This window comes from Thermobispora bispora DSM 43833, assembly GCF_000092645.1.
Classification (GTDB): domain Bacteria; phylum Actinomycetota; class Actinomycetes; order Streptosporangiales; family Streptosporangiaceae; genus Thermobispora; species Thermobispora bispora.
On record NC_014165.1, the window covers coordinates 2,807,229 to 2,864,899 of the forward strand.

Annotated in this window: 42 protein-coding genes and 1 tRNA gene (1 of these 43 only partly in view); 13 read left to right on the forward strand and 30 right to left on the reverse strand. The window is 72.5% G+C overall.

Going from position 1 to position 57,671, the window contains the following annotated elements:
* The 12 genes from TBIS_RS11910 to yicI all read right to left on the reverse strand — a co-directional run.
* Nucleotides 1-159 carry the 5' end (the start) of a LacI family DNA-binding transcriptional regulator gene (locus TBIS_RS11910; protein ID WP_013132642.1) on the reverse strand. 843 nt of this gene lie to the left of the window's left edge, so only the first 159 of its 1,002 coding nucleotides appear in the window; its start codon is at nt 157-159; its stop codon lies beyond the left edge, outside the window.
* Nucleotides 156-2,960, reverse strand: a complete 2,805-nt coding sequence (locus TBIS_RS11915) for a glycoside hydrolase family 3 protein (RefSeq protein WP_013132643.1) — start codon at nt 2,958-2,960, stop codon at nt 156-158. Before TBIS_RS11915 ends, TBIS_RS11910 begins: the two co-directional genes overlap by 4 nt.
* A 512-nt stretch (nt 2,961-3,472) precedes the next feature.
* Nucleotides 3,473-4,684, reverse strand: a complete 1,212-nt coding sequence (locus TBIS_RS11920; protein WP_013132644.1) for an ROK family transcriptional regulator — start codon at nt 4,682-4,684, stop codon at nt 3,473-3,475.
* Nucleotides 4,685-4,916: 232 nt separating this feature from the next.
* Complete coding sequence (locus TBIS_RS11925) at nt 4,917-5,168, reverse strand: hypothetical protein (RefSeq protein WP_013132645.1); 252 nt, start codon at nt 5,166-5,168, stop codon at nt 4,917-4,919.
* Nucleotides 5,169-5,270: 102 nt separating this feature from the next.
* Nucleotides 5,271-6,590 (reverse strand): hypothetical protein, encoded by a 1,320-nt coding sequence (locus tag TBIS_RS11930; protein WP_148231517.1) that lies wholly within the window; start codon nt 6,588-6,590, stop codon nt 5,271-5,273.
* A gap of 582 nt (nt 6,591-7,172) precedes the next feature.
* Nucleotides 7,173-8,555, reverse strand: a complete 1,383-nt coding sequence (locus TBIS_RS19435; protein WP_013132647.1) for a serine/threonine-protein kinase — start codon at nt 8,553-8,555, stop codon at nt 7,173-7,175.
* Nucleotides 8,552-10,075 carry a serine/threonine-protein kinase gene (locus TBIS_RS18240; RefSeq protein WP_013132648.1) on the reverse strand — a complete coding sequence of 508 codons (1,524 nt, stop codon included), beginning with the start codon at nt 10,073-10,075 and terminating at the stop codon, nt 8,552-8,554. Before TBIS_RS18240 ends, TBIS_RS19435 begins: the two co-directional genes overlap by 4 nt.
* Before the next feature lie 272 nt (nt 10,076-10,347).
* Entirely contained in the window at nt 10,348-13,287 is a 2,940-nt protein-coding gene (locus tag TBIS_RS11955) for a glycoside hydrolase family 3 protein (protein WP_041431529.1), read from the reverse strand.
* A 64-nt stretch (nt 13,288-13,351) separates the two neighbouring features.
* Nucleotides 13,352-14,185, reverse strand: coding sequence for a carbohydrate ABC transporter permease (locus tag TBIS_RS11960; protein ID WP_013132650.1), 834 nt, complete (start codon nt 14,183-14,185; stop codon nt 13,352-13,354).
* The gene (locus TBIS_RS11965; protein ID WP_013132651.1) at nt 14,182-15,066 is read right to left on the reverse strand and encodes a carbohydrate ABC transporter permease; all 885 of its coding nucleotides are present in this window, start codon (nt 15,064-15,066) and stop codon (nt 14,182-14,184) included. Before TBIS_RS11965 ends, TBIS_RS11960 begins: the two co-directional genes overlap by 4 nt.
* Before the next feature lie 73 nt (nt 15,067-15,139).
* Nucleotides 15,140-16,432 carry an ABC transporter substrate-binding protein gene (locus tag TBIS_RS11970; protein WP_041432232.1) on the reverse strand — a complete coding sequence of 431 codons (1,293 nt, stop codon included), beginning with the start codon at nt 16,430-16,432 and terminating at the stop codon, nt 15,140-15,142.
* A 34-nt stretch (nt 16,433-16,466) separates the two neighbouring features.
* Complete coding sequence (gene yicI, locus TBIS_RS11975; RefSeq protein ID WP_013132653.1) at nt 16,467-18,749, reverse strand: alpha-xylosidase; 2,283 nt, start codon at nt 18,747-18,749, stop codon at nt 16,467-16,469.
* 182 nt (nt 18,750-18,931) lie between these two features.
* Here yicI and TBIS_RS11980 point away from each other — a divergent pair, with 182 nt between their 5' ends.
* Nucleotides 18,932-19,162, forward strand: coding sequence for a hypothetical protein (locus TBIS_RS11980; protein ID WP_041431531.1), 231 nt, complete (start codon nt 18,932-18,934; stop codon nt 19,160-19,162).
* 407 nt (nt 19,163-19,569) lie between these two features.
* Here the strand turns inward: TBIS_RS11980 and TBIS_RS11985 are convergent, their stop codons facing one another.
* Nucleotides 19,570-20,586, reverse strand: a complete 1,017-nt coding sequence (locus tag TBIS_RS11985; protein ID WP_013132655.1) for a nitronate monooxygenase — start codon at nt 20,584-20,586, stop codon at nt 19,570-19,572.
* A 718-nt stretch (nt 20,587-21,304) separates the two neighbouring features.
* On the opposite strand from TBIS_RS11985, the gene TBIS_RS19440 reads away from it, so the two are divergent.
* The 3 genes from TBIS_RS19440 (at nt 21,305) to TBIS_RS11995 (ending at nt 23,100) form a co-directional block, all read left to right on the forward strand.
* A complete protein-coding gene (locus tag TBIS_RS19440; RefSeq protein ID WP_013132656.1) occupies nt 21,305-21,472 on the forward strand; it encodes a hypothetical protein in 168 nt (55 codons plus the stop codon).
* A 202-nt stretch (nt 21,473-21,674) separates the two neighbouring features.
* Nucleotides 21,675-22,109: a type III secretion system chaperone family protein gene (locus tag TBIS_RS11990; RefSeq protein WP_013132657.1), complete on the forward strand. Its 435-nt coding sequence runs from the start codon at nt 21,675-21,677 to the stop codon at nt 22,107-22,109.
* Between the two features lie 181 nt (nt 22,110-22,290).
* Nucleotides 22,291-23,100 (forward strand): Fpg/Nei family DNA glycosylase, encoded by an 810-nt coding sequence (locus TBIS_RS11995; RefSeq protein WP_013132658.1) that lies wholly within the window; start codon nt 22,291-22,293, stop codon nt 23,098-23,100.
* A gap of 52 nt (nt 23,101-23,152) precedes the next feature.
* On the opposite strand, the gene TBIS_RS12000 is transcribed toward TBIS_RS11995, so the two are convergent.
* A complete protein-coding gene (locus TBIS_RS12000) occupies nt 23,153-24,103 on the reverse strand; it encodes a LysR family transcriptional regulator (protein WP_013132659.1) in 951 nt (316 codons plus the stop codon).
* 133 nt (nt 24,104-24,236) lie between these two features.
* Here TBIS_RS12000 and TBIS_RS12005 point away from each other — a divergent pair, with 133 nt between their 5' ends.
* Nucleotides 24,237-24,935, forward strand: a complete 699-nt coding sequence (locus TBIS_RS12005; RefSeq protein WP_013132660.1) for a type 1 glutamine amidotransferase domain-containing protein — start codon at nt 24,237-24,239, stop codon at nt 24,933-24,935.
* A gap of 326 nt (nt 24,936-25,261) precedes the next feature.
* Here the strand turns inward: TBIS_RS12005 and TBIS_RS12010 are convergent, their stop codons facing one another.
* Together TBIS_RS12010 and nrdR are read right to left on the reverse strand one after the other, a co-directional pair.
* The gene (locus TBIS_RS12010) at nt 25,262-28,078 is read right to left on the reverse strand and encodes a vitamin B12-dependent ribonucleotide reductase (protein WP_013132661.1); all 2,817 of its coding nucleotides are present in this window, start codon (nt 28,076-28,078) and stop codon (nt 25,262-25,264) included.
* 85 nt (nt 28,079-28,163) lie between these two features.
* Nucleotides 28,164-28,628, reverse strand: coding sequence for a transcriptional regulator NrdR (gene nrdR / locus TBIS_RS12015; RefSeq protein ID WP_013132662.1), 465 nt, complete (start codon nt 28,626-28,628; stop codon nt 28,164-28,166).
* Nucleotides 28,629-29,021: 393 nt separating this feature from the next.
* On the opposite strand from nrdR, the gene lexA reads away from it, so the two are divergent.
* Nucleotides 29,022-29,738, forward strand: a complete 717-nt coding sequence (gene lexA, locus TBIS_RS12020) for a transcriptional repressor LexA (protein ID WP_013132663.1) — start codon at nt 29,022-29,024, stop codon at nt 29,736-29,738.
* A 602-nt stretch (nt 29,739-30,340) separates the two neighbouring features.
* Nucleotides 30,341-31,453 carry a MalY/PatB family protein gene (locus TBIS_RS12025; RefSeq protein ID WP_013132664.1) on the forward strand — a complete coding sequence of 371 codons (1,113 nt, stop codon included), beginning with the start codon at nt 30,341-30,343 and terminating at the stop codon, nt 31,451-31,453.
* Nucleotides 31,454-31,912: 459 nt separating this feature from the next.
* On the opposite strand, the gene leuS is transcribed toward TBIS_RS12025, so the two are convergent.
* Entirely contained in the window at nt 31,913-34,375 is a 2,463-nt protein-coding gene (leuS, locus tag TBIS_RS12030; RefSeq protein ID WP_013132665.1) for a leucine--tRNA ligase, read from the reverse strand.
* Between the two features lie 654 nt (nt 34,376-35,029).
* On the opposite strand from leuS, the gene TBIS_RS12035 reads away from it, so the two are divergent.
* The gene (locus tag TBIS_RS12035) at nt 35,030-35,866 is read left to right on the forward strand and encodes a hypothetical protein (RefSeq protein WP_148231519.1); all 837 of its coding nucleotides are present in this window, start codon (nt 35,030-35,032) and stop codon (nt 35,864-35,866) included.
* A gap of 280 nt (nt 35,867-36,146) precedes the next feature.
* On the opposite strand, the gene TBIS_RS12040 is transcribed toward TBIS_RS12035, so the two are convergent.
* Entirely contained in the window at nt 36,147-37,421 is a 1,275-nt protein-coding gene (locus TBIS_RS12040; protein ID WP_013132667.1) for a cytochrome P450, read from the reverse strand.
* Nucleotides 37,422-37,588: 167 nt separating this feature from the next.
* Here TBIS_RS12040 and TBIS_RS12045 point away from each other — a divergent pair, with 167 nt between their 5' ends.
* Nucleotides 37,589-39,115, forward strand: coding sequence for a long-chain-fatty-acid--CoA ligase (locus tag TBIS_RS12045; protein ID WP_013132668.1), 1,527 nt, complete (start codon nt 37,589-37,591; stop codon nt 39,113-39,115).
* 95 nt (nt 39,116-39,210) lie between these two features.
* Here TBIS_RS12045 and TBIS_RS12050 read toward each other — a convergent pair whose 3' ends face one another.
* The 4 genes from TBIS_RS12050 to TBIS_RS12065 form a co-directional block, all read right to left on the reverse strand.
* Entirely contained in the window at nt 39,211-40,470 is a 1,260-nt protein-coding gene (locus tag TBIS_RS12050; RefSeq protein ID WP_013132669.1) for an SAM-dependent methyltransferase, read from the reverse strand.
* A 16-nt stretch (nt 40,471-40,486) separates the two neighbouring features.
* Complete coding sequence (locus TBIS_RS12055) at nt 40,487-41,857, reverse strand: FAD-binding oxidoreductase (protein ID WP_013132670.1); 1,371 nt, start codon at nt 41,855-41,857, stop codon at nt 40,487-40,489.
* A gap of 232 nt (nt 41,858-42,089) precedes the next feature.
* On the reverse strand, nt 42,090-43,070 hold the full coding sequence (locus TBIS_RS12060; protein WP_013132671.1) for a 2-hydroxyacid dehydrogenase: 981 nt from the start codon (nt 43,068-43,070) through the stop codon (nt 42,090-42,092).
* Nucleotides 43,071-43,170: 100 nt separating this feature from the next.
* Nucleotides 43,171-43,644, reverse strand: coding sequence for a GyrI-like domain-containing protein (locus TBIS_RS12065; protein WP_013132672.1), 474 nt, complete (start codon nt 43,642-43,644; stop codon nt 43,171-43,173).
* Between the two features lie 221 nt (nt 43,645-43,865).
* On the opposite strand from TBIS_RS12065, the gene TBIS_RS12070 reads away from it, so the two are divergent.
* Complete coding sequence (locus TBIS_RS12070; protein WP_013132673.1) at nt 43,866-45,305, forward strand: GuaB1 family IMP dehydrogenase-related protein; 1,440 nt, start codon at nt 43,866-43,868, stop codon at nt 45,303-45,305.
* A gap of 434 nt (nt 45,306-45,739) precedes the next feature.
* Nucleotides 45,740-47,269 carry an ATP-dependent DNA ligase gene (locus tag TBIS_RS12075; protein ID WP_013132674.1) on the forward strand — a complete coding sequence of 510 codons (1,530 nt, stop codon included), beginning with the start codon at nt 45,740-45,742 and terminating at the stop codon, nt 47,267-47,269.
* A 24-nt stretch (nt 47,270-47,293) separates the two neighbouring features.
* Here the strand turns inward: TBIS_RS12075 and TBIS_RS12080 are convergent, their stop codons facing one another.
* Entirely contained in the window at nt 47,294-47,809 is a 516-nt protein-coding gene (locus TBIS_RS12080) for a DUF1707 and DUF4870 domain-containing protein (RefSeq protein WP_241019695.1), read from the reverse strand.
* 222 nt (nt 47,810-48,031) lie between these two features.
* Here TBIS_RS12080 and TBIS_RS12085 point away from each other — a divergent pair, with 222 nt between their 5' ends.
* Nucleotides 48,032-48,415 (forward strand): hypothetical protein, encoded by a 384-nt coding sequence (locus TBIS_RS12085; protein WP_041431536.1) that lies wholly within the window; start codon nt 48,032-48,034, stop codon nt 48,413-48,415.
* A gap of 5 nt (nt 48,416-48,420) precedes the next feature.
* Here TBIS_RS12085 and TBIS_RS12090 read toward each other — a convergent pair whose 3' ends face one another.
* From TBIS_RS12090 to TBIS_RS12100, 3 genes are all read right to left on the reverse strand, one after another.
* Nucleotides 48,421-49,479: a DUF4192 domain-containing protein gene (locus TBIS_RS12090; RefSeq protein ID WP_013132677.1), complete on the reverse strand. Its 1,059-nt coding sequence runs from the start codon at nt 49,477-49,479 to the stop codon at nt 48,421-48,423.
* A 297-nt stretch (nt 49,480-49,776) separates the two neighbouring features.
* On the reverse strand, nt 49,777-50,559 hold the full coding sequence (locus TBIS_RS12095; protein ID WP_148231677.1) for an EI24 domain-containing protein: 783 nt from the start codon (nt 50,557-50,559) through the stop codon (nt 49,777-49,779).
* A 13-nt stretch (nt 50,560-50,572) separates the two neighbouring features.
* A complete protein-coding gene (locus tag TBIS_RS12100; protein ID WP_013132679.1) occupies nt 50,573-51,160 on the reverse strand; it encodes a Maf family protein in 588 nt (195 codons plus the stop codon).
* Between the two features lie 82 nt (nt 51,161-51,242).
* On the opposite strand from TBIS_RS12100, the gene TBIS_RS12105 reads away from it, so the two are divergent.
* A complete protein-coding gene (locus TBIS_RS12105) occupies nt 51,243-53,105 on the forward strand; it encodes a CASTOR/POLLUX-related putative ion channel (RefSeq protein ID WP_013132680.1) in 1,863 nt (620 codons plus the stop codon).
* 20 nt (nt 53,106-53,125) lie between these two features.
* Here TBIS_RS12105 and TBIS_RS18245 read toward each other — a convergent pair whose 3' ends face one another.
* The 4 genes from TBIS_RS18245 to TBIS_RS12125 form a co-directional block, all read right to left on the reverse strand.
* Nucleotides 53,126-53,941 carry a hypothetical protein gene (locus TBIS_RS18245; protein WP_013132681.1) on the reverse strand — a complete coding sequence of 272 codons (816 nt, stop codon included), beginning with the start codon at nt 53,939-53,941 and terminating at the stop codon, nt 53,126-53,128.
* 533 nt (nt 53,942-54,474) lie between these two features.
* Nucleotides 54,475-56,004, reverse strand: coding sequence for a cobyric acid synthase (locus tag TBIS_RS12115; RefSeq protein WP_013132682.1), 1,530 nt, complete (start codon nt 56,002-56,004; stop codon nt 54,475-54,477).
* Between the two features lie 213 nt (nt 56,005-56,217).
* Nucleotides 56,218-56,294, reverse strand: a tRNA-Ala gene (locus TBIS_RS12120).
* Nucleotides 56,295-56,360: 66 nt separating this feature from the next.
* On the reverse strand, nt 56,361-57,155 hold the full coding sequence (locus tag TBIS_RS12125) for an SDR family oxidoreductase (RefSeq protein ID WP_013132683.1): 795 nt from the start codon (nt 57,153-57,155) through the stop codon (nt 56,361-56,363).
* Nucleotides 57,156-57,671: the final 516 nt, after the last annotated feature.

The following is a 57,671-nucleotide window of genomic DNA, read 5'->3' on the forward strand; positions in this document are numbered from 1 at the left end:
GGCGCCCGCGTTCGGGTGGTAGCCGAGCGCCCGGACGCTCTCCAGGACGCGCTGCCGCGTGCTCGCCGAGATCGCCCGCTTGCCGCTCAGCACATAGGAGACCGTGCTGACCGCGACTCCGGCGTGCTTGGCGACGTCGGCGATGGTGACCGTCTTCACCGGAGGAACTCCAGCGTACGCACCAGGACCCCCTCGTTCTCGAACACCACGTAGAGATCGTGCACCCCGGCGGTCTCCGCCAGCTCCATGCCGACCTGCACGTAATCGTGCCTGCTCGCCGTGGGGGGCACGGTCGCCGTGCCGAGCACCCGCCCGGCGAGCGGGTCGCCGAGCCGGAGCGTGAGCGTCCCGCCCTCGGCGCTCGCCACGGTGAGCAGGCAGCGGGCCGGCCCCGCACCCGGCGGCCCGAAATCGGCGTCACGGAACGCGATCCACGCTCCCGGGCAGGTGGCGCGGACCGCGTCCCCGGCGTCGACGGCGGCGTCGCACAGTACTACTCCGTCGTACTCGTCGTGGGCGGCCGCGTCCAGTGGGCGGCCGAGGTCCCGCGGCGGGATGCGCTCGCCCTTGACCGTGAAGGCGGCGGTGAGCCGGATGTCGCGCGAGGACCGGCCGACCATCACCCGGTGCGGGGCCTCCTCCACCACGAACCTGCCCCTGGTCACGTCCCAGAACGCCAGCTCGGCGATGGGCACGTCCACCGAGACCGTACGGCTCTCGCCGGGCGCGAGCCGTACCTTGCGGAACCCGCAGAGCCGGCGCAGGGGCTGCTTGACCCGGGAGCGCCGCTGGTGGGTGTAGAACTGCACGACCTCCTCGCCCACCCGCGGCCCGGTGTTCCGCACGGTCACGGCGATGGTCAGCGTGTCCCGTGGGGTGAGCTCGGTGGCGGAGAGGGTCAGCCCGGAGTAGGCGAAGCCGGTGTAGCTGAGGCCGTGGCCGAACGGGTAGAGCGGCTCGCCCCGGTAATAGAGGTATGTGGCGTCGTTGGCGATGATGTCGTAGTCGAGCAGGTCGGGGAGTTCCGCGGCCGACCGGTACCAGGTCTGGGTGATCCGGCCGCCGGGGTCCGCGTCGCCGAACAGCACGTCGGCCAGGGCGTTGCCGTACTCCTGCCCGCCGTGGGCGGACCAGAGGATCGCGGGGAGGTGCGCGTCCGCCCAGGTGATCGCGAAGGGGTACCCGCTGCAGATGACGAGGACGGTCGCCGGGTTGGCCGCGTGGACCGCGCGCACCAGCTCCCCCTGCCGCCGGGGCAGCCACAGGTCGGCCCGGTCCTCGGTCTCCCTGCCGTTCACCAGCGGATGGTCGCCGACCACGACGATGGCGACGTCCGCGCGGGCCGCGGCCTCGGCCGCGCGGGCGGCGCCGCTGTCGATCAGCTCCAGGGTGAGCACGGCGGCGGCCTCCGGGTCCGCGGTGATCCTCGCCACGCCGTCCGCGACGGTGACGTAGCCGCCGGTGGCGATGTGGCGGAGGGCCACGCCGCCCGGCCGCTCCTCCAGGCGGAACGTCTCCCGCACCTCCCAGCCGGACACGCCCGGCTTGTCGTTGACGAGGACCCCGTCGTCCCCCACCGAGACGTGCCGCCCGTTGGCGACCGCGCGGAGCGCGTGGGCGCCGCCTCCCCAGTCGAACAGGTCGAAGCCGGACCGCTCCGGCCCCACCCGCAGCGGTCCCCCGCTCTCCCCCGGCGCCGCCACCAGGTAGCCGTCCGCGGTGCGGAGCGCGATCCGGTCGACGCCCTCGCAGTAGAGGGTCGGGCACCGCCCGGAGAGCGCCGTGCGCGCGGTGACCCGGTACGGCAGGGTGCCGCTGTACCAGTCCTCGAACAGGGCGTCGGCGAGCGGGCCGATGACCGCGAGCGTCTTCGGGGAGCGGAGCGGCAGGATGCCGTCGTTCTTCAGCAGCGTGATCGACTGCCGGGCCGCCTCCCGGGCGAGCCGGCGGTGCTCCGGGCAGTTCACCACCTCGTGGGTGATGTGGTCGTACGGCGTGGCCGGGTCGAACTCCCCCAGCCTGACCCGGATCGACAGCACGTGCCGGACGGCCCGGTCGATGTCCTCCTCGGTGAGCAGCCCGCGGTCGAGCGCCGTCCTGATGTGGCCGAGCGTGGCCGCTGGGCGGTCGTCGTCCTGGGTGAAGCTGTCCAGCCCGGCCTTGATCGCATGGGCGTACGCCTGCGGCAGGTCGTCGTGGTAGCCCTGCGGGTCGACGAGGTTCCCCGGCGCGTGCGCGTCGCTCACCACGAGCAGGTCGTCGTCGGTCCAGCTCCGCGCGGTGGCGATCAGCGGCGACAGGTGGGCCGGCCGGCCGTTCACCAGGTTGTAGGAGGGCATGAGCGCCACCGCCGCCCCCGCCTCGATCGCGGGCCGGAACGCCTTCAGCTCGTACTCGTGGAGCACCCGGGGCGGCAGGTTGCTCGAGGTGACGAACCGGTCGGTCTCGTTGTTGTAGCCGAGGAAGTGCTTGAGGGTGGGGGCGGTCCGCAGCACCTCGTGGTCGCCGCGCAGCCCTTGGGCGTAGGCGGTGGCCATCACGCCGGTGAGCCACGGGTCCTCCGAGTACCCCTCCTCGTTGCGGCCCCAGCGCGGGTCCCGGAGCGGGTTGACCACCGGCGCCCACACGTTGCGCCCGACCGCCTGCGGGTCCTTGTGGTGGAAGGCCATGACCTCCTCCCCGGTGGCGGCGCCGACCCGCCGGACCAGCTCGGGGTTCCACGTGCTCGCCAGCCCGATGGCCTGGGGGAAGACCGTGGCCGGGCCGTGCCAGGCGAGGCCGTGCAGCGCCTCGGTCCCGGTGCGGAAGGGCCGGAGCCCGAGCCGCGCCACCGGGGCCTGGTACTGGTGGAGCAGCCCGATCTTCTCCTCCAGGGTGAGCCGGCCGAGCAGGTCATCGACCCGTTCGGCGACGGGCAGCGCGGGGTTCCGGAATGCCGGGCCGGAAGCCGGTTCGTTCATCTGGAGACCCACCCCCTCTGTCGAAGCGCTTCGACAACCGCGGGGGACGCTCCCCTGGGCTGAGCGACTGCCTGCGGTCGGGGAAGCGCTCCGTCGAAGCGCTTCGAAAGTGACCCAGAGCTTTCGGGCGTTTTGCGTCGGGATTACACGAAGCGTGCCTGCTCCTTGGCGCGCGGTCAAGCCTTCTCCGCCCGCCGGCACCGGTGAATCAGGCCACTCTCGCCTCCAGGGACGGTGGGCGGGGCTCTCCGGGGCGAGGAGCGCCCCGCCGTCCTCCGTCGGCTTCGCCGTCGCCGGCTCACCGGTGACGGCCCGGTGCACGAGGTGCTCACCGAGCCGCGCCGGGCCGTCCGCCGCCTCCGGCCGCGCGAGGCCGCGCCGGCGCGCCAGGACCGGCTCGCCTACCCGCCCGGCCGCCGGGTGGGCCGGGGTGGGGCGCGCCTGCCCGGAGAGCTCCCGGCCGCCCGCGGACCCCGCGGCCGGCGGCGGGGCACGGCGATCGCCCGGCCGGGTCAGCCGCCGGCCGGCACCGGTAACCTCCCGGAGTCGACCGAGTCGACGACGCGGGCGGCGCCACCGAGGGCGGCCGCGCCGTGCCCGAGCGTCGAGACCTCCAGCCGGCAGCCGCCGGGGGCCGGCGCCCTCCGCCGCACCTCCTCCTCGGCCACCGGGACCAGCCACGGCGCGAGCGGGACGTAGTAACCCCCGAGGATCACCACCTCGGGGTCGAGCAGGCTCGCGATGATCGCCACCCCCTTGCCGAGGGCGCGCCCGACCTCCTCCAGCAGCGCGAGGACCTCGGGGTCCCCGTCCCTCGCCCGCCGGGCGACCTCCTCGATCTCCGGCTCGAACTCGGCGGGCGGGGCGCCGGGCGCGATGCGGGAGAGGATCGCGCCGATCCCGGCCATCGCCTCCAGGCATCCGCGGCGCCCGCAGTGGCACGGCGGCCCGGCCGCGTCGATCTCGATGTGGCCGATCTCCCCGCTGTGCCCCCGGGCACCGCGCCGCAGCCGGCCGTCCATGATCACACCGGCGCCCACCCCGGCCTCGCCGGTGAGGAAGACGAGGTCGCCGACGTTCCCGTACGGGCCGAACCGGCGCTCGGCGAGGGCGGCGAGGTTGGCGTCGTTGTCGGCCAGCACGGGGAACCCGGGATCGCGCAGGGCCTTGGTGAGGTCGGCGCACAGGTTCACGTCGCGCCACCCCAGGGACGGGGCGGCCCGGACCGAGCCGTCGGCGTCGACCAGGCCGGGGACGGCCACGGCGAGGCCGAGCACCTGCCGGCCCTCCTTGGCCATCCGGTTGACCGCGCGGCGGGCGACGCCGGCCACCGCCGCGACGGCCTGGCTCTCGCTCGACGTCCCGCCGGGGAAGGCCCGGCGCCAGTCGAGCAGCCGCTCCCCCTTGAGGTCGACCGCGACCGCGGTGATGCGGTCGGCGTTCACCTCGATGCCGATCGCCGCGTACGGCGAGCCGTCCAGCACGAGCATGGTCGCCGGCCGGCCCACCCGGTTCTCGGTCTGGCCGACCTCGCGCAGCAGCCGCCGGTCGATGAGGTCGGCGACCAGGCTGGAGACGGTCGCCTTGTTCAGGCCGGTCGAGGCGGCGATGTCGGCGCGCGAGCAGGGGGCGTTCTCCCGCACGAACCGCAGCACCACGGCGAGGTTGGCGGCCCGGACGTCGCTGAAGCCGGCCGGCTGAGGCCCGTTAGGCGAAGTGATCAAGGCATCCCCGCTCCTGTTCCGGCCTCATCATGCCGTACCCGGGGACGCCATGGCACGCCTTGGCCCCCGCCCGGCGGGCGCCGCCCCGGCACGCACGGCCGAACCCCCGCGAGATTCGTTTGACGTCTAGACTAACTAAAATCTCCGAGGCACGCAATCGGCGCCGAGGCCTCCCCGCCCCGGCGCCGATGCGCCGTACGGCCCGGCCCACCCGCCGGGCCACACGCCACGGCTAGCGGACGCCCGCGGTGACCTCCTTGTCGGCGATCATCTTCGCGCCGGACTCGCGGGCGCAGTGCGCGCAGCAGTACCAGCGCCCGTTGAACTCCACCCCGTGACCGACGATGCGGCAGCCGCAGCGCTCGCAGATCGGGGCCAGCCGTGTGATCGCGCACTCGAAGCAGTCGAACACGTGCACCCCGCCCTGGGCATGCACCTCGAAGGTCATGTCGTAGTCGTTGCCGCAGACCTCGCACCTGGCCATGGCGTTCCCCCCGTCTCCAGCTCGTGCGGCACCCCGTGCCGGGATCTGGTCGCAAGGGGCATACCCGTACGCACCGGGAGAACACCACGCCTCGCCGCGCGGTCAGAGGGCCTTGAGCAGCTCCTTCGCCACCGCCTTGGCCCCGGACTCCGCCTCCTTCGGATCCATCAGCTCGGACTCCTTGGAGTTGATCGGCTGCCCCTCCGGCCGGTCCGATCCGGCGAGGATCACCCACACCACGAACCTGCCGCTCCGCACGTACACGTTGTAGCTGTTCGAGTACGCGGTGGCGGTCTGCTGGCGGACGTGCTGGCCGAACCCGTCGTCGCCCATCTCCAGCTTCTCGAGCCTGCTCCAGCGGATGCCGCCGATCGCGCTGCCGGCGGTCACCTTCGCGCCGGCCCGCTTGTCGACCAGGTGGAAGTGGGCGGCCTTCGGGTCGGGGAAGGCCCAGATATCGAGCCGGAGGTTGCGCCAGCGGACCTTGCCCTCATCGGCGGGGAGCTTGTCGTTCCACCACTGGCACCCGGTGACCGTCGCCTTGCCCTCCTGCCAGCGGACCGCCACGCCCTCGGTGCCCGGGACCAGCTTGGCGGCGAGGCTCTGGAGCCGGGTGCACTCCTCGGGCATCGGGATCTTCGACGGCGAGGGCGACGGGCTCGGGCTGGGCTTGGGCCGCGGCCGGTACGGCAAGGGCTGCCCGTCGCGCCAGGCCTTGACGGCCTTCGCCGCCTGGGCGAGCAGGTTCTTCACCTCCCGGAGCGCGTTCTCCTCGGTGACGGCCTGGGTGGTCTCCCCGCTGAGCAGGTCGGCTTCCTTGTCCTGCTGGGACGCCTCGTACTTCACCTGGATGATGACGTCGCCGACCCGGCTGACCCCGGCCCCGAAGGCGTACCGGGTCTGGTCGCCCTCGCGGGCCCACTGGTACTGCGCGGCCGCCTCGTCACCGATGCCCGGGTACTCCTGGGGCTTGGAGTAGTAGTGCCGCTGGGAGGAGATGCCCGCCTGGTACCTGTACTGCCGCAGCTCGCCGGTGAAGAAGTTGCGGGCGAACCGCTCGGCCGTGGTGTTGCCGACCGCCTCGTACTTGGTGATGCCGAGCTCGATGCGGCGCTTGCGCCGCTTCTCCCCGAAGGAGATGTTGTTGTTGACCCAGTTGCAGGAGTACCGCACGTAGCTGACCAGCGGGTCGTCGCGCTGGTCGCTGGTGGACGAGTCGATCTCCGCGTTCGGCACCAGCCGCTCGGTCTCGTCCGGGTCGAGCATGGCGCACGGGTCCAGCGCCGGCACCGCCGAGGACGTGGCCACCGGTGAGGTCGACGGGGCCGCCGTGGGCGGCGGGGCGGCCGTGCCCTCGTCCCCACGGCCCCGCAGGAAGAGGAAGGTCCCGGCGGCGACCGCGGCCACGGCGGTGACCGTCACGACCGGGAGCACCCAGCCGCGGCGCGCGGGCCTGGACGGCTGGGTCGGGTACTGCCACACCGGCGGGGGCGGCGGGGTGGGTCCGCCTCCCGGCGCGGCCGGTGTCCCGGCCGGCGTCCCCGGCCACTGCCCCATCGGCGGGGCGGCCCAGCCACCGCTCTGCGGCGGCGGTGGCGGCGCCTGGCCCCCGGGCGGGGCTGGGAACCCACCCCCGGGCGGTGAGGGCGCCTGGCCTTCGGGCGGCGGGGGCGCCTGGTGCGGCGGCAGGCCGCCGGGCGCGGGCGGCACCTGTCCCGGTCCGGGCGGCGCCTGGCCGCCCGGCGGCTGGGGGATCCGGTCCGCGGGCGGCGCCTGCCCTCCGGGTGGCGGGGGCGCCTGACCCGCGGGCGGCACGCCGCCGGGCGGAGGCGGTGCTTGACCGCCGGGCGGGACCTGACCGCCGGGTTGCGCGACGGCGGGGCCGTACGGCGGAGGGGGCGCCTGGCCGGAGCTCGGGCCGGGCGCCGGCGGCCCGCCGGGACCCGCCTGGTCCGGCCGGTTCGCTGCGTCGTCACCGTTGGTCATGTGGTCTCCTCGGGGGGTTCAGCCGAGCCCGGCGCGGATGAGTTCGGCCGCGCGGATCGCGACGCTCCGATCGCCGGGCGTGATCGCCCGGTCGCCGTCCCGGCCGTACGCGACGTGCACGATCAGGTTGCTGGTGCGAAAGACCACCGTGGTCCCGGTGGCGGTGCGGCTCGCGGGGTCCGGGGCGTCGCAGACGAACGCCTCGTCCGCGAGGCCCGGCCGGTCGCTGCAGGAGCCGGCGGGGTGCGCCGCCCGCTGCGCCGCGAGCTCGGCGGCCGCGGCCCGGACGCTCGCCGACGGGATCCGGTACCGCACGATCAAGGTCCGGTTCTCGCCGCTGACCCGCTCGATCCACCGGCATCCGGCGGTCTCCTTGTCGGAATCGGCCCTCGTCCCCAGCAGCTCCTGGATCTGTAGACGCGTGAGGCTCCGGCAGGGTTCGGGGATGGCGGTGAACCGCCCGGCGGCGTCGGCGGGAGGATCCGACGAGGTCAGCCGCCACGCGCCCAGCCCGGCGGCCACCCCGGTGGCGAGCACGAGCGCTCCGCCCAGGAGCAGGCGGCCCAGCCGGGCCCGCGGCCGCTCCCCCGGCTCCTCCGGCCCGGCGGCGAGCTCCTCCAGGACCCGCCGTACCACCTGCGGGGCGGGCCGGCGGGCCGGATCCTTGTCGAGCATGGCGAGCAGGAGCTGCGCGAACCGGGGCGAGGCGCGCACCATGGGCCGCGGGTCGTGGAGCAGCACCGCGGCGGCGATCGCGGCCGCGATGCTCCGGTGGAAGGGCGGCTCCCCCTCGACCGCCGTGTACAGGGTCGCCGCGAGCGACCACAGGTCGGAGGCCGGCCCCTCGGGCTCGCCGCGGAGCCGTTCCGGGGCCATGTACCCGGGCGACCCGGCCAGGTCCGCCCAGCCCTCGCGGTGCCGCCCCGCCGGGACCGCGATGCCGAAGTCGGTGAGCAGGGCGCGGCCGTCGGGCCCGATGAGCACGTTCGCCGGTTTGACGTCCCGGTGGAGGATGCCCCGGGCGTGGGCGGCCTGCAGCGCGTCGAGGACGGACAGGCCGATCTCGGCGACCCTCCGCTCGGGCAGCGGCCCGTCCTCGCGGATCACCTTGTCGAGCGACCGGCCCGGCACCAGGTCCATCACGATCCACGGCTCGTCCCCGTGCATGACGACGTCGTGGACCATGACGATCGAGGGGTGGCTGAGCCGTCCCGCGGCCCGGGCCTCGTGGATCGCGCGGGCGTGGTACTCGGCGCGCTCGGTGTGGCTGAGCCCGGACGGGGCGCGGACCTGCTTGACCGCGACATCGCGGTGGAGCAGCTCGTCGACGGCCCGCCACACGGTGCCGCCCCCGCCCTCACCCAGCCGTTCGGTGATGCGGTACCTGCCGGCGAGCCTCACGGCCGGGCCATCCCTCGCAGCCGGTCGGCCACGGCCTGCGCGGCCGAGATCGCCTGGGAGCGCACGTCGTCGAGGGAGGCGGCGTCGAGGTCGGCGTACTGGAGCCGGACGACGAGATCGCCGAGCCGGAAGATCACCTCGGTGGCCTGGGGCCGCCCGTCCGGGGTCATGATGTCGCTGCTGAACGCCTCATCGGCCAGGTCCGCCACGTCGCGGGCGTCGGTACGGACGACCTCGACGTTCCGGTTGACCCCGATCTCGTACCAGATCCAGTGACCCTCGCGCGGGCCGGCGCCGTACTGCCGGCGGAGCCCGCTCATCAGGGAGCGGGCCGACTCGGGGGTGAGCGACCACGGGTCGGGGGTGTCGGAGTCGGTCTCCGCGGTCAGGTCGATCCCGGCCCCGGTCACCGTCCACGCGCACCCGGTGTCGCGCCGTTGCCCCTGCGGCGGGCTCGGCACCCCCAGGTACCGGGCGACCTCGGCGCCGGCGAGGGTGCCGCAGAGGTCGACCTGGGCGGTGAAGGTCGGGGAGATCGGGCGAGGCCGGGCGGCCGGCTCCCGGTCCGGCCGGTTCAGCAGCAGGGCCGCGCCGGCGACGGCCCCGGCCGCCGCGACGGCCGCCACCGGGATGAGCCACCGCGGCCACCGCCGGCCGGTCTGGGCGGGCCCGTGGCCGGGCCGGATGTCGGGCGTCTCCCCGCGCGCGATGCGCCGCAGCAGCTCGAGCGCGGTCGCCGCGTCGGGGCGATGCTGCGGGTCCGGGCTCATCAGCCACGCGAGCAGCGGGGCCAGCGGGCCGGCGAGCAGGGGCGGCCGCGCGGAACCGGCGAGCGTCGCCCGGATCGCCTCGGCGGGTGAGCGGCAGTGCTGGTACGGCGCCACGCCCTCGACCGCGGTGTAGAGGGTGGCGCCCAGGGACCATAGGTCGGCGGCCGGCCCGCCGGGCCGGCCGGCCAGGCGCTCGGGGGCGATGAACCCGGGCGAGCCGATGAGCGCCCCGGCCTCGGTCAGCACCGGCCCGTCGGCCGGGCGGGCGATGCCGAAGTCGGTGAGCACGACGCGGCCGTCGGTGGTGAGGAAGACGTTGCCGGGCTTGACGTCCCGGTGCTCCACGCCGATGGCGTGCGCGGCGGATAACGCCTCGAGCACCCGGGCGCCGATGCCGGCCACCACGTGGGGCGGCATCGGGCCGTTGGCCGCGATCTCCCGGGCGAGGTCCCGGCCGTGGAGGAGCTCCATGACGAGCCACGGCCGGCCGCCCTCGATCAGCACGTCGTGCAGGGCCACGATGCCGGGGTGCCGGAGGCGGGCGGTCACCTCCGCCTCCCGCATGACCCTGGCCATCAGCTCGGCGCGTTCCGCCTCGGAGAGGCCGTCGGTGAGGCGCAGCTCCTTGACCGCGACCTCGCGGTCGAGCACCGTGTCCCTGGCCAGCCACACCGTGCCCATACCGCCGGTGCCGAGCGGGCGCAGCAGCTGATACCGCGAGGCCAGCGTCTGGCTCACCGATTCGGCCATATCGGGGAGAATAGCGAAACAGCCCTGGATCACCCGCGTTCGCGCACGTCCCCGCACGTGGTGCGCGCGCCCCGGAGATCGCGCTTCTCCTCCCCTGCGGCGGCGCCGGACGGCTTGTCTTCTCTTCGATGGCCCCGGCGGACGCCGGGCGCGTTCCCCGCGGCCGCACCGGGGACCGCTCCTCCCGGCCGGTGCCGGACCTCCGGACGGGCCCGCGTGGTGGGCGGCCCGGCCGGCGGTCCGGCGTGGCCGTACGGACGCGCGGCGTCCGGTCACCCCGAGGTGAGGCTCAGGTCCTTGATCCGCACGTCGCCCTGGAACACCAGGTAGAGGTCCTTGACCCCGGACGCCCCGGTGACCCGGGCGGCCGCCGTCTCGTACCGGTAGACGTCGCCGGTGGCGGCGACGGGCACGGTGGCGATCAGCTTGCCCTTGGGCGAGCCGAGGCGGAGCTCGATGGAGCCGCCGGAGGTGGAGGCGACCCCGGCGGTCACCCGGGACGGCCGCCGCTTGAGGTCGACGTCCTTGAAGACGATCCAGTCACCGGTGGAGCCCGCCACGGCGTCCCCGCGCGCCTTGGTCTCGTCCACCAGCTCGACGCCCGAATAGCCGTCGAAGTCGATCGCCCGGGTGGGGACGCTCAGGTCCCGGTCGGGGATCCGCTCACCCTTGACGTGGATCGTGGCCCGCTGCCGGATGTCGGCCGAGGACGCCCCGACCATGACGTCGTGGGCGGAGGTCTCGACCGTCCACTTGTTCCGGGTCACGTCCCACAGCGCCAGGTCGGCCTTGCGGATGGTGAAGGTCACGGTCTTGCTCTGGCCCGGGGCGAGCGTGATCCGCTGGAAGGCGCGGAGCTGCTTGACCGGCTGCTTCACCCGCGAGGTCCGCTGGTGGGTGTAGACCTGGACGACCTCGTCGCCCGCCCGGTGGCCGGTGTTGGTCACCCGTACCGAGACCTCGTAGGCGTCGCCCTTCTCGGCCACCCGCAGGCCCTGGTAGCGGAAGGTCGTGTACGACAGGCCGTGCCCGAAGGGGTAGAGCGGGGTGCCCTTGAAGTACAGGTAGGTCCGGTCCCGCTGCACGATGTCGTAGTCGAGGATGTCCGGCAGGTCGTCCGCCGAGCGGTACCAGGTCTGGGTGAGCCGCCCGGCCGGGTTGACGTCGCCGTAGAGCACGTCGGCGAGCGCGTTCCCGGTCTCCGCCCCGGCGTGGGTGGTCCAGAGGATGGCCGGCACGTGCTCGTCGATCCAGTTGATCGTCGTCGGGTAGCTGTTCTCCAGCACGACGACGGTGCGGGGGTTGGCGTTGAACACCGCCTTGACCAGCGCCTCCTGGCCCTCGGCCAGGTTCATGTCGGTGCGGTCGTGGTCCTCGCGGCCGTTGATGAACGGCATGCTGCCGACGACGACCACCGCCACGTCGGCCTCCTTCGCCTTGGCGACCGCGTCGTCGATGCCGCTGCGGACCACCTCCTTGGCGAACCGCGTGGCGTCGCCGGCCGTGGTGAGGGTGAGCGTGCCGTCGGGGGCGGCCTTGACGTAGGTGTTCGGGCCGAACCAGTCGTAGGCGGTCTCGTACCCGGCGTACCTGATCAGGTAGGAGCCGTCGTCCTGCTCCTCCAGCTTGAACTGCTCCTGCACGAACCAGCCGCTCGGCTGGTCGGCGTTGTTGACCAGCGTCGACCAGTTGGCCCGGCTGACGTACTTGCCGTTGGCGACGCTGCGCAGCGTCACGATGCCCTGGCCCCAGTCGAACACGTCGAACTGCTCGGTCTCGCCGATCGTGGTGGCGCTCAGCCTGAGGTCGGCGCCCTCGGGGCCGCTCCCCGCGGTGATGTACCTGCCGGTGGCGAGGTCCTTGAACGCGACCCGGTCGACGCCCTCCGAGGAGGTCACCGAGGCCGCCCGCTCCCGGATGCCGTCGAGCGGGGTGACCTGGTACGTCGGCCTGCCCGAGTACCAGTCGGTGTAGAGCACGTCGGCGAGCGGCCCGACCACCGCGACCTTCATCCCGGGGTCGAGCGGCAGGGTGCCGCGCTCGTTCTTCAGCAGCACCATGGCCTTGGCCGCGGTCTCGCGGGCGAGCCTCCGGTGGGCCGGGCTGTCGATCACATCCGGGGTGATCTTCGCGTACGGCCCGCCGTCCGGGTCGAACTCGCCCAGCCGGAAGCGGATGCCGAGGATGTGCCGGACGGCGGTGTCGATGTCCTGTTCGGTGAGCAGGCCCTGCGACAGCGCCGTCTTGATCGCGGTGATCGTGGGGGCGCTGTTCGTCTCGTCCGTGGTGAAGCTGTCGATCCCCGCCTTGAGCGCGGCGGCGTCGGCCTCGGCCAGGGTGGCGAAGTAGGCCTGCGAGCCGACGAGGTTGTTGGGCGCCCCGGCGTCGGTGACGTTGAGCAGGTCCCGGTCGGTCCAGGTCCGGACGGTGTCGTTGAGGTCGGGGTTGACCGTGGCCGGCCGGCCGTTCACCAGGTTGTACGCGGTCATGACACCGGTGGCCGCGCCGGCCGTGATCGCCGCCCGGAACGGCGCCTCGTAGTACTCGTGCTTGACCCGGGGCGGCAGGTTCGACGAGGTGGTGTCGCGGCGGATCTCGTTGTTGTTGGCGAGGTAGTGCTTGAGCGTGGGGGCCGCCCTGAGGTGGTCGGGGTCGTCCCCCTGGATGCCCGAGCCGTACGCGATGGCGATCGCGCCGGTGAGCAGGGGGTCCTCGGAGTACCCCTCCTCGTTGCGCCCCCAGCGCGGGTCGCGCAGCAGGTTGACGACCGGGGCCCACAGGTTGAGCCCCCAGACCACCGGGTTCTGCGCGTGGAATCCGCGCGCCTCCTCGCCGACGGCGGTGCCGACCCGCTTGATCAGCTCCGGGTCCCAGGTGCTCGCCAGGCCGACCGCCTGGGGGAACACGGTGCCGTTCGCCGTGACGACGGCGCCGTTGTCGGTGACGTCGGTGGACCAGGCGACCCCGTGCAGCGCCTCGGTGCCGGTCTTGAAGCTCTTGATGCCGAGGCGCTCGATCGGCGGCTGGTACTGGTGGAGGAGGGAGATCTTCTCGTCGAGCGTCAGCCTGCCGAGCAGGTCGTCGATCCGCTGGGCGAGCGGGAGCGTGGGGTCGCGGAAGGGAAGGTCGGCGTCGGCTCGCGCGGGGGCGGCCGTCAGGGCGAGGACGAGCGTGAGCGCGGGGAGCGCGCGGAGGGGCCTACGTAACGGCATCGCGCGGAGGGGCCTAGGTAACGGCATTGCGCCTCCAGGTCAGGCGTGAGGGACGCGTGCGGGCTCACTTGATCGCACCGACCGTGATGCCGCGGGTCAGCGTGCGCTGGAAGATCAGGAAGAAGACGACGGCCGGGAGGATGCCGAGCAGCGCGGAGGCGCTGGACATGGTGGCGTCCATCATCTTCTCCCCTTGCAGGACGCCGAGCACGACCGGCACGGTCTGGTTCTCGTTGGAGATCAGAAAGATCAGCGGCAGGAAGAACTCGTTCCAGGTCCAGATGAAGAAGAAGATGAGCAGCACGGTGAGGGTGGGCCGGCTGATCGGCACGACGATCCGCCACAGCGCCCGCCACCTCCCCGCGCCGTCGAGCGCCGCGGCCTCGAGGATCTCCCGGGGGAATTGCCCGAGCACCGCGGAGAGCAGGTAGGTCCCGAAGGCCGACTGGATGACCGTGAAGATCAGGATGACGGCGAGCCTGGTGTCGTAGAGCCCCACCTCCTTCGCCAGGTAGTAGAGCGGGTAGACCAGGGCCTCCTGGGGCAGCGTGTTGGCCAGGAGGAAGGCGACCAGGATCCACAGCCTCCCCCGCACCCGGCCGATCCCCAGGGCGTACGCGCTGAGCACGGAGAGCACCACGGCCGCGACCGCGACCGTCCCGCTGATCAGGAAGCTGTTCCAGAGCTTCTGGCCGAAGTCGACCCGGTTCCAGAACTCGATGATCCCGTCGAGGTAGATGCCTTTCGGCAGGCTCAGCGGCCCGCCGGAGGAGTACTCGGCCGGCGACTTCACCGCGTTGAGCGCGACGATGCCGAACGGGAAGAGCATCACGATCGCGAGCACGATGAGCGCGGCCAGCACCGCCCAGCGGCCGGGGGCGCGGACGGCGGGGGTCATGAGTCACGCTCCTGGAGGCGGAGGAAGAGGAAGGTCACCACGGCGATGATCAGCGCGAGCACCGTGGCGATCGCCGAGCCGTACCCGACGTTCGCCTTCTGGAAGAAGTTCAGGTACGAGAAGTACGAGGGCACCATGGTCGCGTCGCCCGGGCCTCCCCTGGTCAGCACGAAGATCGGCGCGAAGACCTTGAGCGCGGCGATCGTGCAGGTCAGCAGGACCACGTAGATCTCCGGGCGGATCTGGGGGATCGTGATGTGCCAGAACCGGCGCCACCAGGAGGCCCCGTCGATCTGGGCGGCCTCGTACAGCGCCGGGTCGGTCCGCTGGAGCCCGGACATGAAGATCACGACCGGATAGCCGAGCTGGAACCAGACCATGACGGCCATGACCGTGGCGAGCGCGAAGTCCGGGTCGCCCAGCCAGTTGACCTTCAGCCCGAAGATCTGGTTCACCGCGCCGTAGGAGGGGTGGAGCATCCATCCCCAGACCACCCCGGCCACGGCGATCGGCAGCACCTGCGGCAGGTAGTAGGCGGCGCGGAGCGCCGCGGCCGTCCGCGGCCCGAACCGCTTGGCGATGTAGTCGAACAGCGCCGCCGCGAGCACGAGGCCGAAGATCGTCGGCAGGATCGCCATCGCGACGATCAGCGCGATGTTGTGCCCGAACGACGCCCAGAACCGCTCGTCCCGGACGAGCTTCGCGTAGTTGTCGAGCCCGATCCACCGTGGCGTGCCGACCCCGGACCAGCGGGTGAAGCTGATCGCGATGTTCATGAGGAACGGCACGAGGATGACCCCGGTGAACAGCACCAGGCTGGGGAGCAGGTAGAGCCAGTAGCCGCCCCTCGGGCGTGGTCTCCGGGCCGTGGATGGCGCCATGAGCGAACCTTCCGGAAGGTCGCGGCCCGGCGGCGGGGCGGTGCGGCCGCCCGCGCCGCCGGCGATACCGCGGCTACTCGCCGATCTCGGCGAGGTTGTCCTGGTACGGTCGGGCGATCTCGTCGAGGACCTGCTGCGGCGTCTTGGTGCCGTTGATGAGCTCCTGGACTCCCGCGACGAGCACGTCGTAGTAGCCGGGGGCCGGCCAGTCGGGGTAGAACGCGAGGCCGTCCCGCGACGAGAGTGTCATGAAGTTCTCGACCAGCTCCTTGCTCTTCGGGTCGGTGATGGCGTCGGGGTCCGCCGCCACGGGCAGGCCGCCCGAGTTGCCGAGCAGGTTCTGGATGTCCTTCTGCATGGTGATGTCGATGAAGTCATAGGCGAGGTCCTTGTTCTTCGCCCGCTCCGGCACGACCCAGAGGTTGCCGCTCGACCCGGGGGCCAGCTGGCTGCCCGGCCACAGGAACGTGCCCCACTCGAAGTCCTTGATCTCGGACTGGAAGCGGCCGTACCACCAGCTCCCCGAGATCATGATCGGGTGCTTGCCGGACATGAAGGCGACCCCCATGTCCTCGGCCTTCATCCCGGCCGAGTCCTTGGAGATGTAGCCCTTCTTCACCCAGTCCGCGAAGGTCTGCGCCGCGTACGTGAACTCGGGGCCGTGGAAGTCGACCTCGCCCTGGTAGAGCTGGTAGGCGTTCACCCAGGACCGGTCGGCCTTGTTGAGCGCGAGCAGGTAGAAGATCTGCTGAGCGGGGTACTCCGCACCGGCGGTCGCGATCGGGGTGATCCCCGCCTTGACGAACTTGTCCAGCGCCGCGGTGAACTCGTCGAAGGTCGTGGGCACCTCGATCTGGTGCTTCGCGAACATGTCCTTGTTGTAGTAGACCATCACGAACTCGGCGTAGTTCGGCACGCCGAACCACCTGCCGGAGCCCATGACCCCCCGCTCGTCGTATCGCGCGGTGGCCTGCAGGGAAGGGCTGAGGAGCTTGTCCCATCCGCGCTTGGCGACCTCCTCGGACAGGTCGGTGAGCAGGCCCTGCTTGGACAGCAGCCCGGCGGTCGCGTTGCCCTTGTTGTACTCCATGACGTCGGGCGCCTGATCCGAGTTGAGGACCATGCTCGCCGTCTTCTGGATCTGTTCGAAGCCCTTCTCCTCGAACTTCACCGTGACGCCGGGATGGGTCGCCTCGAACTTCTTGATCGCCTCGGCCCACGCCTTGCCCATCGCGCTGTTGGGGCTCTCGTAGTGCCACACCGTCAGGGTCCTGCCCGACGGCGATTCGGAGCCGGACGATCCGCCGCACGCGGTGAGCGCCAGTGCGGCCGCGGCCAGCGCGGCCACCGCCGCGGTCCTGCCCATCTTGACCATGGTCCTTCTCCCGGGGGTTCGGGTGCTAGTTGATGACGACCGGGGCACCGGGGCCCGCGAACTCGACACCGGCGATCCGCTTGGGGCCGTCGGTGCGGACGATCAGCCGGTCGCCGTCCCGGACGGCCGTCACCGTGGTGTCCCCGTCGAGATCTCTGATCGTGGTACGGCTCTCGCGCTCGGGCAGGCCGAAGACGACGATCGTGATCGGCGGGTCGTCGGCGACCGTGTCCCGGGGTTCGGTGACCGGGATCAGCGCGCCGTGCCGTACGAACAGGGGGCACCGGTCGAGCGGCGGCGAGACCGTGATGTAGCGGCCGCCCGTGATCGGCTCGGCCGTCCAGTAGTCCACCCACACCCCCGCAGGCAGGTAGACCTTCCTGGTGCCGTCGGCCGAGATCATCGGGGCGACGAGCAGGTCGGTCCCGAGCAGGTACTCCAGGTCCGCCCGCCAGGCGACCGGATCGTCCGGGAAGTCGACGCAGAGCGCGCGCATCATCGGGGTTCCCGTCTCGGCCGCGGTCACGGCCGCCGAGTAGATGTACGGCATCAGCCGGTAGCGCAGCCGGATCGCCTCGATCGCGGCGCGTTCCGCCTCCGGCGGGAACTCCCACGGCTCGCGGCTGGTGGTGCCGTGGAACCGGACGAGCGGGGAGAGCGCGCCGAACTGCGCCCACCTGACGTAGAGGTCGGGGGTGGGCGTGCCGGTGAACCCGCCCACGTCGTGGCTCCAGAAGGGGATGCCGGAGAGCCCGTGCGACAGGCCGCCCCGGATGGTGCTGCCCATCGCCGGGTAGACGGCGTCGACGTCGCCGCTCCACTGAGCGGGGTGCCGCTGCCCGCCCAGGTACGACGAGCGCGCCCACACCATGCCGTGCCCGGCGAGCTCCCGGGTCACCTCGGCGACCACGTCGTTGAAGAGGAGCGTGTAGACGTTGTGCAGGTCGGTGCCGGTCATGCCGTTGTGGGCGACGGCGTCGGCCGGGACGCCCTCGGCGAAGTCGGTCTTGAACACGGACACGCCCTCGCGCAGCCGCTCACGGAGCAGCCCTTTGAACCACTCCACGGCCGCGGGGTTGGTGAAGTCGATGATGCCGCAGGGCGGGTGGGAGCCGTGCCAGCAGTCGGCGACGTAGACCTCGCCGTCCGGTCTTCTCAGGAAGTAGCCCTTCGCCGCGGCCTCCTGGAACAGGGGACTGAGGTGGGAGATGTACGGGTTCATCCAGAGGCAGACCCGGAAGCCCTGCTCCTTGAGCCTAGCGAGCATGCCCACCGGGTCGGGGAAACGCTCCGGATCCCACCGCAGGTCGGACCAGTGGCCCTCGGTCTGCCAGTAGGTGTCCAGGTGGAGGACGTCGCAGGGGATGCCCTTCTCCCTGATCTTCCTCGCCCGCTCGAGCACCCGCTCCTGGCTGTCGGGGAGGAACCCGGAGGAGATCCACGTGCCGAACGCCCACTTCGGGGGGAGCACCGGCTTGCCGGTCAGCTCGCCGAACCTGCGGAGCACGTCGGCGGGCGCCGGACCGGCGATCACGTAGTAGTCGATGAGGTCGTCCGGCACGATGATCTGCACGGCGCTGTGCGTGGACTGGCAGACATCGAACTCGACCGGCAGGCCGCTGTCGACGAGGATCCCGTAGCCCCGGCTCGACAGATAGAACGGCACGTTCTTGTACGCGCGCTGCGACTCCGCGCCGAACGCGTCGAAGTTCCACATCAGCGGGCGCTGGCCGCGCTTGTCGAGCGGGGTGAACGACTCCCCGAACCCGCAGAACGCCTCGTCCGCCGGGGCGACGAACGTCTCATGGTAGGCGACGGGCACCCCGTCGACGAGGGAGCGGCCGAACGGCAGGGTGCGCAGCCGGCCGCTGATGTCCTTGCGGCCCGGATCCTGCTCCACCAGCGTCCGCCCGGCGGGGTCGGTGAAGCGGACATTCCACGGGTTGAGCCGGACCTCGGCGCGCAGTGAGCCGGCGTCGAGCACCACCCGCTCGGCGTCGGCCGTCACCACCGCCGCACCGTACCCGCCGGGGGTGACCATCGTGATCGCCCGCGCGGACCGGGTCCGGGCGTCCGGGTCCTCGGCGAGCCGCACCCGGATCACGCCCTCCCCGGCGACGCTGAGCCGGACGACGAGCGTCTCCCCGGCCGAGGTGCCGCCCTTCAGCGTCACGCCCGACCCGTCGGAGGTGATCACCTCCGCGCGGGTCAGCGCCGACAGCCCTTCCTCGCCGTGCTCGCGGACGGGCAGCTCGGGAGGGTCCGCGACGAAGTACTCACGCGCGATCAGCGGGGGACGGTACGGCATGCACGCGCTCCATGTCAGCCAGCGACCGGGACGGAATTAGTTTGCCGACCATCCCAACAAAGGTCAATGGGTCCGTGGCCCGGATCACGGATCGCCGGGAGTGAGCCTTGTTCCATTAATTCCTATTTGTACGTCTTTAAGGTACTATGACCGAATATTCCAACCAGGAAGGTTTAAGGGGCATGGAGCGGTTCGTCCACGTGATCCCGCTTGACGATGTCATAGCGCACGAGGAAACACCGCGGTGCGTGTGCGGTCCGGGCTGCGAGGCCGTGACCGCCGTGGACCTCGGCGAGCCGGCCGCGGCCGCCGACCGGATCGCCCTGGGCTGGCCGGCCCCCGCCGTCGGCCTCATCTACCACCACTACGCGCTCCAGCCGTGCCACCGCTGGGAGGCGGTCCCCGAGCCGTGACCCGGTACCGTACCGGCCCTGTCCGGCGCGCGCCCGGCCGTCCGGCACGATCGCACAGCACCGCGCCACGGCCCGGACGAACCGCACCGTCCCGGGGAGGGCACGGCGACCTCGCGGAGCGCCCGCCGGCGGCGCGCGCGGCATCGCGGCGGTGATGTCACAGGCGGAGGGCGTGCCCGGTCCTCGGTATGTGACCGGTCACGGCGTCCGCTCCGACGCCCTCGTGGCGGAGTTCCACGCGCTGCGCCCCGCCTGCACGGCGTCGCCGATGAGCTGGTCGGCCGCCTCGACGAGGCCGAGGACGCGGTACCGGACGCTTGGGTGCGGCTGCGGCGCACGGCGCCCGGCGCGATCCGTGACGTCGCCGGATGGCCGGCGGTCACCGTCTCCCGGCGGCGGACGGCCGATCAGCAGAGCCCGGCCACGATCTCGGCGGCGGGGGCGGCGGTGATGCGCCGGAACCCGGTACCGGCCCAGATGTTCGTGCCGTGCGGATCCCCCGCACGCGCCGCCGCGGCCCGCAGCGGAGCCGTCAGATGGTGCACCTGCGGGTAGCCCAGCGGGGCCTCGGCGTCGTGCTCGTCGATGAACCGGTTGCGCAGGCCGCGCGCGTACCGGCCCGAGAACGCCTTGGTCACGACGGTCTCGGTGAACCGCGGATCGGTGAGCGCGGAGCGCTGCACCGCCGAGGTGCCGGCCTCGCCGGCGAGCAGGAACGCGGTGCCGCACTGGGCGGCTACCGCCCCGGCGGCGAGCACCCGCGCCACGCCGTCGGCGTCGACCAGCCCGCCCGCGGCGGCCACCGGCACGTCGACCGCGGCCCGCACCGCGGCCAGCAACCGGTCCAGCGGCTCGGGGTTCGGGGTGGCCAGCGGGTCGAAGGTGGCCCGGTGCCCGCCCGCGTCGGGCCCCTGCACCACCAGCGCGTCCACCCCGGCCGCCACCGCGCGGCGCGCCTCCTCGGCGGAGGTGACCGAGCCGACCGTGGTGATGCCGGCGGCGCGCAGCCGGGCGCACTCGGCCGCCGAGGCCACCCCGAAGGTGAACGACACCACCTCCGGGCGCAGCTCGGCGACCACGTCGAGCTTGGCCGCCCAGGCGTCGTCGTCGAACCGGGGCTCACCGGGCTCGGCGCCGTACCGGCGCGCCTCCCCGGCGAGCGCGGCGGCGTAGCGCGCGAGCTCGGCGCCGGTGACCGTGCTCGGCTGCGGCACGAAGAGGTTCACCCCCAGCGGCCCGGTGGTGAGCTTCCGGGCGGCGCTGATCCGCTCGGCCAGCGCCTCGGCGGAGAGGTAACCGGCCGCCAGGAACCCCAGCCCGCCGGCGTTCGACACGGCGGCGGCGAGCTCGGGGGTGGACGGGCCGCCGGCCATCGGGGCGGCCACCACCGGCCGGTCCAGGTCACGGAAGTCGAAGCGAGCCATCAGCGCACCGCCTCCCTCATCAGGCCTCTGCCCCACCAGTGCCGTGCCAGACGGTACTCCTGCCCGGCCGCGTGCCATGGGGCGGGGTCACCCCTGGGACCCCTCCAGTGCGTCTGGTCACTCCCCGCGTGCCGTACGGGCGGGCCGCCCGTGGGACCACCTCTGGTACCCGCAGTCACTCCCGCGTGCCGTCCGGGCGGGTCACCGGGCGGCCGGGCGGGGTCCCCCGCCGGCCCGGCCGCGCCGCGGAAGAGGCGTCGCGGACGGCCGCGCCCGGAGGTTCATCGCGGCCTCGGGTCGTCGCCGCCGGCCCGACCGGCCCTGGCCGGCTCCCCGCGGCCGGTGCGCTCGCCCGCCGGGATCCGACGCCGGCCTGCTCCCGTGGCTGCGGCCGGTCGTGAAGTGCTTCCTCGGGCTCGGCCCGCTCTCCCGCCGTGGCGAGCGAGAAGGTCGTGGGGGGCGGCGCGCCGCCACGGACGCGGCGGTGCCGTACCGGGCATGGGGCGCGGGTCGCGGTGGCGGCGGCCGCCGGGCATGCCGGGGCGCCGAAACACCTTGATCAACTCGGGCGGGTCCAGGATAAGATCACAAAGCGGTATCGCGGACCCCGGTCAAAGTTCCTGACCGGTGCCTTAGTACGCTTAACACCCGTTTTACGACACCACCATCAGTATCACTTCGTAACAGACGACGCGACATGACGATCGGGGGACCAAGAATGCGCAGGGTGGTGCCGTCGCACGCCAAGGTGAGGGACATCACGACCGCTGCCCGCCGTAGGCCGCGGCGCGACGAGGGCGAGAACGTCATCGATCTGCGCGCCTACGCGGGCCGGAACGTCATCCGCTTCCCCCGTACCCCGGGCCGCCCGACCCCGGCCGCCTGAGACCGGGGCGCCTGAGAACGGGTCGTCTTAGACCGGGGCGCCTGAGAGCGCGCGTGATCACCGGCCGGCGCTGCGGCGCCGGCCCGGCGGCCGGACCCCTCGGCGATGACGCCCGGCCACGTCCCCGCGGGGCCCCGCCCGGCCGCATCCCTCTCTCACCAACCGCAGCCGTGCGGACGGTTCGATGGTGCAGGATGGACCCATGACCCCATCCCCTCCCGTGGTCCGGCCGGATCGGCAGCTCGTCGAAGAGATCCTCAACGAGCTGGAGCTCGGCTACACCGTGGACTCGGAAGGGGATCTGGCGATCGCCACGCCGCAGCTCACGGTGTACTTCCTCTTCGGCCAGGAGGGCGCGCTGTTCACGGTGCGCACCTTTTATGAAAGGAAGTTCTCGGTCGCGGACAAGCCGAAACTGCTCACCGCGCTCAACGAGTGGAACGTGGACACCGTCTGGCCGAAGGTCTACGCCTACACCCAGGACAACGGGGTGGTCCGGGTGATCGGCGACTCCCAGCTCTACTGCGGCGCCGGGGTGACCAGGGAGCACCTCACCACGGTGATCGCCCACTGGACGCGATCCGCGATCCGGTTCCACCGCTGGCTCACCGACCGCCTCGCGTACGAGATCGGCTGAGCCACCGGCGGCGCACCCGGGCGCCCATCGGGCGGACGGACGGCCCACCGGGCATACCGGGCGCTCGCCGGGCACACCAGGCGCTCAGCGGGCATACCGGGCGCGCCCACCGGGCATGCCGGGGCGGCCGGTCACCGGCATATCCGATAGGGTGGGGATCTCCCTCCCTGAACCGACATCGATGCCAGAAGGACACATCATCCACCGGCTCGCCGCCGAGTACGCCCGGTCCTTCGCCGGCGGCCCGGTCGCGGTGAGCAGCCCGCAGGGCAAGTTCTCCGACAGTGCCGCGCTGCTGGACGGGCAGCGGATGCACGGCACCGACGCCCACGGCAAGCACCTGTTCCTCGGTTTCGGCCCGCTCGGCTGGGTGCGGATCCACCTCGGCCTCTACGGCAAGGTCACCTTCGGCGACGACCCGGCCCCGGCGCCGGTCGGTGCGGTACGGCTCCGCCTGGCCGGCGGCGGCCGCTGGGCCGACCTGCGCGGCCCGGCCGCGTGCGAGCTGATCACCGATGAGGAGAAGCGGGCGGTGCACGCCCGCCTCGGCCCCGACCCGCTGCGGGACGGCGACGACCCGGAGCGCGCCTGGGCCCGGATCTCCCGGTCCCGGGCGCCGATCGCCGCGCTCCTCCTGGACCAGCGGGTGATCGCCGGGGTGGGCAACGTCTACCGGGCCGAGGTGCTCTTCCGGCACGGCATCGACCCGTACCGGCCGGGGTGCGAGCTCACCCGGGCCGAGTGGGAGGCCCTCTGGTCCGACCTGGCCGGGCTGATGCGCCAGGGGGTGGCGAACGGCCGGATCGACACGGTCCGGCCCGAGCACACGCCCGAGGCGATGGGCCGGCCGCCCCGGGTCGACGACCACGGGGGCGAGGTCTACGTCTACCGCCGGGCCGGATCCCCCTGCCACGTCTGCGGCGCCGAGATCCGCACCGCGGAGCTGGAGTCGCGCAACCTCTACTGGTGCCCGGCCTGCCAGCGGCGCTGACCCGGGTCGCGGCGCCCGGCGGCGGCATTCCCCGGCGGCGCCCCGGCGGCGGTCACCACCCGGCGGCGCTCTCCTGCAGGTGGGCGCGCACGGCCTCCACGGCCGGGTGCGGGACCGCGGAGGAGCGCCAGGCCAGGTAGAAGGTGTTGATCGGCGGGTCCTCGGGCTCGTGGAGGATGACGAGCCGCCCGGCGTCGAGCAGATCGCCGATCAGGTAGCGGGGCAGCACGGTGTAGCCGGCGCCCGCGGCGCAGGCGGCGGCGACCGCGCGCAGGTCCGCGACGACCACCGCGGGCGGCGCGTGCGGCGCGGGGCGGCCGAAGACGTGCCGCCAGTAGCGGCGCAGGATCGGGAGCTCCTCGCTATAGGCGACCACCGGGAGGTTGGCCAGCACGGCCGCCGGGTCGGCGGCGAGCCGGTCGCGGTCGAGGCCGGCGGCGAGCTCCGGGGAGGCGACGAGGACGAACTCCTCATCGGCGATCGGCACCCCGGTGATGGCCCGGCCCCGTGGGCGGATCGTGGAGACGACCAGGTCCAGGCCGCCGCCCGCCAGCTCGGCCAGCAGGTCGTCGGCGAGGCCGGTGGTGACCCGTACCCGCAGCCCGCGCGGATAGAGCCCGGCGAGCGACGGCAGCACCCGGACGGCGGTGAGCTCGGGCGGGCCGCCGAGCAGCACCGTGCGGGTGAACGGGGACTCGTCCGTGGTCACGGCCTCGTTGAGCGCCGCGGTCAGCGCGTCGAGGTGCGGGCCGATGCGGAGGGCGAGCTCGTCTCCGGCGGCGGTGGGCGTCAGGCCCCGGCCGGCCCGGTGGAAGAGGGTGACGCCGAGCCGCCGCTCCAGCCGCCGGATCTGGGAGGTCACCCCGGGCTGCGACAGGCCCAGCTCGGCCGCCGCCTTCGTCATGGAGCCCGCGCGGTGCGCGGCGAGGAACGTGCGCAGCAGCGTCAGGTCGATGTCGTCGGCGCGGAGGGCCGGCGGGGGCGGGTGATGGGGGTCCGGCATGCCGCTCGACCTATCACGATCGTGATGAGCGGTGCAAGTGATGGTTGTTGGACTGTGATATCGGCGGTGGGTCATCCTCACCCACGGGCCGGATCCCGTTCGTCCCGGTCCGCCGGAGTGAAGGGAGAGAGTGATGTCCAGCGTCGCCTCGCGTGACCGCGTGCTGATCGTGCTCACCAGCCATGGGAAGCTCGGTGACACCGGGCGCAGCACCGGCTTCTACCTGCCGGAGGTCGCCCATCCGTGGCACGTGTTCACCCAGGCCGGCCTCACGGTCGATCTGGTGTCGGTGCAGGGCGGCGAGCCGCCGATGGACGGCCATGACCCGGCCGACCCGGTGCAGCAGAAGTTCCTCGAGGACCCGGAGATGTCGGCCAAGCTCAAGAGCACCCCGAAGCCGGGCGAGGTGGACCCGTCGCGGTACGGCATCGTGTTCTATGCGGGCGGGCACGGCGTGATGTGGGACTTCCCGGGGAACGCCGGGCTCGCCGCGATCGGCCGCCAGGTGTACGAGCAGGGCGGCGTGGTCGCCGCGGTCTGCCACGGCCCGGCCGGCCTGGTCGACCTCACGCTCAGCGACGGCAGCCACCTCGTCGCGGGCAAGCGGGTGGCCGCGTTCACCAACGACGAGGAGGCGGCGGTCGGCCTCACCGAGGTGGTGCCGTTCCTGCTCGCCGACCGGCTCGTGGAGCGCGGCGCGATCCACGTCCCCGCGCCGAACTTCCAGGCGAACGTCATCGTCGACGGCCGCCTGGTCACCGGCCAGAACCCGGCCTCCGCGACCGGCGTGGCCGAGGCCGCGGTCTCGGTCTTGCGGGAGCAGGAGGCGTAGCCCGCCCGCCGGGGAAGGCGCCCGGGCCGTCCGGGCGCGGCCGGGACGGCCACGCGCACCGCTTTCGGTCGCGCACCGCTGAGGTGTCGCGCACCGCTCCCGGGGGTGCGGCCCCGCGGGCCTGCCGTGACCGCCACCGGCGGCCCGCCCAGGTTCACCTCGGATCGCACCCGCTGACGTCATGCCCGCCCGAGCCGTTCCGGGCGGGCATTTCGTCGTTGTCGGGATCGCGGGTCGCGGAGGGACGGCCGACACGGCCCGGTGCTCACCGCCGGCCGCCGCGGGCGCGGGCGGGAGCCGGCCGTGCGCCGGCTCCCGCCCGCGGGTCAGCTGCAGCCGCTCGTGCTGCCGCAGCTCTCGCAGACGTAGCAGCTCCCCGCCGGGCGCATCTTCATCCCGCAGGTCAGGCAGAGCGGGGCGTCGGCGGTCCGGCCCTGCCGGCTCTCGAGCGAGGTGCCGCTCGCCGTGCCCTGCGCCGGCTGGGCGGGCACGTCCTTGCGCACCTCGATCGGGGCGGACTGGGCGAGGGCGGCCGTGTCCACCTCGTGCAGCGCGGCCGGGTCCTCGCCCCGCTGCTGCGCGGCCCGCTCGGCGGCCGAGAAGATGCCGAGCGCGGCCCGCTGCTCGTACGGCAGGTAGTCGAGCGCGAGCCTCCGGAAGATGTAGTCCATGACCGACTGGGCCATCCGGATGTCCGGGTCGTCGGTCATCCCGGCCGGCTCGAACCGCATGTTCACGAACTTCTGCACGTACGTCTCGAGCGGCACGCCGTACTGCAGGCCGATCGAGATGGCGATGGAGAAGGCGTCCATGACGCCGGCGAGGGTCGAGCCCTGCTTGGACATCTTGAGGAACACCTCGCCCAGCCCGTCGTCCGGGTAGGTCGAGGCGGTCATGTAGCCCTTGGCGCCGCCCACGGTGAACCGCGTGGTGGTGCTCGGCCGCTGGTTCGGCAGCCGGCGGCGCTGCGGCCGCGGGACCTCGACGATCTGCACCTCGGGCTTGCTCTCCGGCTGCTTCTTCGCCGCCGAGAGCGGCTGCCCGACCTTGCAGTTGTCCCGGTACACGGCGAGCGCCTTCAGCCCGAGCTTCCAGCCCGCCATGTACACCTGCTCGATGTCCTCGACCGTGGCCGACTCGGGCAGGTTCACCGTCTTGGAGATCGCGCCGGAGAGGAACGGCTGGACCGCCGCCATCATCCGGACGTGCCCCATCGGGGCGATCGCCCGCTCGCCCATGGCGCAGTCGAACACCGCGTAGTGCTCGGGCTTGAGGCCGGGGGCGTCCACCACGTGCCCGTGCTCGCTGATGTACTCGACGATCGCCTCGATCTGCTCGTCCTGGTAGCCGAGCTTGCGGAGCGCCCGCGGCACCGTCTGGTTGACGATCTTCATCGAGCCGCCGCCGACGAGCTTCTTGATCTTGACGAGGGCGAGGTCGGGCTCGATGCCGGTGGTGTCGCAGTCCATCATCAGGCCGATGGTGCCGGTGGGCGCGAGCAGGCTGACCTGGGCGTTGCGGTAGCCGTGCTTCTCCCCCAGCTTGACGCACCTGTCCCACTGCCGGGTGGCCTCGGCGTGGATGGCGGAGTCCATCGCCTCATAGGTGCGGAGCTGGGTGTTGGCCGCCACGTGCTTGCGGATGACCCGCTTGTGCGGCTCGGCGTTCCGCTGATAGCCCTGGTACGGCCCGACCACCTCGGCGAGCTCGGCCGAACGCCGGTAGGCGACGGCGGTCATCAGCGAGGTGATCGCGGCGGCGAGGGCCCGCCCGCCGTCGGAGTCGTACGCGTGGCCGGTCGCCATGAGGAGCGCCCCGAGGTTGGCGTACCCGATGCCGAGCTGCCGGAAGGCCCGGGTGGTCTCCGCGATCTTCTGCGTCGGGAAGTCCGCGAAGGTGATCGAGATGTCCATCGCGGTGATGATCAGCTCGACCATCTTCGTGAAGGACTCGACGTCGAAGGTGTCGTCGTCGCGGAGGAACTTCATCAGGTTGATCGAGGCGAGGTTGCACGAGGAGTTGTCCAGGTGGACGTACTCCGAGCACGGGTTGCTCGCCGTGATCCGGCCGCTCTCCGGGCAGGTGTGCCAGTCGTTGATCGTGTCGTCGTACTGGATCCCCGGGTCGCCGCACTCCCACGCGGCCTGGGCCATCTTGCGGAAGAGCTCCCGGGCGTCGACCTCCTCGATGACCTCGCCGGTGAGCCGGGCGCGCAGCCCGAACTTGCCGCCGTTCTCGACCGCGCGCATGAACTCGTCGGAGACGCGGACCGAGTTGTTGGCGTTCTGGTACTGCACGGAGACGATGTCGCGGCCGCCGAGGTCCATGTCGAAGCCGGCGTCCCGGAGCACGCGGATCTTCTGCTCCTCGCGCGCCTTCGACTCGATGAACTCGACGATGTCCGGGTGGTCGACGTCGAGGACGACCATCTTCGCCGCCCGCCGGGTCGCGCCGCCCGACTTGATCGTGCCGGCCGACGCGTCGGCACCCCGCATGAAGGAGACCGGGCCGCTCGCGGTGCCACCGCTCGACAGCAGCTCCTTGGAGGAGCGGATCCGGGAGAGGTTGACCCCGGCACCGGAGCCGCCCTTGAAGATCAGCCCCTCCTCCTTGTACCACTCGAGGATCGACTCCATGGTGTCGTCGACCGAGAGGATGAAGCAGGCGCTTACCTGCTGGGGCGAGGCGGTGCCGACGTTGAACCAGACCGGCGAGTTGAAGCTGAAGATCTGGTGGATCAGCGCGTACTTGAGCTCATGGTCGAAGATCTCGGCGTCCTCTTCGGTGGCGAAGTAGCCGTGCTCGAGCCCTGTCTTGGTGTAGACGCCGACCACCCGGTCGACGACCTGCTTGAGGCTCCACTCGCGCTGCGGGGTGCCCAGGGCGCCGCGGAAGTACTTGGTGGTCACGATGTTGGTCGCGTTCATCGACCAGAAGGAGGGGAACTCGACGCCGCGCTGCTCGAAGTTGACGGAGCCGTCGCGCCAGTTCGTCATCACGACGTCGCGGCGCTCCCACTCGACCTCGTCGTAGGGATGGACCCCGGGAGTGGTGAAGATCCGCTTGATCTTCAAGCCTTTCCGCGAACGCCTGCCCCCCTGTCCACCGGCACCACCGGTGGTGCCGTCCGCGATCTCCGTCATGCTCTTTCCCCCTTCTAGGGCCCGGTGAAGCCCTTCGTCGTCTCGGACCATGTGCTTGCCCGGCCACATCGTCAGGCCCGGCCGGCTATCGTTCCTCCGCCCGTGCCCGCTCCTCCCGCAGCCGCTTGATCTCGGCTTCGAAGTCCTCAAGGGTCTCGAACCCGCGGTAGACGGAGGCGAACCGGAGGTAGGCGACCTCGTCCAGCTCGCGGAGCGGGCCGAGGATGGCCAGCCCCACGTCGTGGGATGCGATCTCCGCCACGCCCTTGGCCCGGATGCTCTCCTCCACCTTCTGCCCGAGCATGGCGAGAGCATCCTCGCTCACCGGCCTGCCCTGGCAGGCCCGCCGTACGCCGGCGATGACCTTCTCCCGGGAGAAGGGCTCGGTGACGCCGCTGCGCTTGCTCACCATGAGCAGCACGGTCTCCTGGGTGGTGAACCTGCGGTTGCACTCGGGGCAGGTGCGCCTGCGGCGGATGGCGGCGCCGTCCTCGGTCGTTCGGCTGTCGATGACCCGGGTGTCCGGATGGCGACAGAACGGACAGTGCATGCCACCGCCTCCCGAAACGCACTCCGTGAACACAATTTGTGGGGCTTGGACGACGATGCGCCTACTAGATGTTGTGGCCCCACAAACCTAAGAGCATCGGTCCTTGAACGCAAGTCCGCTCGTTCGGCCGGGCGAATCCGCACGTCAGCGGGGCTGGGACGGCGTGCCGGGGCCCCGGCCGGCGCCCCTGGGCTCCCGGCCACTGATCCGGGCGTGATTCCGCATCGGTCACGAACCCGGCGAATCGAACACCGTATCGATCACCTTCCCGTACGATGAGATCGATCGGACGGCGGGCCGGGCGCCGGCACTCGAACAGCTGTTTGATGATGATCTTGATTCGCGATACGGTCGCTCTGAGCGGCCTGCGGGAGACGGACTGGGAGAGGTGGCATGGTGAGTGACCGACGTGAGCGGACGGAGGACGTCAGCGACCTCGCCGTCCGCAAACGCGACGCGCTCGGTCTCACCCCGAGGCAGCGGAAGATCCTCGAGGTGATCCGCGACTCGGTCCAGCGGCGCGGATACCCGCCGTCGATGCGGGAGATCGGCGAAGCCGTCCAGCTCACCAGCACGTCCAGCGTGTCCCACCAGCTCAGCGCGCTCCAGCGCAAGGGCTACCTCCGCCGTGACCCCCACCGGCCGCGCGCTCTCGAGGTCCGCCTCCCCGGCGAGCCCGCGTTCTGGGTCGACCCCGACGCCTCCCAGGGCGAGGAGGGCACGGTCTCCCGCCCCCAGACGGCGTACGTCCCGGTGGTCGGCCGCATCGCCGCGGGCGGCCCGATCCTCGCCGAGCAGAGCATCGAGGACGTGTTCCCCCTGCCCCGGCAGCTCGTCGGCGAGGGGACGCTCTTCCTGCTCCGGGTGACCGGTGACTCGATGATCGAGGCGGCGATCGCCGACGGCGACTGGGTCGTGGTACGGCAGCAGCCGGTCGCGGAGAACGGCGACATCGTCGCCGCCATGATCGACGGCGAGGCCACGGTCAAGCGGTTCAAGCGCAAGGACGGGCGCGTCTGGCTCGTGCCGCACAACCCGAACTACGAGCCGATCCCCGGCGACGAGGCCACCATCCTCGGGAAGGTCGTGGCCGTCCTCCGCAAGCTCTGACCCTGCCGTCGGCCTCCCCCGGGCGCGGCCGCCGATCTTCCTGACGTTGCCCGGCCCGGGGGCATGGGCGATCACGCCCTGCGGAGGCCCGCCGGACCGTGGTGGAGGCCGGGCGGCTCTGCCGCCCTCGGCCACGCCGCTGCTGCGGGTCGCCTTCCCCGGCCGGAGGGTCTGGCCGTCGATGCGGACCGCCGGGCGCGGCGGCGCGCCACTGCCCCGCGTATCGGCTCATCGCTTCCCTGCGTACCGACGCGCCACTGCCCCGCCTATCGGCTAAACCGCTTCCCCGCCTACCGGCTCACCACTTCCCGCGTACAGGCTCACCGCTTCCCCGCGTGCCGGCGCGCCACAGTTCTCCGCGTCCCGGCGCGCCACCGCGCGCGGCCCGCCCCGGTCCGGCGGGCCGGGCGCAGCGCACCGGAAAGACAGGCCCGAGGAGAGACGCGCCGGGGAACAGCACACCCCGGCAGACCTCGCCCGAAGACACACGGCGGGGAGACCCCGCCCGGGAGACGCCCAGCCCTGAAGACATACGGTCGGGGGATACACGACCGGGGAGACACGCCGCAAAGCGGGATGATCCAGCCGCTTACCATGAACCGGTGGAAATCAACCTTGATGCGCTCACCCTCGAGGACGTCCGGAACCGGGACGGCTTCAAGTGGTCCACCGTCGGCCCGGATGTGATCCCCGCGTTCATCGCCGACATGGACTTCCCGGTCGCCGACGCGATCCGGGAGGCCGTCGCCCGGCGGGCCGCCACGGATCTCGGCTACCCGCCCTGGGTGGACGACCCGAGCGCCGGGCCGCTCGCCGAGGCGTTCGCCGAGCGCATGGAGACCAAGTACGGCTGGCGCCCCGACCCCGGGCACGTCCGGGCGTTCACCGACGTCGACCACGCCGTCCAGGTGCTGCTCCACATCGCCACCCGCCCGGGCGACGCGGTCGCGCTGCACGTCCCGGCGTACCACCCGTTCCTGCACATGATCACCTCTATGGAGCGGCGGCTGGTGCCCATCCCGATCGGGGACGACGGGCGGTTCGAGCCGCCGGACGAGCCCGCCTCGGTCCTGCTCCTGGTCAACCCGCAGAACCCGTCCGGCCGCGTGTTCACCCGGGCCGAGCTGGAGGCGCTCGCCGCGTACGCCGAACGCCACGACGTCCTGGTGATCTCGGACGAGATCCACTCGGACCTCGTGTACGCGCCGGCGCGCCACATCCCGTTCGCCACGCTCCTCCCCGAGCGCACGATCACGCTCACCTCGGCGTCGAAGGCGTTCAACATGGGCGGGATCCGCTGCGCCGTGGCCCACGTCGGGGCGCGGTGGGTCCGGGAGGCGCTCGCCCGCGAGCCGGTGCACCTGTACGGCGCCGTGGGCGCGCTCGCCGTGGAGGCGACCGTCGCGGCCTGGCGGCACGGCGAGGCCTGGCTGTCGGAGGTGCTGCGCATCCTGGACCGCAACCGCAGGCTGATCGCGGACTTGCTGCCCGAGTGGGCCGGCTACCGGATGCCCGAGGGAACCTACCTCGCCTGGCTCGATCTGAAGATCGACGACGCGGCGGGCTTCCTGGAGCGCACCGCCCGGGTGCGGCTCAGCCCGGGGCCGGACTTCGGCGGCCGCCCGGGCCAGGCGCGGCTCAACTTCGCCACCTCGCGGCCGATCCTGACCGAGATGCTCACCAGGATCTCGGAGGCCCTCCGCCACGCGGCCTAGCCGGCCGCCGCCGGCGGTGCCGGCCACTTTCCGGGTTCCGGTGAGCTCACACCCGGTGCTATCGCGTGCGCCGCTCATGCCATCGCCTGGCGGGTGAGCCGCCGTCCCGCCGCCGGCCACCGCGGCACGGGGTACCGATGCTCACCCGCCCGGCCATTGCGCATGCTCGCCCCGGCTCGCGGTTGCTCACCAAGGACATACCTGAGGCCACCGGCGGTGGCGAGGGACAGGGTTCCGGTCACGGCCTTCGCCCGTATGCCGCGCTGAGGCCTGCGCGAAGATCGGCTCCACGGCCTGGCAGGGGGGCACCAGTCCGCAGCACACGGCCTGAAGAGGGGCGCGGACGACGCCACCGGCCCATGGCGCACACGCAAGACCGCCGGAGTGCATGTGCACCCGGCGGTCACGCGTCACCCGCTGCGGCGCCCGCGCCGTGTCCGCGGCGCGGGCGCGTCAGCGTCACGGGACGATGTTGATCAGCTTCGGCGCCCGGATGATGACCTTGCGGGGCGCGCCGCTGAGGTACCGCTGCACCTTCTCCGAGGCGAGGGCGAGCCGCTCCAGCTCGGCCTCGGAGATGTCCGGCGGCACGGTGAGCCGGTCGCGGAGCTTGCCGCCGACCTGGACGACGCAGGTGACCGACTCCTGGACGAGGAGCTGCGGGTCGGCCTCCGGCCAGCCCGCCTTCGCGACGGACGGCTTGTGGCCGAGCCGCTCCCAGCCCTCCTCCGCGGTGTACGGCGCGACCAGCGAGAGCATGATGGCCAGGGTCTCGGCGGCCTCGCGCACCGCCGGGTCGGCCGCCCCGGGGCCGGAGTCGATCGCCCGGCGGATCGCGGTGGTCAGCTCCATCATCCGGGCGACGGCCACGTTGAACCGGTACGCCTCGACGAGCTTGGTCACCTCGTCGATCACCCGGTGGGTGACCTTGCGCAGCGCGACGTCGCCCTTGCTGAAGTCGACGCCCGGCGCGGAGGCGGCGCCCGCCTCGGTCATCACCCGGAGCGCCCGGGCGAGGAACTTCTGGGACGCGGCCGGGGAGACGTCGGCCCAGTCGATGTCGTCCTCGGGCGGGCCGGCGAACACCATGGTGAGCCGGACGGCGTCCACGCCGTACTTCTCGATCTGCTCACCGAGGTCCACGCCGTTGCCCAGGGACTTGGACATCGCCTTGCCCTGGTTGATCACCTGGCCCTGGTTGAGCAGCCGCTGGAACGGCTCGGTGAAGTCGACCAGGCCCATGTCGTAGAGGACCTTGGTGAAGAAGCGGGAGTACAGCAGGTGGAGCACCGCGTGCTCGACCCCGCCGACGTACTGGTCGACCGGGCACCAGGTGCGGACCTTCTCGACGTTGAACGGCCCGTCCTCGTAATCGGGGTCGCAGTACCGCAGGAAGTACCAGGAGGAGTCGACGAAGGTGTCCATCGTGTCGGTGTCCCGCTTGGCCGGGCCACCGCACTTGGGGCAGTCGACGTTGACCCACTCCTCGGCGCTCGCCAGGGGCGAGACGCCCTTCGGGGCGAGGGCCTCCCCGCGCAGGTCGGGCAGGGTGACCGGAAGCTGGTCGTCGGGGACCGGGACCTCACCGCAGGACGGGCAGTGGATGATCGGGATCGGCGTGCCCCAGTACCGCTGCCGCGACACCAGCCAGTCGCGGAGCCGGTAGTTGACCGCCGCCTTGCCGGTGCCGTTCTCGGTGAGGATCTCGATCATCTTCTGGATCGCCTCGGCCTTGGAGAGGCCGTTCAGCGGCCCGGAGTTGATCAGCTTGCCCTCACCGGGGGTGGCGATGCCGGTCTCGGCCGGGTCGGGCTCGCCGGTGTCCACCACGACCCGCACCGGCAGGCCGAACTTCAGGGCGAAGTCGAGGTCGCGCTGGTCGTGCGCGGGCACGGCCATGATCGCGCCGTGGCCGTAGTCGGAGAGCACGTAGTCGGCGGCCCACACCGGCAGGCGCTCCCCGTTCACCGGGTTGATCGCGTACACGCCGAGGAAGACGCCGGTCTTCTCCTTCTCGGTGGACAGGCGCTCGATGTCGGAGAGCTTGGCGACCTCGGCCTTGTACCGGGCGAGCGCCTCCCGCCGATCCGGCGCCACGATCTCGTCGGCGAGCGGCGAGTCGGGCGCCACCACGAAGAACGTGGCGCCGTACAGCGTGTCGGGCCGGGTGGTGAAGACGGTGACCGGCTCCTCGCGGCCCTCGATCTTGAACTGGACGTCAGCGCCGGTGGAGCGGCCGATCCAGTTGCGCTGCATGGTGAGCACGCGCTCCGGCCACTTGCCCTCGAGCTGCTTCATGTCGTCGAGCAGCCGGTCCGCGTACTCGGTGATCTTGAAGTACCACTGGGTCAGCTTGCGCCGCACCACCTCGGACTGGCAGCGCTCACACCGGCCGTTGATGACCTGCTCGTTCGCGAGCACGGTCTGGTCCTTGGGGCACCAGTTGACCAGGCCGTCCTTGCGGTAGGCGAGCCCGCGCTCGTAGAAGCGGAGGAAGAGCCACTGGTTCCACCGGTAGTACTCGGGGTCGCTGGTGTGCAGCCGGCGGGACCAGTCGAAGGAGGTGGCGTACTGCTTGAACGACCTCGCCTGGGTGTCGATGTTGGCGTAGGTCCACTCGGCCGGGTGGGCGTTGCGCTTGATCGCGGCGTTCTCGGCCGGGAGACCGAAGGAGTCCCACCCGATCGGGTGCAGGACGTTGTAGCCCTTCTGGAACCAGTACCGCGCCACGACGTCACCGATGGCGAAGGCCTCGCCGTGGCCCATGTGAAGGTCGCCGGAAGGGTACGGGAACATGTCGAGCATGTACCGCCGCGGCCGCGGGTCCGCGGGGTCCTCGACAGCGGCGAAGGTGTTCAGCTCCTCCCATCGCGGCAGCCACTTGGCCTGCAGCGCCTGGGGGTCATACACCTGGTCGTCCACTTCCACTCCTAGCGCGGCGAACTGGTTCACACACCTGGCACGCTTGACGACGTTCGCGCGCGAACGCCCTCGTGCCGAGCAAGGGCCGCCCGCGTCACTTCGCGTTCTCGTCTGCCGACCTTGAGAAAGCCGTTCCGACAAGCAGGGCAGCGGTTCGCAAAGTCAAGCGTAGCGCAGCCAGAGGTCTGGCCAGCAGTGGGTTGATCACCTCGACACCGCAAAGTCAACATGCGATACCCGATGGTGACGGATCCGTTGTGACGTCTTTGACAGGTGGGTTTAGGGTTCATCAGCGTGGCTGACAGCTCCTCAGACCTGCCGATGCAGGATCCGCCCACCGACCCCACGGGTTCGCTGTTCCGCCAGCCGTTCCCCGGAGGTCCCGCGGCGGATCCCGGGCCGTACGGCCCTGCGCCGCGCGGCCCGGTCGACGACGGCCCCGCCCACGGGATGAGCGGGAGAGACGATCCGCCCCCGCGCACGCCGCCGGAGCACCGCCCGCCCGCGCCCCCGCCGCAGGAGCGGTCCGAGCCGGTACGGCCGGCGGAGCCCGCGCGCCCCTGGCCGCCGGTGGGCGCCACCGGACCGGCGGAGGACGCTCCCCGCCGCCCGTACCAACCTCCGCCCCCGGAGGACGATCCGTACAAACCGTTCGTGACGGCCGGTCAGATCAGCGGGCCGCGGACCCCGCCCGCGCACCGGCAGCAGGAGCTGTGGAAGGCCGTCTTCGGCGAGGGCCAGACCGCGGGCTCGTTCGTCGAGGACGATGAGGAGGAGAAGCGGCCGATCTGGCTCTACGCGCTGGTGGGCTCGGTGATCGTGGCGCTCACCGCCGCGCTGCTGTGGGCGTTCCTCGCCGGGCCGCTGAGCGCGGGGGCCGACGCCGACGACGCCAAGTCCGCGCCGTCGCCGAGCCCGTCGGCCACGGCGGCGAAGAGCCAGGCGGCGCTGCCGCCCCTGCCCACCTATAAGGGGACGCCGTCTCCGGTGCTCGGCGTGGTCGCCGACCGCGCCGCGGGCATCACCCTCCCCCGGCTCGGCGGCCCCTGGCGGCTGGACCAGGACCCTCAGGCGAAGCACGGCTTCGCCACGCGGCAGTACGCCCCGGCCGGGACGGCGGGCGGGGCGGAGGCCTTGCTGCTGTCCGGCAGGCTGCCCGAGTCGCTCGCCTCCCGCTACACCGCGCCGGACCGGCTCGACCCCGTGGTGAGCGCGGTGGCCTACCAGGTGCGCAAGTCCCAGTTCCCCGAGGTCACCAAGGCGGCCAAGGTGGCCCGGCAGCGGCTGTCGCGCCACGGCCTCACCGGCCTGATCGCCGCCTACCGGATGACCTCCCCCGGGGAGACGGTCACGCTGGTGGTCGCGGTGGTGAACACCGGAACCGACCTGCCGAGCGTCGTCGCCATGGCGGTGCCCGCGTCCGCCAAGGAGCTGCTGCCCGACATCAACACGGTGTTCCGGTCGATCCGCCCGATCCGGTCGTCGTCCTGAGCGCACGCGTCGCGGTGCCGCCCGCCGCCCGGCACACGGGCCCGCCGGGAGGCCCGCGCGGCCGGCGACGCGCTCCCTTACGCGCTGTCGGCGCGCAGGCCGTCCGCCGTACGGGATCGCCCCGGCATGCCGCTCCCCGCACGCCCGGCCGCTCAAGCCGCCGCATCGGGGCGCATCGTGGCTCGCATCGGGGCGCATCGTGGCCGCCCTCCGGGAACCGCAGCCCCGGCCGGCCGCGTGACCGCCGCGGGGGCGGCGGCCACGCACCCCGCGGACGGCGTCAGAAGGTGCAGGTCATGTGCTTGATGCCGTTGATGAAGCTGGAGAAGAGCCGCTCGGGAGTGCCCGCCTCGATCTGCGGCACCCGGTGAAGCAGCTCCCGGAAGATCACCGAGATCTCCCGGCGGGCGAGGTGGGCGCCGAGGCAGAAGTGCGGCCCGGGGCCGCCGAAGGCGACGTGCGGGTTGGGGGTGCGGCCGATGTCGAACCGCTGGGGGTCGGGGAAGACGCGCTCGTCCCGGTTGGCCGACCAGTAGAAGAGGAGGACCTTCTCCCCCTTGCGGTAGAGGTTGCCGTTCATCACGTGGTCCTGGGTGACCTTCCGGCGCATCCAGTTCACCGGTGAGGCGAGCCGCACGATCTCCTCGACCGCGGTGGGGGTGTAGCCCTCGATGTCCTGCAGCCAGCGGTGCTTCTGGTCGGGGTGCACGGTGAGCAGGTACAGGCCGTGCGAGATGGCCTGCCGGGTGGTCTCGTTGCCCGCGACCACGAGGAGGATGAAGAAGGATCCGATCTCCTGCGGGGTGAGGCGCTCGCCGTCGATGTTCGCGTTGATGAGCGCGGACGTGATGTCGTTGGTGGGGTTCTTCTCCCGGTAGGCGGCGAGGTCCTGGAGGAGCTGGTTGAGCTCCATCCCGGCGGTGAGCAGCGCGGTGCCGATGGACTCCGCGTCGCTCACGTACTCGCGGTCGGATGAGCCGAGGATGATGTTCGACCGCTCGAAGACGAAGTGGTAGTCCCGCTCCGGGATCCCCATCATGTCGCAGATGATCTTCAGGGGGAGCTTGGCCGCCACCTCGGTGACGAAGTCGCAGCCGGGGCCGATGCGGAGCAGATCGTCGACGATCTTCCGGGCGGCCGCCTCGACGTCGCCCTCGAGCTTCTTGACCATGCGCGGGGTGAAGGCCCGGGAGATGATCCGCCGCAGCCGCGCGTGCCGCGGATCGTCCATGTTGATCATGGAGCCGAAGTACTCGGCGAACTCGGTGGGCATGTCGGGGATGCTCACCGCGCCGCCCTGGCCCGAGCAGAAGATCTGCGGGTTGCGGCTCGCCTCGACGACGTCCGCGTGCCGTACGAGCGCGTGGTAGCCGGGGCCGGCCTCGACGGGAAGGGGGGTCTCGGGCTCCTCGAAGAACGCCGGCTTGTCCAGCTCGCGGAGCAGCCGGAACGCGTGCTCGCGCTCCTCGATGGGACGGGCCCAGAAGTCCCAGTCGGACAGGTTGATGTCCGCGGCCGACGTGATGGGCAGGCGCTCGGCCGGCTGGGTCGTCATTCCGTCTCCTCCCGCCTCGAAAATTGAAACCGAATTCGATTCTGTACCCGTCGCGGTGCAGGTATCAGCCTGATTACACGCTCTCCGGACCGATTGCACCAGAGCCCTCGCTTATTACGCTGAGATACCTACCGGTTGGTATGAACTCACCCCCCCGAGGAGCGCACATGCTCAACCTGGCCGTCGTGCTGGAGGACAGCGCCCGGGTATACCCCGACCGCACGGCACTGGTCTACGGAGACCTCCGCGTGCCGTACTCGCTGGTCAACACCCTGGCGAACCAGGTCGCCAACCTTCTCGTCTCGCGGGGCATCCGCAAGGGCGACAAGGTCGCCCTGCTCTGCCCCAACCTGCCGTATTTCCCATTCGTCTACTTCGGCATCCTGAAGGCCGGCGCGACGGCGGTGCCGCTCAACGTGCTGCTCCAATCCCGTGAGATCACCTACCACCTCACCGACTCCGATGCGAAGGCCCTCTTCTGCTTCGAGGGCACGCCCGAGCTCCCCATCGGCGAGCGGGGCCGCGCCGGCTTCGAGGCCGCCGAGGTGACCGAGCACTTCATCGTGCTGCCCGCCACGCCGTTCGCCAAGGAGTCCCAGTACGGCGAGACCCTGTGGGCGGCCATCGAGGGCATGTCTGGCGAGTTCTCCACCGTGACGACGGCCGCCGACGACACCGCGGTGATCCTCTACACCAGCGGCACCACGGGGCAGCCGAAGGGCGCCGAGCTCACCCACCAGAACATGCTCATGAACGCCATGGTGAGCGACGAGATGTTCCCGCGGGGTGAGGACGACGTCTACCTGACCGTGCTGCCGCTGTTCCACTCCTTCGGCCAGACCGTGATGATGAACGCCGGTTTCCGGCGCCACGCCACCCTGGTGCTGATGCCGCGGTTCGAGCCGGTCGAGGCGCTCAAGCTCATGGAGCAGGAGAAGGTCACCCTGTTCGTCGGGGTGCCGACCATGTACTGGGCGATGCTCACCGCGGTCCACACCGGGCAGGCCTCGGTCCCGAGCGCGCTCCGCACCGTGGTCTCCGGCGGCGCCTCGCTCCCGGTCGAGGTGCTCAAGGACTTCAAGGAGACGTTCGGCCTCCAGATCCTCGAGGGCTACGGGCTCTCCGAGACCTCCCCGGTGGCCTCGTTCAACCAGCTCGGCCGCCCGGCCAAGCCGGGGTCGATCGGCACCCCGATCTGGGGCGTGGAGATGAAGCTCGTCGACGCCGACTGGAACGAGGTCGACGACGTCGGCGAGATCGCCATCCGCGGGCACAACGTGATGAAGGGCTACTACAAGCGGCCCGAGGCGACCGCCGAGGTGATGAAGGACGGCTGGTTCCGCACCGGTGACATCGCCCGGCGCGACGAGGACGGCTACTACTACATCATCGACCGGGCCAAGGACATGATCATCCGCGGCGGGTTCAACGTCTACCCGCGGGAGGTCGAAGAGGTCCTCATGACCCACCCCGCGGTCTCGCTCGCCGCGGTCGTCGGGGTGCCGCACGAGTCGCACGGCGAGGAGATCAAGGCGTTCATCATCCGCAAGCCGGGCGCCGAGGTCACCGAGGAGGAGCTGATCGCCTGGGCCAAGGAGAACATGGCGGCCTACAAGTACCCGCGGATCATCGAGTTCCGTGACTCCCTCCCGATGACCGCCACGGGGAAGATCCTCAAGCGCGAGCTGCGCTGAGCACGGGCCGCGCGGCACCGGCGCCGGGGCGCCGCGCGGGCGCGGGGATCGGCCCCGTCACCGGCATGCCGTGGCGCCGCTCGTCCCGGGCGGCGTCACGGCCAGCCCACGGCGGGACGCAGCGGCATGTGGGCCTCGGCCCGGTCGTCGAGGCGCACCGCGAGGACCTGGTGGAGCTGGACCTTGTCGCGCTCGAAGCCGACGATGCTCCCGGTCATGTACAGCCGCCACACCCGCGCGGTGCCCTCGCCGACCTCCTCGACCGCCTCGTCCCAGTGCCGGTCGAGGTTCGCGACCCAGTGCCGCAGCGTCAGCGCGTAGTGCTCCCGCAGGTTCTCCTGATGGCGGATCTCGAAGCCGATGTCCTCCATCTGGCGGATGAGGTGGCCGACCGAGACCAGCTCGCCGTCCGGGAACACGTAGCGGTTGATGAAGCCGCGCTTGTTCATGCTCTTCTCGACGCCGGTCGGGCGGGTGATGCAGTGGTTGAGCAGCCGCCCGCCCGGCTTCAGCTTCCGGTAGAGGAAGCCGAAGTAGAACGGCAGGTTCTTCTTGCCGATGTGCTCGGTGAGGCCGATCGAGCTGATCCGGTCGAACCCGGTCTCGGGCACGTCCCGGTAGTCCATGTGGCGGACCTCGGCGAGGCCGGACAGCCCGGCCTCGGCGATCGCCTTCTGCGCCCACTCGGCCTGCTGCCGGGAGAGGGTCACCCCGAGCGCCTTCACCCCGTACTCCCGGGCCGCGTGCATCACCATGCCGCCCCAGCCGCAGCCCACGTCGAGCAGGCGCATCCCCGGCTTCAGGTCGAGCTTCTTCGCGACCAGGTCGAACTTGGTGTACTGCGCCTCCTCCAGGCTCGCGTCCGGCCGGGGGAAGACCGCGCAGGTGTACGCCATGGAGGGGCCGAGCACCCACTCGTAGAACCGGTTGGACACGTCGTAGTGGTGGTGGATCGCCTCGGCGTCCCGCCGCTTTGCGTGGCGCAGCCCCAGCCGGGCGAGCCTGCTCCGCCGTACCTCCTGCGGGGGCGGCTCCACCCGCATGAGCAGCGGCTTGATCCCCACGGACCGGAGCGCGCCGAGCTTCTTGCTCAGCGGCAGGTCGTTGAGGGTGAGCGACCACATCCGGTCGAGCAGGGTGTACAGGTCCCCGTGCACGTCGATGTGGCCGGAGACGTACCCGCGGGCCAGCCCGAGCTCCCCCGGGGCCTGGGCGAGGTAGGCGAGGGCGGCCGGCGACTTGACCTCGATGGTGACGTCCGCGTCCGGCGGGCCGGCCTCGCTCCCGTCGTAGGCGACGAACCGCACCCCCGTGTCGGTGCCGACGATCTGCTCGAACAGCGCCGCAAGCCTCACCGGGCACCCTCCCCTGCTACCTCGCGCGGACACACTTCTCGTAGAGGTCGAGCAGCCGCCCTTCCGGGTCGTACGCCCGCTTCACCGGCCAGTAGGCGTCCCCGTTGTAGAGCCGCCAGAACTCCTCCCGGTCGTAGTACGAGGTGGAGTAGAGCGACTTGTGCCCGTCGAGCCGGTGGACGGTCTCCTCGATCAGCCGGTTGTAGTACCCGTCCTGCCGGCCGGGCGGCAGCGGGACCATCCCCCAGAACCCGAAGTTCACGTAAAGACGGCCCGGGGCCAGCGGGTAGAGCGGCCAGTGCCGGGTGGTCTTGAGCGGGCACATCCAGACCGGGGTCATGCCGACCTGCCGGTGGAAGAACTCGAGGAACTCGGCCCCCCGCTCGACCGGCACCTCGATGTCCTGGATCACCGTCTCCCGCGGCGGCCGGCCCAGCCACCGGTCCGCCCGCGCGGTGATGCCGAGCCGCCGGTCGATGCCGACCAGCCGGCGGTAGACGTCCGAGCGGAGCCAGCGGCGCGGGACGAGGGCCCGGACCAGCGGGTGCTGCACGCCGAACGCCCGCGAGCACCAGAACCAGTCGGTGTCCCACCGCCACAGGTATCCGTGGACGGTGAGCCAGTCCCGGGTCCGGCTGCGGATGGACCGGTAGTAGATCCGCATGCCGGTGTAGTCGGAGGTGTAGGGCGCCCGGTCGGCGAACGTGCCGACGGTGAGGTACATCTCGTCCGGCCCGAAGAACGTGCCGTCGACGAAGTCGGCCGGCCCGTCGTCGTGCTCGCCGCGCTCGCAGATCTCCTGCAGGGCGAGCATGCACTTGTCCGCGTCGGTGAACCGGATGTGGGTGAGCCGGACGTACGGCTTGACCGGGGCGAGCCCGATCCGCAGCCGCAGCGCGTAGCCGAGCGTGCCGTACGAGTTGGGGAAGGCACGGAACAGGTCGGCGTGCTCGTTGTCGGGCCGCGCCACGACCACCCGGCCGTCCCCGGTGAGGATCTCCATCTCCTCGACCGACTCGTGCGGCAGGCCGTCCTTGAAGCTCGTCGACTCGATGCCGAGCCCGGTGACCGCGCCGCCGAGCGTGATGGTCTTGAGCTGCGGCACCACGTACGGCATGAGCCCGTACGGCAGGGTGGCCGCGACCAGGCGCTCATAGGTGGTCATCCCCTGCACCTCGGCGGTGCGGGTCTCCGGGTCCACCTCGAGCACCCGGTCGAGATCGCGGACGGGGAGCCCGGCCGCGGCCGTGGGCGCACGGAACCGGAACAGGTTCGTGGTGCGCTTGGCCAGCCGGGGCGGCGTGCCCTTGGGGATGGCCGCGTAGGACCGGATCAGCCGCTCGACGGCGTCGCGATGGGCGGTCAGACTGGCCGTGCGCTCCGGCATCACCACCCCCTGGGTCGGAGAGATCGCCTCCTAGGCACGCTATCCCGCGATCACGTCCGATACCAGAGCCGACACGTTACGTGAGCGAAAACTCTCCGGAAGGTCCGCCGCCATCGCGTCCCCTGACCGGGCCGGGGGCGCGCCGCCGGCCCGGATCCGCCCGGTCCGCCGGGGCCCTGGCACCGGGCGGTGGCGCCGGGCGGTGGGGCCGTCCGCTCCGCCGGGCCGGGCGCTACCCGCGGCGGCGGACCACGGGGTCCACGCCGTTGACCACGTTCCGCACCGGGCGTCCCTCGACCGCGGCCGTGAGGTTGTCGAGCACGCACTGGATCAGGCGGGTGGTGGCCTGCGGGGTGACCGCGGCCGCGTGCGGGGACAGGAGCACCTTGTCGCAGGAGCGGAGGGGGTGGTCGGCGGGGAGGGGCTCGGTGTCGAACACGTCGAGCGCCGCCCCGGCGAGGTGGCCGGACTCCAGCGCGGCGAGCAGCGCGGCGGTGTCGACGATCTCGCCCCGCGCCGCGTTGACCAGGATCGACCCTGCCGGCATGCGGGAGAGCCGCTCCTCGCCGATCAGCCCGCGGGTCTCCCGGGTGAGCGGCAGCACGAGGACGAGCACCTCGCTGGTGGAGATCAGCGAGTCGAGGTCGCGGTAGGCCGCGCCGTACGTCTCGGCCTTGGGGGTGCGGGACCAGTAGGCGACCTCGCAGCCGAGGGCGCCGAACATCCGGGCACAGGCCGCGCCGATCGGGCCGAAGCCCACGATGCCGACCCGGGAGCCGGCCAGCTCGCGCCGCTGGAGGGTGAACTGCGGCCAGCCGCCCGACCGCATCTCCCGGTCGCCGTCGTGCAGGTGCCGCAGGAGGGCGAGCGTGGCGCCGAGGCACCACTCGGCGACCGCGACGGCGTTCACCCCGGCCGTGTTCGCGAGGGGCACCCCGGCGGCGGTGAGCGCGTCGATGTCGTGCCCGTCCACCCCCACGGAGGGCTGCTGGACGAAGGCGAGCCGCGGCGCGAGGCGCACCGCCTCGGCGTCCAAGGCGAGGGATCCGCTGAAGTCGCCGACCACGATCTCCGCCTCGGGGATCGCCTTCAGCATCGCGTCCCGGTCGTGGGCGTCGGGGATGATCACGTCCAGCCGGCCGGCGAGCTCGCCGAGCATGGAGCGCACGGCCTCTTCGGGCATGGGCAGCAGGGAGAGCGTCTTCCACTTCACGCCCAAGAGTCTCCCATCGCATGTGAAACGAGTTCTAGCCCGCGGCGCGCGGACCGGTCCCCAGGAGCGCCGGGACGTGCGGCGGTCGTGGCGGGCGTTCTCAGCCCTGCCCGAACGGGGGCAAGATGGCGATGTAGAGGTCGACCCCGTCCGGATGATGGATCTCCAGATCGGTGGTGAAGGCGCGGGCCGGGGGCGCGCCGGACGCGACGTGCGCGCACACCTGCTCCCAGGCCTCGACCAGCGCGGCCGGCCTGGGTCCCCGCGCGCGGAACAGCATGGCGGGCACCCCCGGGACGCGAACCGCGACCATGCCCTCGGGGAGCCCGGTGGCCGCGTGCACCGCCACCCCCACGACCTGGGTGAAGGCCCCGTCTTCCCCGCGCTCGAAGTCGGTGAGCACCGCGTACAGGTTCTCGTCGACCCGGCCGGGAACGTGGGCGAACGCCCCCGGGGCGGCGGCGCGCACCCACAGGCCGGGAAGCTGCGCGCGGGCCGGATCCGCCTCGGCCGCTCTGGTCGTCCGTACGGCGTGGCCGACGACGATCAGCTCCGGACGGTCAACGACGTGCACAGGATCCCCTCCCACCGGTGCACGATATCCGGCGCCGCCTCCCGGGGTCGGGCGATCCGGATCACAGGCGACCGGCGGCCCGCTCACGGCCGTCGCGGAGCTCCGGCGCCTTGCGCGGCCCGCACCGTTCGACCGGCGGCCCGCTCACGGCACTCGCCCCGCGGCGGCCGCGGCCCGCGGCCCCTCACCTTTCGCTCGCTCATCACATAGGGTGGACTCACGTGCGATTCCTCAACGACGTTAAGCCGCCTTTCGACCTGACCTACAACGACGTGTTCATGGTGCCGTCCCGGTCGGCGGTCGGGTCGCGGCTGGACGTGGACCTGACCACCAGCGATGGCTCCGGCACCACGATCCCGATCGTGGTCGCCAACATGACCGCGGTGGCGGGGCGCCGCATGGCGGAGACCGTGGCCAGACGGGGCGGCCTGGTGGTCATCCCGCAGGACATACCGATCGACGTGGTCGCCGAGGTGATCCGGTGGGTGAAGAGCCGCCACCTCGTCTACGACACGCCGATCACCCTCACCCCGCACGACACGGTCGGTGAGGCGCTGAGCCTGCTGCCCAAGCGGGCGCACGGCGCGGTCATCGTGGTGGACTGGGAGAACCGCCCGATCGGCGTGGTCACCGAGGCCGACTGCCAGGGCGTGGACATGTTCACCCAGCTCGGCCAGGTGATGACGGCCTCGCCGCAGACCCTGCCCGACGGGATCGACCCGCAGTCGGCCTTCGAGGCGCTGCACGAGGGCAACCACCGGCTCGCGCCGGTCGTCGACCGGGAGGGCCGGCTCGTCGGCGTGCTCACCCGCACCGGCGCGCTCCGGTCCACCCTCTACCGGCCGAACGTCGACGCCAAGAACCGGCTGCGCATCGCGGCCGCCGTCGGCGTGAACGGCGACGTGGCGGCCAAGGCCAAGGAGCTGCTCGACGCCGAGGTGGACGTGCTGGTCGTGGACACCGCGCACGGCCACCAGGAGAAGATGATCTCGGCCTTGCGGGCGGTGCGGAGGCTGGGGCCCACCGTGCCGATCGTCGCGGGGAACGTGGTCACCGCCGAGGGCGTGCGCGACCTGGTCGAGGCCGGGGCCGACATCGTGAAGGTCGGCGTCGGCCCGGGCGCCATGTGCACCACCCGGATGATGACCGGGGTGGGCCGGCCGCAGTTCTCCGCGGTGCTGGAGTGCGCCGCCGAGGCGCGCCGCCTGGGCCGCCACGTGTGGGCGGACGGTGGCATCCGCCACCCGCGCGACGTGGCGCTCGCGCTCGCCGCCGGCGCCTCGAACGTGATGATCGGCTCCTGGTTCGCCGGCACCTACGAGTCGCCGGGCGACACGAAGATCGCCCCGGACGGGCGGAAGTACAAGGAGAACTTCGGCATGGCCTCCGCCCGGGCGGTACGGCTGCGCACCGCGGACGACACCCCGTTCGAGCGGGCGCGCAAGTCGCTCTTCGAGGAGGGGATCTCCACCGCGCGCATGTACCTGGACCCGCAGCGGCCCAGCGTGGAGGACCTGATCGACTCCATCGTCGCCGGCCTGCGCTCCGCCTGCACCTACGCGGGCGCCGCCAACCTGGAGGAGTTCCACGAGCGGGCCATCGTCGGCGTGCAGAGCCCGTCGGGCTACACCGAGGGCATGCCCCTCCACCAGTCCTGGTGAGCGCGTGCCCGGGTGAACCTCTGGGGTGATCCCGGGAGCCTGCCCGGTGGCGGGCGCCTGCCCGGGTGAGCCCCGGTCCCGTGAGATCGCGCGCCTCGGTAGGCCTCGGTAGGACCGTGTCCCGGTGCGAACCGGGCGCACCGGGGCCGGTGTAGTACACCCGGGCGGGCGGGAGCCGCCGGGGCACGGTGGAACCGCCGGGGCACGGACGGGCATCGCCGGCCTCGGATGGGACCGGCCGGGCGTCGCACGGCCGGTCCGCGCGCCGTGGGCGGCTCAGGTGCCCCGTGAGCGGCGCGCCGGGTCGCCGTGGCCGGCCCACGGGGGCGGCGCGGTGCGCCGGAGGCGCCGCCGCGGGCCGCCGGTGCGCCGCGTCCTCCGCGGCCCGGCGGCATGAGCTGGGCGGCGGCCCGATCGTGGGGCAGGATGACGGTGTGCTGCTCATCGAACTGGCCCGGACGTCGGCGGCGGTCGCCGCGGACTCATCCCGCAAGGCCAAGATCGGGCACCTCGCCGAGCTGTTGCGCCGGGCCGGCCCCGATGAGGCGGAGATCGCGATCGCCTACCTCTCCGGTGAGCTGCCGCAGCGGCAGATCGGCGTCGGCTGGCGCAGCCTGCTGGACCTGCCCGGCCCGCGGCAGATCGCCACGGCGACCGTCACGCAGGTCGACGCGATGCTCGAGCGGATCAAGGCCCAGTCCGGCCCCGGATCGCAGGCCGCTCGGCGGGAGCTGCTCGGCGAGCTGTTCGCCTCGCTGACCGAGCAGGAGCAGTCGTTCCTGCGGCGGCTGCTCGCCGGTGAGCTGCGCCAGGGCGCGCTCGAGGGCGTGATGATCGAGGCGATCGCCGCCGCGGCCGAGGTCCCGGCCCAGGAGGTCCGCCGGGCCCTCACCCTGCGCGGCTCGCTCCCCGCGGTGGGGGCGGCGGCGCTGCGGGGCGGGGTCGCCGCCCTGCGGGAGTTCCGGCTGGAGGTCGGCCGGCCGGTCGCGCCGATGCTCGCCCAGAGCGCGCCGAGCGTCACCGCGGCCTTGGAGAAGATCGGCGGCCCCGCCGCGATCGAGTGGAAGTTCGACGGCGTCCGGGTGCAGGCGCACCGGAAGGGCGGCTGGGTCGGGGTGTTCACCCGCACCCTCGACGACATCACCGCCCAGGTGCCCGAGCTGGTGGAGGCCGTGCTCGCCCTCCCCGACGACGACCTGGTGCTCGACGGCGAGGTGATCGCGCTCCGGCCCGACGGGCGGCCCGAGCCGTTCCAGGTCACCTCCGGCCGGGTGGCGAGCCGCACCGATGTGGCCGCGCTCCGCAAGAGCGTGCCGCTCAGCGTCTTCTTCTTCGACGCCCTGCGCGTCGGCGGGGCCGATCTGCTCGACCTGCCCGGCTCGGAGCGGCACGCCGCGCTCGAGGCGGCCGTCCCGGCCGAGCTGATCGCCCCCAGGATCGTGACCGGGGACCCGGACGAGGGCGAGCGGTTCTTCTCCGACGCCATCCAGCGCGGCCACGAGGGCGTGGTGGTGAAGTCCCCGCAGACGCCGTACACCGCGGGCCGGCGCGGGGCGGGGTGGATCAAGGTCAAGCCGCGGCACACCCTCGATCTCGTGGTGCTGGCCGCCGAATGGGGCAGCGGGCGGCGCACCGGGTGGCTCTCCAACCTGCACCTCGGCGCATACGACCCGGAGACCGGCGGCTTCGTGATGCTCGGCAAGACCTTCAAGGGCCTCACCGACGAGCTGCTGGCCTGGCAGACCGAGCGGCTGCTGCGGCTCGCCGTGGGCCCCACCGACGGCTGGGTGGTCACGGTGAAGCCCGAGCTGGTCGTGGAGATCGCCTTCGACGGGGTGCAGCGCTCGCCCCGGTACCCCGGCGGGATGGCGCTCCGGTTCGCCCGGGTGCTGCGCTACCGGCCGGACAAACGGCCCGAGCAGGCCGACACCGTGGCCGCGGTTCGCGCGCTGCTCCCCCGCTGACGCCGGCCGGCCCGCCGGAGCGGGTCAGCGCACGAGCCGGACGGTGAGCGGGTACCGGAACTCCCGGCCGAGCAGCGCGGCGCACCCGCCGACCACGGGAAGCACGATCGCGAGGACCCACACGACCGGCAGGAGCAGGATCCCGACGATGGTGATCGGCAGCAGCAGGGTCGCGCCGAGGACGGTGAGGTGGAAGTTGAGCGCCTCGATCGCGTGCCCTCTGATGTAGGGCGCGTGGCGGCCGGCCGACATGAGCATGATCAGCGGGCCGATCATGAACAGCCCGCAGAGGGTGAGCAGGTGGGCCGCTGCCGCGCCGACCCGGTCCCCGCTGTCGACGGGCGCGTCCACCTTCCACGTCGGCGTCCACCGCGGCCGGGCCGGGCCGCGCAGATCGGCGACCGCGTGGTGGAGGTCGGCGGCGGTCCTGGCGCTCATCGCGAGCTGGAGCCGCTCGTCCATCTCTGCCTTGTCGAGCCTGCCGTCGGCGAAGGCCGTCTTGATCTCCTCGACCGCCCGCTCCCGGTCGCCGTCGGACACGCGGAGGCCGGGATGCGCCACGGGTGGGCGCGCCGGTCGTGTCGTCGTCACCGACATGCGAAGCCGTCCCTTCCGTCGCTGGACCTGGCACCTCGTGAACCATCCTCGGCACCGGGCGCGCGATCGGCATCAGGGACATCCCCGAGTTCGGCCCTGACGGGTCACTGAGATCGATCCGCGTGTCTTATGCGCACGCGACAAACGCGGCGTTATATACGATTCATGAAGTGGTTTGATCCTTATGGTCTCCGGCGGCTTCGAGGGAGACGGATGGCGAAGCTGGACCGGGAGGCGACCACGGCGGACATCGAGGCGCTCATCGAGTTCGCCAAGACCCGGCGGGGCGTGGAGTTCTACGTGGAGCCGGAGACCTTCGCCACCACGATGACGGCCGTCGCCGTGGCGCACGACGGCGAGTGGATGCGCCGGCGGGTCGGCTCCCCCGCCGTGATCCACCGGGTGGCGCGGAAGCTCGGCCTGCCCGTCTACGACGTTCAGCTCACCGGCTACCCCGCCCGGATGCGGGCGTACAACGAACGCCGCCGCAAGGAAGAGGACGGCGGCCCTTCCGAGGCACCTGACGCGGACGCGCCCGAGTTTTCCTGACGCAGTCACCGGGCCGCTCCGGGCTGCGCCCGGGCGAGCAACCGGTGCAGCGGCAGGAGCCAGCTCGCCCTCGGCGGCCCCATCTCCCGGTCGAGATCCCCGGGGGTGGGCATACGGCCGCGGAACACCGCGGGCGGGACGAGACCGGTGACCGCCTGGCGGAGCAGGATCGCCATCGAGTACCCCGGGTCCGCCGCGAGCGCCCGCTCCACGGCGACCCCGGCGAGCACACCGTCGCCCCGCCACCAGGAGGCGGCGGCGAGCAGCGAGGCGGCCGGCGCGGCGAAGCCCGGCTCCAGCCGCCTGGTGACGTCCCGCCAGAGCGTGACGTGGGCGTCGCTGTCGTCGATCAAGGCCCACGCCTCATCCCGGATCCGGATGACCGCGAGGTCGAGCCCGAGCCGGGCCACCTCGTGGTCGGTGAGGCGGCCGCCCGAGCCGTACCGGCGGACGGCGTCGCGCACCCGTGCCAGCCCGTCGGCCACGAACGCCGCGGCGAACCCGTCGTCGCGGAGCGCGGTCTCGGTCAGCCTCGCCCGGAGCTCCCGCACCACCCGCCCGGTGATCCGCCGCATGGCCGCGCCACCGCTGGGCTCGAGCGAGCGCAGCAGGCTCTGCCGGTCGGGCAGGGCGACCAGGCCGTGGAGGACGGCCTCGGCGGCGACCCGGCTGGAGAACGGGTCGTACGGGATGCCCTCGGCCGGATGGCAGCCGAGGCCGGGGCACGAGTAGGTCCAGTAGCGCCCGCCCTCGGCGCGCAGGGCCTCGGCCACGCGGATCCCCGCCCGGGCGAGCAGCCCGGTGACCGTGCCCACCGCCGGGGTGACGAGCCGCTCCGGGCCGTACCCGGCGAGGATCACGGCGGTCACCCCCTCGCGCCGGAGCACCGGGACGATCCGGCCGATCCGGTCCGGGGCGAGCGGCAGATCCCACCGGGCGCTGAGCCGTAACTCCTCCCCGGCGGAGCCGATGACCACCATGCTGTCGGCGGGGTGGAAGCCGATGAGGTACGGCACCGCGGCGAGGAGGTCGGCCGGGCCGGTGAGGAGCAGCGTCGGTTTCATGCCCTCAGAGGGTGCCCCGGCGCGCCGCCCCGGATGCCGCCCCGGGCCGATCCTGTGGATGACGCGGGCCGTACCGGGCGCACGGCCCCGGTACGGCGCCGGATGCGGTCGTCGCTGTGGAAGCCGCGCTCGCCTGGGGCGGTTCGGGTGCGTGTCACTCCATGACGTGGCCTCAAGTGGAGGCCGCGCTCACCCGGCGGCGGCCTGCGCCGTGCTCACCCGCTCAGGGCGCGCCCAGGGCGTCCGCCACTGCGGCCGCCACCCTCCGGCCCGGCCCGGGCAGCGGCCGAGCTGTTCTCACGCGGCGATCGCGCCGGCGGACCGGGGTTCCCGCGCCAGGTGGAGCCGGACGAGCATGGTGGCGCCGGCCACGATCGCCGGCATGAGGATGACGTTCACCAGCGGCAGCATGGAGGCGAGGAAGACCGGGACCCCGAACCCCAGCGCGGCCGGCATCCTGCCGCGGAGCAGGGCGAACCGCTCCTTGCGCAGGATCCCCCGGCGTTCCATGCTCACCGTGGTCAGCTCCGCGGTGAGGAAGAACCCCTCGACCAGCGCGGCGATCACCGGGATCACCGTCTGCCCGATCACCGGGACGAACCCGAGCAGGAAGAGCGGCACGGTGAACATCAGCATGTAGCCGAGGATCACCGCGCTGTCCCGGATCGAGCGGAAGAACGTCCGCCAGAAGGGCTGGTCGGCGGTCTCGGGCAGCCCGCCGAGGTCCTCCTCGACCTTCTCCGACAGCTTCTCGTAGAACGGCTCGCCGATGGCGAGCGTCACCGCCGTGTAGGTGAACACGGAGAGCCCGACGCCCCCGGCGACGAGCAGGAAGGCGAGGATGCGCCGGAACGCGTCCCGCCAGCCCCAGTCGTCGGCGAACGGCGTCAGCCAGGCGGCGACGTCGACCGCGTTGAACAGGAGCCATACGATCGCCGCGGCGTGGAGCAGGAGCGAGATCAGCGCGGGGAGCAGCCCGAACAGCCACCACCTGCGGTGGGCCATCACCCACGCCAGACCCCGGAACAGGCAGCCGCAGCCCGCGACGAGATCACGCAGTGCGCTCCTCACCCTGATCATCATGCCGGGCAGACTAGCGCCAAAGCCGCGTGACGGGCACCCCGATCTCGGCGAGCAGGCGGCGCAGCAGGGGCAGCGAGACGCCGATCACGTTGCCGTGGTCGCCGTCGATGCCGTCCACGAACCAGCCGCCGAGGCCGTCGAGGGTGAAGGCCCCGGCGACCCGCAGCGGCTCCCCGCTCGCCACGTAGGCGGCGATCTCCTCGTCGTCCGGGGTGCCGAACCGCACGAGGGTGGCGGCGACGTCGGAGGCGCGGCGGCCGGCCGCGACGTCGATGACGCAGTGCCCGGTGAGCAGCCGCCCGGTCCTCCCCCGCATCATCCGCCACCGGGCGATCGCCTCCTCCGGTGACGCGGGCTTGCCGTACGCGACGCCGTCGAGCTCGAGCACGGAGTCGCAGCCGAGGACGATGCCGTGGCTGAGCGTGGCGGCGACGGCGGCGGCCTTCGCCTCGGCGAGGGCGAGGCAGAGCCGTTCCGGGGTCTCGGCGGTGATCGCCGTCTCGTCGACGCCGCTGACGATGACCTTGGGGTCGAGCCCGGCCCCGCGCAACACGTTGAGGCGGGCGGGCGAGGCGGAGGCGAGCACGAATTCGGTCACGATCGGACAGCCTAGTTTGCTCCTAGTATGGGTCCCCGTTGATCAGGCGCCAGAACCGATATTCCTGGCTTAAGGGGCTTTCGTGGCGAAAACTACGTTACGCGCGCGCTTGCGATATTGGTTCGACAACACCATGGCCAAGGGCACGGTCGCCCTGATCGGCTGGCTCGGCCTGGTCTCGTTCGCGCTGATCCTGGTGATCAGCGCGCTCGCCATGTGGATCACCCCGGGTGAGGCGGGGACCGACGGATGGCCCGGCGCGCTCTGGCTGATCCTCATGCGCACGCTGAGCCCTGGCAAGATCGCCAGCGACACCGGAACCGCTCCCTATCTCGCGCTGATGCTCGCCGCCTCCCTCGGCGGCATCTTCATCGTGAGCACCCTGGTCGGCGTGCTCTCCTCGGGCTTCCGCAGCAAGATCGAGGAGCTGCGCAAGGGCCGCTCCCGGGTCATCGAGCGCGGCCACATCGTGATCCTTGGCTGGTCCGAGCAGGTCTTCACGATCGTCTCCGAGCTGGTCAAGGCGCACGCGAGCCAGCGGCACTCGGCCATCGCGATCCTCGCCGACAAGGACAAGGTCAGCATGGAGGACGCGATCCGGGACCGGGTCGGCGACACCGGCCGGACGCGCGTGGTGTGCCGCACCGGCAAGCCCACCGAGCCGAGCGACCTCGACCTGCTCAGCCTGGAGACCGCGCGGTGCGTGGTCGTGCTCTCCCCGCAGCGGGACGACCCCGACGCGCACGTGATCAAGACGCTGCTCGCCCTGACCAAGCGGGCCGGCCACCATCCCCCGGTGGTCGCGGCGATCGCCTCGTCCCGCAACATGGCCGCCGCCCGGCTCGCCGGCGGCCCCGCCGTCCACCTGGTCGACAGCGAGGACCTCATCTCCCGGCTGATCGTGCAGTCGACCCGCCAGTCCGGGATGTCGGTGATCTGCATGGACCTGCTCGACTTCGACGGCGGCGAGATCTACCTGCGCCGGGAGCCCGCGCTCGCCGGCCGCACGTACGGCGAGGCGCTCCACGCGTACCGCACCGCCAGCGTCATCGGCCTGCGCCGGCCGGACGGGGTCGTCCTCAACCCGCCCATGGACACGGTGATCGACCCCGCCGACGAGATCGCCATGATCGCCGAGGACGACTCGCTCATCCGGCTGGCCGACGGCGCCCCGGAGACGGACGACCGGCACATCGTCTCCGTGAGCGCCTCCGCCGCCGGTCCGGAGCGGACGCTCATGCTCGGGTGGAACGAGCGGGCTCCGAAGATCATCCGCCATCTCGACGCCTACGTCCCGCCGGGCTCGGTGCTCGACGTCGCGAGCGACCATCCCATGGCGGGCGGTGATCTGGTGGGCCTGGCCAACCTCAAGGTGAACGTCAAGGAGTGCGACACCACCGACCGCTTCGCGCTGGAGTCGCTCTCCGTCGGCCTCTACCAGCACGTGATCGTGCTCTCCGACGACCGGTACGACCCGCACCACGCGGACACGCGGACGCTCATGACGCTGCTGCAGCTCCGGGACATGCAGCGGACCCTCGGCGACCGCTACTCGATCGTGAGCGAGATGCACGACGAGAACAACCGGGAGCTCGCCGAGGTCACCGAGGCCGACGACATCGTGATCAGCAACACGGTGATCGGGCTGCTGCTCGCCCAGCTCGCCGAGAACCCGTACCTGTCCCAGGTGTTCGGCCACCTCTTCGACCCCGAGGGATCGGAGATCTACGCGCGGCCGGTCGAGGAGTACGTCACCCCCGGGGTGCCGGTCACCTTCCCCACGCTGATCGAGTCGGCGCGCCGGCGCGGCCAGACCGCGATCGGGTACCGGCTCTCCGAGCAGGCCACGGTGCCGCCCCACTTCGGCGTGGTGCTCAACCCCGACCGGTCCCGTGCGGTGACCTTCCGCAAGGGCGACCACGTGATCGTCCTGGCCGAGGGCTGAGCACCACGCCGAGGGGGGCCTCAGAGCACCTTGAGCGACGACATCACCTTGTTGATGTCACGCCAGTGCCTCTTCTGGGCATCCGGAATGGTGATGAACACCAGAGCGGGCTTCTTCTGCGGCACGTCGATGAGCGCGACGGCCGCCATCGAGCTCCGCTTCTTGTCCTTGATGGTGTAGCCGACCCGGTAGCCGAGCAGCCAGCCCTTCCGCTTGCCGACCTTGATGGACTGCGACGCCGTCCATGTGATCGTTCCACCGGACGGGTGATGGTTGAGCGTCCACCGGGCGGCCAGCAGGGCGGTGTCGCGCAGGCTGTCCTGCACGGGGATGGGAACCGGGCAGGAGACGAGCATGCCGCGGAACTCCAGCCCCTTCACCTTGGGCAGCACCTGCCGGGAGGCGAAGGGATTGGCCGTGGCCCGCCGCCATACCTTGCCGAGCCGCGGAAGGGCCACGCCGGACCGGCGATCCTTGATCAGGCCGCGGGTCGGGGCGGCCCGCCCCGACAGCGTCTTCAGCTTCCGCTGCTTCTCCGGGAGCGCGGGCACCCGTGGGTCGGCGAGCGCCACGGTGAGCGGGTCGCCCTTGGCAGACGGGCTCGCCGCGGGGCTCGGCGCCGCGCTCCCGGACGCCGACGCCGTGGCAGTCGGGACGGCGTTCGACGCCGTCGCCGGGACCGCGGTGGCCGGTACGGAGACGGCGGGAAGGGAGGGCCGGGCCGCGACGGTCGTCGGTGTGGGGTCGTCCTTTCGGGTCAGCAGCACCACCGCGGTGACCGACCCGGCCACCGCGACCGCGGCGACACCGGCCAGCGCCCGGTAAACCACCCGCATCGGCAGGTCACCCAGGCTTCTGCTCGGCGGGTTGGGCGGAACCTGCGCCTCCGGCACCGTGATCTTCGGGAGGGGCGTGGTCTCCGCCTCGGCCGCTACATACGAAGGGACGGCTTTCGTCCCAAATTCCCCAGATGACACGTGTGGGAGCGTACGGCATCTCCCACGGCTTGAGGGTGGAGATCGCTGTCACACTTCAAGAACACCCAGCCCGCAGCCCGCTCCCCCGCGACCGCCGGCCGCACCGGGCCCGGCGCGGTGCCCGGCAAGATCCCGGCCATGCCGTACGGCACGGCGCCCGGGCGGGGCTGCGGTGCGGCATGGCCACGGCACCCAGGCGGGGCTCCGGTGCGGCACGGCCAGGGCACCCAGGCGGGGCTCCGGTGCGGCACGGCCAGGGCACGGCACACGGGCGTAGCTCCCGGTGCGGCACGGCGCACGGCTCCACGGGCACCCCGCCTGCCACATACCGGCACCGCACCCGCCCACCACCGAGGACCACCCCACCGCCCCTGGGACGGTCACGGGTCGGCTCAGGAGCCGCCGGGACGCCGGGCCAGGCCGACGACCGGCAGCCCGCCGGGCACGCCGCCCTCGATCAGCCGCCACACCGCGTCCGTGTCCAGATGCGCCTCGATCAGGTCGGCGAGCGCGTCGAGCCGGGCCTCCCGGCGCTCGGCGAAGGAGACCGTGCCCGGGGTCCAGTCCCGCCCGGCGCACCGGGCCACCTCGGCGAGGAAGGCGCGCCGGAACGCATCGCCCTCGAAGATCCCGTGCCAGGTGGTGCCCCACACCGACCCGGCCCGGCAGCCGTCGAGGAACGGCTCCCCGCCCTCGGCCGTGACCCGGCCGTGGTGGATCCGGTAACCGGCCACCGGGTGGCCCCGCCAGGTACCTTGCACCAAGTCGAGCACCTTCTCCGGTGTGAACACGGTGCGCACGGGCAGGAGGCCGAGCCCGGGGACCCGGCCCGCGCGGCTCTCCACCCCGTCGTCGATGACGGCGCCGAGCATCTGCAGCCCGCCGCAGATCCCGAGCACGGGCCGTCCGTCCGCCGCCCGCCGGCGCAAGGCGTCGCCGATCCCGCGCTCGCGCAGCCATGCCAGGTCGGCGACGGTCGTCCGGGTGCCGGGCACGATGACCAGGTCCGCCTCCGCCACCTCGGCCGGGGTGGCGACCAGGCGCACGCTCACCCCCGGCTCCGCCGCCAACGGGTCCACGTCGGTGACGTTCGACATGCGCGGGAGCCGTACCACCGCGACCCGCAGGACGTCCCGGCCGGCGGGTGGGGTGAGCAGGTCGGGGCGTTCGCCGAGATCGAGGGAGTCCTCGGCGTCGAGCCACAGCCCGGACCGCCAGGGCAGCACGCCGAGGCAGGGCCGCCCGGTGGCGGCCCGGAGCCACTCGAGCCCCGGTTCGAGCAGCGCCGCGTCCCCGCGGAACTTGTTGATGACGAAGCCGGCGATGTGCCGCTGGTCGGCGGGGTCGAGCACGGCGAGCGTGCCGGCGAGGTGGGCGAAGACCCCGCCCCGGTCGATGTCCCCGACCACGAGCACGGGCAGGTCCGCAGCGCGGGCGAGCCCCATGTTGGCGATGTCGCGCGGCCGCAGGTTCACCTCGGCCGGGCTGCCCGCGCCTTCGCAGACCACCACGTCGAACCGGCGGCGCAGCCCGGCGAGGGCGTCCAGGGCGACCTCGAGGAGGGGTGGCGTGCGCGTCCAATAGGAACGCGCATCCACCATGTCGTACGGCCGGCCGAGCACGACCACGTGGGAGTGCCGCTCCCCCGCGGGCTTGATCAGCACCGGGTTCATCGCGGCCTCCGGCTCGACGCGGGCGGCCGCCGCCTGCATCGCCTGGGCGCGGCCGATCTCACCGCCGTCGGCGGTGACCATGGAGTTCAGCGCCATGTTCTGCGCCTTGAACGGGGCGACCCGCACCCCACGGCGGGCCAGCCACCGGCACAGGCCGGCCACGACGACGCTCTTCCCGGCGCCGGAGGTGGTCCCGGCGACGAGGAGCGCCCCCTTCCACGCCCGGGGTGTCGCCTTCGTCCTGTTCATCGCGGGCAACCGTAGCAGAAACCGGACGGCCGCGAGGCGGCGGGGCCTGAGCGGGCGGCACGGCGGTGGCGGGCCGGTCCGACGGCCCGGAACGCCGGCCTAGGGTGCGACGGGACCGCGCGGCATCCGCCGGGGCTCACGGAGAGCCGATGCCCACGGAAAAAGGCCGGTCCCGGCGCGTCCGTCGTCCGGACGGGCCGGGACCGGCCTCGCTGGTGGAGCTATGGGGATTTGAACCCCAGACCCCCTCCATGCCATGGAGGTGCGCTACCGGACTGCGCTATAGCCCCGTGCCGCGATCTCGGCTGCCCCGTCAGTGTAGCGGACGTTCGGAGTTCCGCGTAATCGGACGGGCGTCAGCGCTCCCCCAGTGACGCAACGAAGCGCGACATCCCGGCGATCCAGCGGTCGGTGTCGTCGTACTTCCGGCGGACGTACTCGGCCACCTCGGGGTGCGGAAGGATGAGGAACCGCTCCTCGGCGAGGGCGTCGACGACCTGGGCGGCGACGTCGTCCGGGTCGAGCAGGGGCGCCGCCTTCGCCACCCCGCGGGCGGTGAGGTGGTCCTCCGCGAGCCCGCGCTCCATCATCGGCGTGCGCACGCCCTGCGGGCAGAGCACGCTCACCCGGATGCCCTTCGCCCGGTAGTGGATGGCGAGCCATTCGGCGAAGGAGATCGCGGCCGCCTTGCTCACCGCGTACGGCGCGTCGCCCGGGCAGCTGACCAGCCCGGCCGCGGAGCAGGTGTTGAGCAGGTAGCCGCCGCCGCGCTCCACCATGCGGGGGACGACGGCCCGGGCCGCGTAGACGTGCGCGAGCGTGTTCACCGCGAGCGCCCGCGACCAGTCCGCGTCGGACGCGTCCAGGCCGTGCCCGGTGATGATCCCGGCGTTGGAGCAGAAGAGGCCGATGGGGCCGAACTCCCGCTCCGCCACGTCGGCCAGGGCGCGGACCTCCGCCTCGACCGTGACATCGGCCCGCACGGCCAGCGCCCGGTCGCCGATCTCACGGGCCACCGCGGCCGCGCCCGCCTCGTCGACGTCGGCCACCACCACCCCGGCCGCGCCCTCGGCGGCGAAGCGCCGGGCCAAGGCCCGCCCGATGCCGCTCGCCGCGCCCGTCACGACGACGACCTCGCCCGTGACCCGCATGCGCCACCTCTCAGACCGACCAGTCGGTATGACACGCTACGCCGCAGGGCCTGATGCCGTCAACGGCTCCATCGGGTCCGCGGCCGGCCTGGCTCGGGCGGGACGGCGTGCCCGGGCTGCCGCCGAAGCCGGGGCCCGCCCGGTCCGCCGATGGGCTCAGGACCGTCCCAGCGCGCGATGGGCCGCGAGGTGGAGACTTCGGCAACCGGCCAACGCACTGACCGTCCTCGCGCGCGGTGGGCCGCGTGGCGCGCATCCGGCGATGGGCCGCGGATGGCGGGCCCACGCGGCGAGCGGCCGCCGCACGGCCGCGCCCGGGCCCCTGCAAAAGTTCTCGGCGCCGCGTCCGGTGGGGACGCCGCCCGCCCCTCGGGCAGCCCGATCGGGAGCGTCTCAGGACGCCCAGCGGCCGTACACCCGCTGCGGCGGTGCACCGCGCCCGCTCGGCCGTACGGCGTTGCGGGGCCGGGGTCGCGGAACCGATCCTGGGCCGAGACACACTGAGGCCACCCCTGC

Coding starts and splice junctions, on each gene's coding strand:
- TBIS_RS11915 (WP_013132643.1), bottom strand. CDS start 2,960: ATGAACGAACCGGCTTCCGGCCCGGCATTCCGGAACCCCGCGCTGCCC.
- TBIS_RS11925 (WP_013132645.1), bottom strand. CDS start 5,168: ATGGCCAGGTGCGAGGTCTGCGGCAACGACTACGACATGACCTTCGAG.
- TBIS_RS18240 (WP_013132648.1), bottom strand. CDS start 10,075: ATGGCCGAATCGGTGAGCCAGACGCTGGCCTCGCGGTATCAGCTGCTG.
- TBIS_RS11955 (WP_041431529.1), bottom strand. CDS start 13,287: ATGCCGTTACGTAGGCCCCTCCGCGCGCTCCCCGCGCTCACGCTCGTC.
- TBIS_RS11960 (WP_013132650.1), bottom strand. CDS start 14,185: ATGACCCCCGCCGTCCGCGCCCCCGGCCGCTGGGCGGTGCTGGCCGCG.
- TBIS_RS11965 (WP_013132651.1), bottom strand. CDS start 15,066: ATGGCGCCATCCACGGCCCGGAGACCACGCCCGAGGGGCGGCTACTGG.
- TBIS_RS11970 (WP_041432232.1), bottom strand. CDS start 16,432: ATGGGCAGGACCGCGGCGGTGGCCGCGCTGGCCGCGGCCGCACTGGCG.
- yicI (WP_013132653.1), bottom strand. CDS start 18,749: ATGCCGTACCGTCCCCCGCTGATCGCGCGTGAGTACTTCGTCGCGGAC.
- TBIS_RS11980 (WP_041431531.1), top strand. CDS start 18,932: ATGGAGCGGTTCGTCCACGTGATCCCGCTTGACGATGTCATAGCGCAC.
- TBIS_RS11985 (WP_013132655.1), bottom strand. CDS start 20,586: ATGGCTCGCTTCGACTTCCGTGACCTGGACCGGCCGGTGGTGGCCGCC.
- TBIS_RS19440 (WP_013132656.1), top strand. CDS start 21,305: ATGCGCAGGGTGGTGCCGTCGCACGCCAAGGTGAGGGACATCACGACC.
- TBIS_RS11990 (WP_013132657.1), top strand. CDS start 21,675: ATGACCCCATCCCCTCCCGTGGTCCGGCCGGATCGGCAGCTCGTCGAA.
- TBIS_RS11995 (WP_013132658.1), top strand. CDS start 22,291: ATGCCAGAAGGACACATCATCCACCGGCTCGCCGCCGAGTACGCCCGG.
- TBIS_RS12000 (WP_013132659.1), bottom strand. CDS start 24,103: ATGCCGGACCCCCATCACCCGCCCCCGCCGGCCCTCCGCGCCGACGAC.
- TBIS_RS12005 (WP_013132660.1), top strand. CDS start 24,237: ATGTCCAGCGTCGCCTCGCGTGACCGCGTGCTGATCGTGCTCACCAGC.
- TBIS_RS12010 (WP_013132661.1), bottom strand. CDS start 28,078: ATGACGGAGATCGCGGACGGCACCACCGGTGGTGCCGGTGGACAGGGG.
- nrdR (WP_013132662.1), bottom strand. CDS start 28,628: ATGCACTGTCCGTTCTGTCGCCATCCGGACACCCGGGTCATCGACAGC.
- lexA (WP_013132663.1), top strand. CDS start 29,022: ATGGTGAGTGACCGACGTGAGCGGACGGAGGACGTCAGCGACCTCGCC.
- TBIS_RS12040 (WP_013132667.1), bottom strand. CDS start 37,421: ATGACGACCCAGCCGGCCGAGCGCCTGCCCATCACGTCGGCCGCGGAC.
- TBIS_RS12045 (WP_013132668.1), top strand. CDS start 37,589: ATGCTCAACCTGGCCGTCGTGCTGGAGGACAGCGCCCGGGTATACCCC.
- TBIS_RS12055 (WP_013132670.1), bottom strand. CDS start 41,857: ATGCCGGAGCGCACGGCCAGTCTGACCGCCCATCGCGACGCCGTCGAG.
- TBIS_RS12085 (WP_041431536.1), top strand. CDS start 48,032: ATGAAGTGGTTTGATCCTTATGGTCTCCGGCGGCTTCGAGGGAGACGG.
- TBIS_RS12090 (WP_013132677.1), bottom strand. CDS start 49,479: ATGAAACCGACGCTGCTCCTCACCGGCCCGGCCGACCTCCTCGCCGCG.
- TBIS_RS12095 (WP_148231677.1), bottom strand. CDS start 50,559: ATGATCAGGGTGAGGAGCGCACTGCGTGATCTCGTCGCGGGCTGCGGC.
- TBIS_RS18245 (WP_013132681.1), bottom strand. CDS start 53,941: ATGCGGGTGGTTTACCGGGCGCTGGCCGGTGTCGCCGCGGTCGCGGTG.
- TBIS_RS12115 (WP_013132682.1), bottom strand. CDS start 56,004: ATGAACAGGACGAAGGCGACACCCCGGGCGTGGAAGGGGGCGCTCCTC.
- TBIS_RS12125 (WP_013132683.1), bottom strand. CDS start 57,155: ATGCGGGTCACGGGCGAGGTCGTCGTCGTGACGGGCGCGGCGAGCGGC.